Origin of the sequence: Metabacillus sp. 113a, from assembly GCF_050107635.1 — a bacterium.
Taxonomy (GTDB): Bacteria; Bacillota; Bacilli; order Bacillales; family Bacillaceae; genus Metabacillus_B.
The window spans coordinates 57,672-113,818 of the sequence record NZ_JBNILJ010000008.1 but is presented as its reverse complement, the minus strand read 5'-3'; the positions used below and the strand labels follow the sequence as shown (position 1 = coordinate 113,818).

Here is a 56,147-nt window from a genome sequence, read left to right as displayed (position 1 = left end):
TTCTGACATATTTCTTCTTTACGTCCTCAATCGGACCATTCTTTCTTTTCATCTTGGCCTCATCTCCTCTGCCCTCATTATATTTAGAATGAGAGGAGGTGTCCAAACTAGTTAGGGGGCCTGAGAGGATAAACTCTCAAAATAGCCGATATCCTCTTCTGTAGGGCCCCACCGCGCCCTCTAATACCTCACTCCTGACCATTTAGGGACACTGCTCTACATTTTACTGAGTTTCCTAATAAAAAACTCGTCCTTCACACTCAAAGGACGAGTTTGGGCCGGTCATTCCCACTTAAATGTATAACTTGCCACAATAAATGCTCCTACAAGCCAGCATCCAAGGATGAGCGCTTCGCTCCCGAGTGTCATAAACGAGGCTCCGACGTTCATTACTTCTCTCAAGGCATGAGAAAGATGGGAGATCGGCAGCGCGTAGACGATCGGCTGCAGAAAATCCGGCATATCCTGAATAGGGAAAAAGACACCCCCGAGAAAGAGCATTGGGAAGGACAGGAAGCCCGCAATGGGTGCAGCGCTTTCCGGTGTTTTCGCAATTCCTGCAATGATAAAGCCAACAGCCATGAAGGCGAGTGTTCCCAAAATGACGAAGCCGACCAGCACCAGCCAGGAGCCGCGGACTTCGACGCCAAAAACGAGCTGGCCGATTAAAAGGACAAGCAGCGCCTGCAGACCATTCAAAAACAGGCGGGCCGTTATCTGGGCAGCAATGAATGTGGAGGCTTTCAGCGTCGTTCCCTGCATCCTTCTCAAAATGCCGCGTTCTCTCCAGGCTGCAATCTGCCCGGCTACTCCGTTCATATTGTTGCTCATAATCATCATGGCAACGATTCCCGGTACAAGGAAGTCAATGTATTTCAGGTTTAGTGTTTCGACTCCTTTTGGTTCTGTTACGATAACCGGTTTGTAGTCCGCCTGCTCTTTGCTGATCTGGTCGACTGCGCCGTTTACAAGCTGTAGGCCTATTTGGGAAACGTTTGCGTTCGTTTCATCATAGTAAACCGGAAGCTTGAAAGGGGCGCCCTGGCCAAGTTTTTCCCCATACCCATCAGGTATGACAATCGCAATCTGCAGGTTCCCGTTTTTCACTTCATTAAATGCTTTTTCTTCATCTGTTTCTTTTTCCGTTTTCATTGCGTCGTTTTTCTGTAAAGCTTCCATAAATGCTTTTGATTCAGCGGATTGGTCTTTATCTATTACACCGACTGCAACGGACATGCCTCCCCCATTTCCAAGGAAAGATCCGAGCATCACCATGAGGAAAATCGGAAAGGCGAGTGTCCAAAACAAGACCTGCCGGTTCCGGATAAAAATCCGCAGCTGGGTTAACGTTAATTGCCAATAAGCCTTCATGCCTCCCTTAAACTCCTTCCCGTCATATGTATAAAGACATCCTCAAGCGTTGCGGTCCGAATCTGCAGATCAGCAAGCTTCAAGCCGCGTTCATCAGCCCTCTGGATAAGGCTTGTCAGCGTTGCCTGCAGCTGATCGGTGTATAGGATGGTCGCATCCTTCTGAGATCCCACCTGTTTCACACCTTCAATCCGATCGAGGTCCAGTTCGGCCCCCTCTTCTTCAAAACGAAACTCCACTGCGTTCTCGGAATGAAGGCTGCGAACAAGCTCTTCAGGAGTATCGAGCGCAATCAGATCTCCCTGATCCATAATGGCAATCCGGTCACAGAGTACATGTGCTTCATCCATATAATGAGTCGTCAGCACAACCGTCTTTCCCTTTTCCTTCAATTTAAAAATAATATCCCATAACGTTCTTCTCGCCTGCGGATCCAATCCGGTTGTCGGTTCATCCAGGAAAATGATCCACGGATCATGGACGAGCGCCAAAGCAATCGCAAGCCGCTGCTTCTGGCCTCCTGAAAGGCTTTTAATCCGGCTGTTCGTTTTATCTGTCAGGAGCATGTCTTTAATTAATGGCTCAATCGGAATGTGTTTCTTATAAAAGCTCGCATACAAATGAAGAATCTCTTCCACCGTCAAGAGCTCAAAAAGCGTTGTGGACTGAAGCTGCACCCCAATGACTTCCTTCACGTTTTTCAAATCCCGCACCACATCAAATCCGCCTATATCCGCTGCCCCGCGATCCGGCTTCCGGAGCCCGACGAGCATTTCAAGCGTTGTCGTTTTTCCTGCCCCATTCGGACCGAGAACGCCGAAAACTTCTCCCTTATGCACTTCAAATGTAATTCCATTCACAGCCGTGAAATCCCCGTACGTTTTCACGAGGTCCTTTACGCTGATGATTGATTCCTCCATTTTTCACACTCCAAAATGGGACAGTTTTTTGCTGCCCCGAAGATCTTTTCATAGATAAGTATTCTTTCTTATATCGGCTTATCCCTCTATTTTTTATTTTTCAACGACATCCCTTTTTTGTGAAGCGCTTCCTGAATCAGTCCAATTGCTTTTGGCCCCATTCCATGAAGGGTTGACAGCTCTGCTTCACTGACTCCGTTCAGCTGTTCGAGTTTTGTATACCCTGCTCCTTCAAGAGCTCTTACTGCTGGTTTGCCAATCCTCGGGAATTCCTTCTCCTGACTCATTTTACAGTCTCCTTTCCTTTATCTGTTCTAAAAAGCATCTTCAAGAACTTATTAAAAGCCGGGGCGATTTCCGTATAAATCCACGAATGGTCCGTGTAATTTTCTGTCACCTTTAAAACCGGGGGATCTTTTTTTGTATGACGATAATCAAGGACTATCCAGTTATGATAATCACTCCAGAGCGGGACCATCCCTTCCGGAAGAGCTGCCTCATGGAAAGCCTCTCTTAATGAAAGCATGCTTAGATCGTCGTTCATCATGTGAATCGGGTAAATGCCGGGGAGGGAATCTTTTTCTCCTTTATCAGGAAGCACAAAATTCGGATAAGCGAGACTGCCTCCATTCCTGATTTCCATTAGCTGAATGAGCTCCCGAGGAAGCTTAACTTTTAATAGATCTTCCGCCTCTTCCAGTACCTGATCATTGAATGGGTAAACAGGTTCGGAATGAGACCCAGCCTCTATCCAGAAATTTTGTCCGTGGTAATATTCTATAAGCATTCAGCCACGCCCCTTTCCCTTACTATCATTCAAAAAGAGCCGGGCAGTTAGTATTTTTTTAGCCTTTTAAGGTTTGATGTTCTGGCTGGCTTCCGCTTCATTCACCCGGACATATATCCTTTAGATCGATACGATTATACAAAGAAAACCCCCGGTATGCTTCAAGCTAAACCAGGAGTTTTCCATTCCGCTATTCTCTTTCAGCCTGACTTTTTCAGACAGCTTCCTTCATCCTTTACTTCCGAATCTTTATCATTTCATCTGCTACAAACTGCACAGAGGTCCCGACGATCACCTGTATGCTGTTGGCACCGACAATATTAATCCCGGGCACACCGGTCGATTTGATTTTTGCCTGATCAACCGCCTTCATGTCCTTCACTTCAATGCGGAGACGGGTCACACAGTTATCAATGGACGTGACGTTTTCGTCTCCGCCCAGTCCTTCGTAAATGCGTGCTGCCTGGATGGCAAATTTGTTTCCTGCTGCAGCTTCTGCAGATGGAGCTGCCTCGGCAACCGCTCCTTCCAGTTCCTCATCATCCTCACGGCCAGGAGTCTTGAAATTAAATTTGGTAATCAGGAAGCGGAAAACGAAATAATAGACAGCTGCAAATGCAAGTCCCTGAATAAGCAGCATATAAGGAAGGTTCGCCAGCGGCAGCGTGGAACTTAATAAAAAGTCAATCAATCCCGCACTAAAGCCGAAGCCTGCTGTCCATTGAAACAGGGACGCAATCGCCAGGGAAATCCCAGTCAATGCCGCGTGGACGAGATAAAGAGCAGGTGCTGCAAACATGAACGCAAACTCAATCGGCTCCGTAACCCCTGTTAAAAATGCAGCAAAACCGGCCGCAAGCATTAGAGAAGCGACTTGCTTTTTCTTCTTCGTTTTAGCGGTATGATACATAGCAAGCGCCGCAGCCGGAAGCCCGAACATCATCACCGGGAAAAAGCCCGCCTGATACATGCCGGTTACACCCTTCGTCCCTTCCCCGGACCAGAAATTTCCGATATCATTAATCCCGGCAACATCAAACCAAAACACAGAGTTCAGCGCATGATGAAGTCCGAGCGGGATGAGCAAACGGTTAAAGAACCCATAGAGTCCGGCCCCAATGAACCCTAGATCACTTATGGATTTACCGAATGAAACCAGTCCGGAATACACAACCGGCCAAACAAATAAAAGCACCAAAGAAATGACAAGCATCGACAATGCCGACATAATCGGCGCCAGCCGCCGTCCGCTGAAAAAGGCAAGGGCATCAATCAGCTTCACCTGGCTGAATCGATTGTACATAATAGACGCTATAAGTCCGGATAAAATCCCGATAAAAGCATTATCAATTTTTCCAAAGGCAGCATTCACTTCCTCAGGAGGAATGCTCTGAAGCATCGCGACAGAATCGGCTGATAAAACAGTCGTTACAACGAGGAATGCTACAAGTCCGCTTAAAGCCGCCGCCCCGTCCCGGTCCCTCGACATTCCCAAAGCAATTCCGACCGCAAACAAAATTCCCAAATGGTCAAGGATTGCCCCTCCGCCCTTAATCAGAAACGCTGCGATCTGGTTACCTGCTCCCCATCCATCGTGATCAATCCAGTATCCTACACCAAGCAAAATTGCCGCAACCGGCAGGACAGCAACCGGAAGCATCAATGACCGGCCTATTCTCTGCAAATATTTCATCATGCTCCTTCTCCCCCTATTCTTCTCTATTATTTGTTATCGCATGATCCTCCACTTTCTCCCTCTAACCTGTAAGCTTTTGTCCCACCCCCTTATCAGACTATGCTTAAGGTTTATACCATTATGTAAGCGTATACATATTTTATCATATTAATCTTTACGTTTTCGGAATACGGAGAGAAAGTCCTTAAAAAAAGATCCGCCTGTATTTTTCAGGAGGTTTTCATGAGGTGGTCTCCAGTTTTCTGGCCGGGTTGTCCTTACGGAACAAACGGCCCTCGCTGATCGTTTCCTGCGTTTTTATCTTTTATCGCCACGTTTTTCCCCGATATCATTACCCTCCCGTTTGGAAGTCATCGCCGCAATTCACCTGTCGGACTGGCGGAGTGAGAATTGGCAGCGGCCTTTTAGAGAATAGGAAACTCAATGAGGCTGCTTCAAATCCATCTTCTGAGCTGAAAGACAAAGATTGTCATCACTGTACTTAAAGAAACGAAAATACGAATAAGACTATTTAGGGAAATCACCCTCGAAATAAAAAGCGTAAGCAAACTAGTCAAAGCGTACAAAGGAATTCATGCTTTTAATACAACCACAGAAATAATGAGAGAGAACATGGAAATAAACGAAAACGGAAGAAATAACAGAGATGACATCCTGTATGGACATTTATTTAAAAGCACAAGGAACAGGTTGTGAACCAGTAAATGTATTTTTTTCTTTTCGTACGTTCTCCTCATTAAATTGTTCTAATTGCTTACCCATCATAGAATGAGAAAGGGAGCTGCTTCCATTTATTGTCTTAGGCTGGACACCAAAAAAGCCAGGAAAAACAAAATGTCTCTCCTGGCCCGGATTACCCTTCCGTTCTATATCGATCATGCGCCGGACTGAAAATGTCCTCGCTCGTTTCCCGTACAATTGAAAAATTGTCAACGTTATAATGCCCGTGGAGCACCTGATTGTGATGCTGAATAATCTGTTCCCCTGTTAATACAGCCGAATCCCTGGTGGAATGCCCATCTTTAACGAGCGTTACATCAAATCCTGAGACGGTTGCGGTTCTCACTGCAGTGTCAACGCAATGCTCAGTCTGGCACCCCATAATGACGAGGTGCTGAGTCTCTTTTACTTGCAAATACTGCAGTAAGGGGGTGCCGTAAAAGGAATTGGTCGCTTGTTTATCAAAGACGGCAGCTTGGTCGGGCACGCGAATTGCCGGATGAATGTCAAAGCCCGGACTTTCCCCCTCGGCTACATCCTTATCCCGGATGAAAATAAGGTCGATGCCCAGCTGCTCTGCTTTTCCAATGAGAGTGTTTATGTTCTTCAGCAGGATCTCTTTGTTAACCACACTTTTCTCGTTCTCATTTCCTTCAATTAGTTCTGCCTGGGCATCAATGATTACTAGTGCTTGCTTCACTGGGCAGACCCCCTCTTTTAAGAGATTCACAGAAGCTGATTTCTATATAGAACCTAGTTTCTCCTTCAATTGCAGCCGGTTATCTTTTATTTTATCAAAGTACTTTGTAAACTCAGACTCACCTGAATAGGAAATATACAGGTAATCCTTGGACCGGGTCATCCCGATGTAAAGAAGAGAGACTTCTCTTTCTTTGTTTTTCTCCAGAGCAAACGGCATGTTTTCAGCATTCACGACAAAGACCGCCTGGAAATCAAGGCCTTTGCTGCTATCGATCGTACTGATCATAACTCTCTCCTGTTCTTTCTCATATCCTCTTTTGCTGTCGGCATTTTCCGTCAGCCAGAAATTTGGGATGCCTGCGGCTTTTAATTCCTGCTGTATTGTTTCAATGATATTCTGGTTAAATGTTCGTTTCACCCGATAGAGAATAAGCATTTCGGAATATGGCACACCTTTTTCAGCATGCAGTCTTTTCATCAGCTTCGCAGCATGTCTCATTTCCTCTTTTAAATTCCTGCATTTAGCAATAATCGGCTCTGGCCCTTTTCTTCTCGTACTTTGCGGGGATATGATTTCTTCTCCCTCGATGGAGCCTTTCACCACTTTATTTTTCAGCGCCGAATGATTTTGGTAAAAGTTCCAGGCGAACTTTACAATCTGGGCTGTATTCCGGTAATTAATGGAGAGAATTTTAGACCGGCCCTGGAAGCTCAAACCCGTGTCCTGTACATAGGAACGCTTCCGGGAGTAAATGTTTTGAACGCGGTCTTCGACCAACAGGAGCATTTGAGTATCCGGATTTAGCATAGAACTTGCAAGCGCGAGCCATTCCGGTTCAAAGTCCTGCCCTTCATCGATCAGGATGGCATCATAGGCAGGAAGAATGGTCTCCCCCGCTGCAAGCTTTTGCGTAAACATAGGAATTTGTTTTTCACTGATCTTCAGTTCCTGCTTCAGCCATGCATGAAAATTGTACACTTCGATATTTTTCATAACACTGTCATTAGATGCGCTGATCGGGTCAAAATCAAACAAGCTATCCGGCTCATTCATTTTAGCCTGAATCATATGGCGAATTTCCTGTGCAAGGGAGATGTTGTAGCACAGCACAAGTATTTTCCAGTCAGGATGCTGCTTGGATAGATACTTTGCTCTCGCAGATAAAATCAACGTTTTTCCGCTTCCTGCAACTCCCCGGATCAGACGGTTTTTATCCCCAATCTGCCTCGCCAGATTCTCCTGATGCAGATCCATCGTCTTGATTTCATGCAAGGATAGAAGGAGCTGGTCCTGATAGGGAACAGGTGCTTTAAACTCTGCGCTGATTCGCACTTCAGGGAATAAATGATAGCGGATGGCATCAATCTCTTCTTTACTTAGAGGTTCTTTCAGGCGAAAAGGTACGACAAACATTCCCATAATTTTTTCAATGAGATTCTCCTCAGAAAACCCCTCTTTGTCCGGATCGATTTCGTCCCTGGTAAGCACTAGATTCGGGTCACAAACCGAGTATAGGCTTTCCCTTACAAAGAAATCCTGCTTTAGTCTAGTAAAAACCGCCCCATATCCAGACGGAAACTTTAATTTAAAGCGGTAGGGACCTTCCGTTTGGATTAAGTTCTTATCCTTTTGAAGCGCATTTGTAATATGGAACATATAGTCCCTTGCCTGTTTAAGCGGGCTTTTAACAGAGGCCTGTTCTCCTTTAGTGTTTACAATCGTCCAAGCATCTGTGTTTACTTGAAAAATAGTCGACTGTGTATAATCCTTAACTTCAAGAACCACTAACCCAAGGTCCGGCCCGATAATAACAAAGTCCGGGTGCCTCCCATGTATTTCTGGTTCAAAATAAACGATATAGTCATCAGGAAGGTATGTCTTCAAGGTCGTAAATAAAAGCCTTTCACCGGCTGTGGCAGTTGAACGGATCGTTTCGGGTACGGTATAAGCCAATGCATTTCACCCCAGCATAATCAATAGTTACATTTATCATATACCATTTTAACCAGTAATTGTCGTTTATTGTAAAAATTAAGCCAAGTTTTGGATACCTTTAAAAAGAAAGCCGGTAAATGATAAATTTTTCAGCGGGATTTAGTTCATAGAGCTCGGGTACATACACTTCCTCTTTCAATTCATAGGCTGTCTGGTTTTCTAAAAAAAGGATGTATTCCTCAGATGGATAATACAGGACTAGCTCCGTTTCCCTTGGCGAATTCTCCACAGATACCAAGATATTATTCACGATTTTAATAAACACCTGAATTGAGAACGGATTAAAAAAGTAGAAGCGGTTATCTTCTTCAGTGATTTGATACTCTTCTGCCAGGCAGCAATGAAATTGGATGCTGCCTTTGTTTTTTTTCGTTTTCTTCCCATAGCGCTCCAGATTTTCCAGCGCGTTTTTATATAAGCCTTCATTCATTTCGATTCCGGTGACGGCCGCGTTAAAATGATAATGAATATAGAAAATCAGCCGGCCCATCCCGCAGCCGAAGTCGACAACGTGATCGCTGCTTTCAAGCTGATAATACTCAAATAATGCATCCAGTGCCCGATATGGGGTAGGCTCGTAGCGATGATAATGGTAATGGACGGCTTGAAGGATTTCTTTTTGATTTCTACCGGTTTTTACATTCATGATGTGATCATAGTACGCTTCCTTCATCGGGTCACTCCTATTAAACCTTAGTTCCCATATTATCTCCCTGGATTGCCCTCAATGCAATGAACGTCCACTGCCTTGGGAGTGTTTATTTTAAAGGATTCAGACCGATATCTTAAAAAAATTCTTCGTCTCGGTAAACATAAGGAGGTTCCCGGAAGGCATCAATTATTGCCTGTACAAATCGAATGATGATAAATTTCTACTTCATAACTGCAGTTACCTTATGGAGAAGTCTGCACCATTATTCCGCTTCGGATGGAGGAGCACAGCCGATTGCGACCATTCCGCTGGATTCCTTTTCTGGAGATGCAGCGGTTATAGGGGTTTTTTCACTTTGGGGATTGTCCCAGCTGATTGTTGGACTTATGTGGGGTGACCCTGTTTCGCTACAAGTCACTCATCCCGCTCATGTATGCACTTCTCGTCGTGGAATACACTGGCCGGCTCCTTATTGGAAGCTTTAAACCGATTCCTGCTGCTTGGACCGCGCCAGGAGGGGTCGTGACTTTGCCTATGATTCTGATCGGAAATCTCATGCTCGTTTTGTCCATTTGTGAACGCAAGGCACTTAAGGAAAACAGTGAGCTTGAGGAGCAGCAGCTTACAGAGACTTCGGCACTGCGGATTTTGTCGATTTTCCTCGAAAAGTCGATATATAAAAATAATGGCCGAAATAACCGAATAATGGCCGATATCCTGAAAAAATAGCCGATATCTATAAAACTTGACCGATAAATTGAAAAAATGGCCGATAACCTTTCTCAGTCCCTTAAAAACAGTCTGCAAAAAGCAAGACAGAGTCTCATATTGGGTTCTAGAGAGTGAATCGCAATGCCAAATATGTAAACTACGGATTTAGTCGTTTAATAGGCTCTCAAACTGCCTCAAATCCTCCTCAGCCGGTGCTCCCCCGATAATGTCCCCATGCTTTTTCAGCGCCTGGTTCCTTTTTTCTGTGAGACTGACATGAAACACCCGCTTATCCTCCATGGATTGCACCTTTTTGACATACCCCATTTGTACCGCAGGATTCCCTAGCTGGTGCACCGCATCAATGGAATGTTGAATGTGAGTTTTGAGGTCCTCTCTTTTACTTCTTAAGGTATTCCTACAGATTCCAAATGAAGCCATTGGAAAATGTATTTCATCCACCTGCTAAATAATAAAAAAAAAGCTCCACTAATTTCAGGAGCTTTCCACCTTCGGCAAAAGAATAACTATTTCTGTGCCACTGCCTTTTTCGCTGAACACGCTAATTTTCCCTTTAAAGGAGCGGACAATCTGAAAACTTACCATCATTCCAAGTCCTGTTCCATTTTCTTTTAAAGAATAGAACGGAGAACCAAGCCTGTCGATTTGTTCCTGGGTCATGCCGATTCCATAGTCCTTAATAACAATCCTGATCTTTTCATCATCCTCAGCCGAACAGGTAACCACGACGATTCCGCCATCTGGCATGGACTCGATCGCATTCTTTAGGATATTGATAAAAGACTGATTCAATTTTTGCGGATTAGCATAAATCCAGCAGTGATCAGGAATATCCGTTTTCATTTCAACATTATGAGTAAGCGAGTAGCTTTGAAGAATATTGATTGCACGCTGCAGCTGAAGACCTGCGTTCATCCTCACACTTGTATCCATTAATGGTTTTCCGAAGGCTAGAAAATCATTTATGATTTCATTTGCCCGGTCCAATTCTTCAATGGATATTTGAAGATATTCCCTCTTTTTATCAGGCAAGTCCGGTTCATGTAAAAGCTGCAGAAAGCCCCGGGTAACCTGCATAGGGTTCCGGATTTCATGGGCAAAAACACTAGCCAGCTCACTTATTACCCTCAGTTTTTCAGCATTCAGCATTTCCGACCGGAGCTGGTGAATCTCCCTGACTGTCTCATATAAGACAGTGAGAAACCACGCAGACCCAACGGCAAAAACAAGATAAATCAATTGCACTTGAAGATCATTGATGGAAAAACCCCTTAGCAATCCGAATAGGACAGAGCCAATTAGGCTGTAATATAAGGAAAGCCCCACTGCAATTTTAATCCTCTTATCCTTCTTCGCAGCTGCAAACGATTTTTGGAAATACAAGAGGGCCGGCAGCGCGAACAGTAAAACCAGAACAGTATTGTAGAATCCTAAACTGATTCCAAAAGAGAGCCGGTAAAGGATGATGAGGGCTGATAAGAATAGAGATGTCCAAAAGCCGCCATATAAACTCCCGAATAACAGAGGAATGATTCTTAAATCCAGTCGGGCATTTTGGCCAAAATAGACCGGGTAAGTCATGCAGCATAGAATGGATATCCCCCATAAAACAGCCATGATTATCTTTCTGTTCCTATCACTCTTTATTTTTTCTGTAACAATCATAAAATAAGAAAAAATAGGAATGACCATGAGGGTAAGCTGAAATAAGAAATCCTTTATTATACTCATATCGGGACCTTCTCCATTCGTTATATAGGAACAATAGTCTATGAAAGTTTTATACAACTAAGCTGAGGATATATCAATAAGGCTGATTTACAGGAAGCTGCGCATCAGGATAATCCTGAGGGCTGGCCCCTGAAGATCCTGCTGCACTTTAAAGTTATCACAATTTTCCGTCTGGCAATACTATCAGGGAGGGATTTATTTTCAACTCTCTCATTTTCCTTCATATAGAACACATAAATTCGACTTCCTTTTCACAGCAAAATAAAAAAGCATAGAATGCATTCCATGCTTCTTAAAGCCACTACCTCACGTATTCTTCCACACCGCAGCATATTTCTTTTGATACTTGATGTCTTCCTCTTTTGCGATCAGGCCGTGGGCTGATTGTTTGATCTCTTCTCTTTTGACTTCATCATATAAAAGCCTGAGGCCTTGAATGATATCAAACCGGATCAGTGTGTGGTTTTTTTCTTCCCTGCAGCTTGTAAACCGGTCAGTAAAGTGCTCCAGAACTAACCTTTGCTGCTCTTTGCCGGCCAGCCCTACTCTCCAAATGACCTGGAGGCTGTGCCTGGCCGTAACAAATTTCGGATCCTTCGCTGCTTCCCACAGCCTTGAAAAATCACGGAGCATTCTTTTTTCCGGATCACTGATGGCCAGGCGGGCAAGGAACTGGGCAGCACGGGACCTGCTGTGAGGATCAGGGCTGGATAGATCCTGCAGCAGCTGTTCCCAGACTTCATATGCCCAGTCCACTTCTTTTTCTGTCTCGGACAGCAGATTCTGATAGGCAGCGTATTGAACTTCCTTGTCCTTTGACTTTAAATCATGAAAATACTTCTGGATGGATACGTCCATCTGATCATCACCTGCCTGTATACGTTTTCAAAAACACTTTCGCCGGTCACCGCAAACCCATTTCCCTCTTTCTAATCAGTATACCATTCAGGCTGTCCCCGCGGCTTTCGCTTATCTTTCCATCATCTATCGAATCTACCTATACCTTCTTTCCCTTCTATGAATACAGTAAAGAGACATGTAGTCATAAAATACACAACATGGGGAAGTTAGAACATGAAAATCATTTGTTTCGGTGATAGTTTGACAAGGGGCGTCTCTTTTGTGAAGGGAAGGCTAAGAATCATACGCAGGAATTACCCCCACTATCTGGAGGAAACCCTTCTCTCTTCTGGAAAACCACCACGGACCGTCATCAATAAAGGGGTGTTCAACGATGACTCCGACTCTCTATTGAAACGGCTGGAAAAAGATGTGCTTGAAGAAGAGCCCGATTACGCCATCATCGGGATTGGAGGGAACGATTGCAATTTTGATTGGAAGGAGGTGACAAAGAATCCGGAGGCCGAACATCTGCCCATCGTACCGCTCAGCCGGTACCTTAGCAATGTAAACATGATGATAAGCAGACTGCAGGAAGCCGGAATCACTCCAATCATCCTAACCCTTCCTCCGCTGGATCCCGTTCGCTACTATTATTATTTATACAATCAATACGGAAGCTCAATCGGCCACCTGATCAGTTTAAAGGGCGGCATGGAATATTGGCATGGCATGTATAACCTCCGCTTAATCGAGCTTGCCCAAGAAAGGAAGGCTGCGGTTATAGATGTCAGGACAGCATTATATCAAGCGGGGCCTCTTTCTGAACTTATCAGCGAGGACGGCATCCACTTAACATCAGCGGGGTATAAAGTCGTTGGGAGGGAGATTGCGAAGTTTTTTAATGGCAATCCACAGTAAACATTTTTGAGATGACCTCAATAATTCATATAAAAATAGACCTCAGGCATAGAGGTCTATTTGCTGGTGAAAAAATTATGCATTACTTAGTGCAGCTTCCTTTAGTTCTGACTGAATCGTATCGTAGTAAGGTTTGTCGCGGAAACGCTTCATATCTCCAACGACAAAAAACTTTTCCTTCGCTCTCGTTACAGCGACATTAAGCAAGTTCGGCTTTGAGCATGACCAGTCAGCAGCACCTTCAGAATTTTCATCCGTTCCACAGACGAAGTAGACTATATCCGCTTCTTTTCCCTGAAAAGTATGAACCGTTCCAACTGAACGCTTCAGCCACTCTTTTATTTCCTTCTCCTCATAATCCTTTAGCAGGCGTTCTTTTATAACTCTTTTCAAATTATTCTTTACTGCTGTGAAAGGAGTGATAATATACACTTCTGGACTCTTGCCCTTTTCCCAGTGTTCAAAAACCCTTTCAGCAACCAAAACACCTTGCTCTCGGACGTATTGTTTGTCAACAGCGTTCCCTTTGCAATCGAGCCAGTATCCTTGCCCGTTATCTTCTGTCCCTGCTGCCAGCACCATTTTTTCTTGATAGGCAATTTTATTCGCTATCGTAAACATAGGATTCAGGCACCTTCTATGAACCCATAATGGTGTGCCGATCCAGTTCCCGTCTTTAAACGTTCCATATGGATTGGCCTGGTCTGCCAGCACTTGAACCGATGAGGAATACCCTGCGTATTTCTCATCCACCTGATAAATCTTTCGAATATCAGCTAAGATGGTTTTATCCGTTGTGACAACAGGCTCGATTTGAATAGGGTCTCCAACTGCTATCACCTGCCTGGATCTCCAAATTACCCCCGCAGCCTGCTGAGGACTTGCTTGTCCAGCTTCATCTATGAACAAGTAGCCAATTCGATCTGAGCCGATCCCTCTATACATGTTTCCTGCGCTCGCAAAGGTCGTACTTATTACCGGGGTAATAAAATGCAAGGTTTGCCACATCTCATCCATCAAATCCAGATCATCTTTTGTATTAAGGTCTAATTCTTTGCGGTTAAACAGGACCCTCACCATTGAACGGACTTGATTATAATTTAATGCCAGAAAGATTTTATGGACCTTGAGCGCTTTAATAAAAAGCAGGCCTCTCTTGAGCAACAAATCATTTGTCAGCCAAGGTGTTGTGTTTTGACGAAACGCATAGGCACCGGGATCCCAGTAGGAATCGTCAGGCAGTACCACACCTTGGTTCTTGTAATTGGAAAATGCCTGTTGATACACTATCTGTTTCCTGCTAAGTGATTCAACCTTTTTCTCCAGGGTTGACACTGTACTTTCCAAACTACACTTTTGCTTTTCTTTCGCTTCCATCTCTTCCAATACATTCAACAGGCCAGCCCTAATTGATGTTTTTTGGGTTGTCTCTTTTCCAAGCAGGCGCTGAAACAATCCTTCCTTAGGAAGCAGATCAAGCTTCTTATATAATACATTTTGTTCTTTGGACAGCTTTTCAATTTGCAGGTCCATTTCAAGAAGAGCATTTTTTGATGTGGTCAGCTCCTCTTCCAGTTTATCTCGATCATTATTATCCCTGTTGGCCTTATAAAAGAGCTGGCTGAATTCCTGCAGTTCTGCCTTTTCTTGCTCAATGTCAGCTAACAGATCCTTAAACTCTTTAACTGCTTCATTCCAGGAATTTTCCTTCAGTGTTTTGCGATAGGAATCTAATTGAGAGATAAATGTTTTTCCATTTTTCCCTGTCGGATCGAATAGAGCACTCGCATATTTATCAATGTTGCTGCTTCTGCCTAAAGCAGCAGAGAATAAGCCCCACACATCATTACTGTCTATTAAAAGCTCGGAAGTCTCAGGAAACAGGTTCAGCATCTCTGCTTCTTGCCTGTAGGTTTGTTCAAAGTCATTGAGTGTTTTAATCTTATCCTCAGATTTAATGAATCTTATCATATTCTTCTTCTCTGGAAGTTCTTTCGAAATATTTTCTACTGCTCCATTGTTGCTTGATGCGACTACAATGGAGTAATTTTTTAATGTATTGCTTACTTTATAGGTTTGCAGCGGATAATTATTCAGTTGAATTTTGCGGTCTTTAATAAAAGCCTCTGAGGGATCTCTGTATTTAACCATCTCTTTTGTTCGTTTGACGATAATATTTGCGATAACATCCTTTAATAGAGTCGTTTTCCCCGTGCCTGGAGGTCCATTTACGGAATGGATGGGCTGACTGCCGTTCAAAATCTGATTAACCGCTGACTGCTGCATTAAATACAACCGATGCTCGACCGGAGAAGGCCATCTAGCGGGAGGAAGATTTTTTGGCTGGAGAACTTCCTCTAAATATGCCCTATTTTCATCAATATCCTGCCGTTCAGTTGTACCCGTTAAAAAGGCTGTAAGAGCTTCATTCAAGCGATCTTCTTTAAGCAGGTTCTCTAAATCTTCTAAATACATACTCGTAGAATTCAAGTTATTGGGCTTTTGACCTTCCTTGAAAATGGACAGTTCAACATAAATCTTTCTTTCATCTGAAAGGAACATAAAATCTTTCTCAAGCATTTCTATGAATTGATCCAGGCTTTCTTTAGTAACTCCATTTAAAAATAGCCGCTGTGCCTCTTCATTTACATCAGCAATAACACTGCGATAAATTTCACTTAAATGCTTGTAATCGATCGCTTTGCCTTTTTCCATGTTAGAAAGGACATGAACCAATAGCGGGATAAAAGCAGATTCCTTCTCAAATTCGCCATTCTGTCCCACCTTAATTGAACAGCTATAAAACTTATTAGGTTCTTTATTGATTACTTCCTCATTACTGTTAAAATAGGTGCGAAAGGATTCAATCATCTTATATTTTGGAAAAATATTAAAATAGACCTTAAAATCCCATTGGTGATTTTTTTTAATTCCTATTTCTTCTGTATGATTCCAATTAAGCCGCTCAAGATCCAAAGGAACAGTTTTAGATACTTTTTTCTTATCAATAAATAAATGCTCAGATAAATGTTCATCCAATTTAGGCAGTTCACCAGGATTTAATGACTCAATCAGATGCCAGGATTGCAAAATACGTGAGGTGTCCATTCATTCTCCTCCAACAGTTTCTTATTCCATCTTTACCAGATCTTTCTTTCTAAATTTTAACATAGCTGTATAATAGATTCGTTATGAACTTTCATTCCAGTTTCAAGAAAGGGAGGAATCATTATGACAAACATACCGAAAAATTTCCTATGGGGCGGAGCATTAGCTGCTCACCAGTTTGAAGGCGGATGGAATGAAGGCGGCAAAGGACCGAGCGTGGTGGATGTGATGACGGCGGGTGCCCATGGCGTCCCAAGGAAAATCACCGACACAATTGAAGAAAATGAGTTTTATCCGAATCATGAAGCCATTGACTTTTATCATCATTATAAAGAAGACATCGCCCTGTTTAGTGAAATGGGCTTAAAATGCCTGCGCACATCGATTGCCTGGAGCCGGATTTTTCCTAAGGGAGACGAACCGGAACCGAATGAAGAAGGCTTGCAGTTTTATGATGATGTATTCGATGAACTTCTTAAATACGGTATCGAACCGGTAATTACACTCTCCCACTTTGAAATGCCGCTTCATTTGGCAAGAGAATACGGCGGCTTCCGAAACCGGAAAATGGTCGATTTCTTCGCAAAATTCGCAGAGGTCTGCTTTAAACGGTACAAAAATAAAGTGAAGTACTGGATGACCTTTAACGAAATTAACAATAAGATGGACGTTAACAATCCGCTGTTCCTCTGGACCAATTCAGGCGTTCAAGTAGAGCCGGGTGAAAACGCGAAAGAGATCATGTACATTGCCGGCCATCACGAGCTGCTGGCGAGCGCCCTTGCTGTAGCAAAAGGAAAAGAAATCAACCCCGACTTCCAAATTGGTGCGATGGTTTCTCATGTCCCGATCTACCCGTATTCCTCAAATCCGGAAGACATCATGCTCGCTGAAGAAACGATGAGACAGCGTTATTTCTTCCCGGATGTACATGTCCGCGGGTATTATCCAAGCTATGCCTTGAAAGAATTTGAACGCGAGGGCTACCAAATTCCGATTAAAGAAGGCGATGACGACATCCTGAAAAACGGAACCGTTGATTATTTAGGCTTCAGCTATTACATGTCCACCACCGTCAAAAGTGATGTCGTTCAGGACAATGCGGGGGATATCGTAAACGGCGGCTTGCCAAACGGTGTCGAAAACCCGTACATCAAATCAAGCGACTGGGGCTGGGCCATTGATCCAACCGGATTGCGGTACACGTTAAACCGGTTCTATGACCGCTACCAAATTCCGTTGTTTATCGTAGAAAATGGATTCGGCGCAGTCGACACGGTAGAAGCAGACGGCTCCATCCATGATGACACAAGGATTGACTACTTGAAATCCCACATTGAAGCTTTTGAAAAAGCGATAACCTACGACGGCGTAGACCTGATGGGCTACACACCATGGGGCATCATTGACATCGTCTCCTTTACAACCGGCGAAATGAAAAAACGATACGGAATGATTTATGTAGACCGGGATAATGAGGGCAATGGAACGATGAAGCGGCTTAAGAAGGATTCGTTTTACTGGTACAAAAAAGTAATGGAAGACAACGGAATCAAAGCATAAATAGAAAGCAGGAACCGGAGATGGTTCCTGCTTTTTTACCTGCAGCATAGTGAGGAAGGCATAAAGGGAGAACTAAGCTCCCTGTCCCCTCATCGCTTATTCATTCTTATTAGCAGCCGTCTTCAACACATAGTAAAGTCCGAGACCAATAATAACGATTGGCCATATAAGTTGAATAGGAAACAAATTCCGGGCCAGAAAATACAAGGAGAACACAGTTAGGAAAAATACAGGAATGAGAAGGCCTTTTGCTCTTCCGCCAAACAGCCAGAGTTCAAAAAGCCCCACAGCTGCCGCCAGCATATAAAGAGGCCATGTGCTGCCTGCATAGCTCCATCCTGTTACTGATCCAAACAAAAACAACAACCCGAGAACAAGCATGACACCTGCCGGGACAAGAATACCGGCACTCTCCTGTGTCCGCGTGCCGCGGAAAAAGGTTATGTGGTAATGAACCGAGATAGCCAGTAAAATAACCGGCCACGAATACTTCCATATTGAATCAATCCACCCAAAAGATTGGACCAGGAAAAGAAGCCCGATTAGAATCAAAAACCAACCAAAATGAGAGCTATGCCCGTTTTTCATCCTTCACCTTCCCGCCGCCTCTATCCACTTTTATGCTTAAGACCTGTGGCACATGCTATGAAATTTATTTCACCAGTGCCCCTTTTGTTGCCGGACCCGCTATTCCATCTACAGCAAGTCCCCTTGCACTTTGGAATTTTTTCACGGCTGCTTCTGTGGCAGGCCCGAAAATCCCATCTACGCCCTTTGTCGAGAATCCCTTTGCCGTAAGGCGCTGCTGCAATTCAGAGACAGCCGCCCCCCGGCTTCCTCTTTTTAAATTCCCGCTCTTTTTCAAAGCTGAGTCATTAGAGGGCTTCGTCTGAGCAGGTGGTGAGCTTTTCAGCGCTCCCCATACTTGCGGTCCGGCAATTCCATCCACGGTTAACCCCCGGGCTTTTTGAAAGCTCAAGACCGCTCTTTCTGTATTTGAACCGAATATTCCGTCAATGCCATTCGTTCGGTAGCCAATACCGGTTAATTTACGCTGCAGGTCCGTGACGGCCGCTCCCCGGCTTCCCTTTTTCAAAAGCGGATAGGCTGAGCCCGGCGACTCTCCGCCGCTTAATGCCCCATACATTTTCCCGAGCGAACTAAACGATTTTCCAGAAGTGGTAATAACAACAGGTGTGTTAATCGGAACCTGGTTATACAGCCACTCCACCTCATGATCATACATTCTGACGCAGCCGCTGGATACATACCCGCCAATGGATGCAGGGTTGCTGTTGCCATGAATGGCATACGTCGTCCCCCAAGTTCCCCGCGGATTCAGGCCAAGCCACCTGTTCCCGAGTGGATTTCTCGGATCCCCGCCTGGAATCCCCTTGGAATAATAAGGTCTGTTGACAATTTTATTTACCACTTTAAATTTCCCTTCAGGTGTAAGAGACTGGCTCCTCCCTGTACCGACCTTAAACACTTTTCTCAGACTGCCATTTTCAAAATAGCCCAGCTGGTTGACTGCCTTGTTAATAATGATCATTTTGCCGGCTGCAGCATTGGCCGGTTCACCGGCAAGAAAGAAAAGAATGAGCAAACTGCTGAAAAAAACGAGACACTTCTTTGCCAAAAGCCTCCGCCCCCTATTTCCGAATTATGGACCATTTAACTATATGCAGGGAAAGTTTGGGCAATATCACCAAACAGCCAACTTACACAATTCAATTAAAAAGCGACATGAAATAGAGGATTATAGGGCATTGTGAAGAGATTTGAAGATAAGTATTTATTCTTTTCAGCAGGAAATTAGCCTCTGCTTATAAAAAATTAAGAGTAGTAAAAACGAAAGGCGGCTGATGAAGAATGAGTCCTGATTTAACATTGCAGCAAATTGCCGAGGGAATTCCAAAATCTGTCCTAAACGCGACAGACAAGGATTTAGAAGGTTTTCAAAAAATAATGGAAGAAACCATTAAATTACGGGAAAGCCACAAAAATCTGCAAAAGCTGATCCGGAGCTACTCAACTTCTGTGATTCAGAGGTCGTGACTTAGCATAGGGCTATAGGAATTGGCCTTAGTTAGAGACACTTCACTCTAAAAAGCAGTTAAGCAGAAAAAGTAAATTCCAGCCATATCATCAGCATTCAAAAAGGTATTGGATTTTTAATCCAATACCTTAATTGTGTTTATGGTTTTATTTTTGTCTCTTCTGCAATGTTGATTTCTCCAACTTCTCTATAGAAGAAGTCTTATTCCCAAATATCTTTTAATGTCCAGTACGTTAAGCCGCTTACCTGAGCATTTCCATCTTCGGCAAACAATTCAATGCCCAGTCTTTCTTCTTTAGGATAAATACGGCTAGTCATCACTGCCTGCCCTTCATTCGCAAAAACTTCAATTGACGATCGGTCGATAAAGAACCGCAGGGATAGGCGGCCATCGGCTTGAAGAACTGTACTTCTGATCCCATCCTCCCCTTTCCCGGATTTGGAGCAATCCAGCACAAGCTTCTGTTCATGGATTTGATATTTGATGGTTGTTACCTCTTCGTTTACTCCACGGATGTGGATCCCTGCAGTCTTAGCATTCGTTTTAGAAAGGTCAAAATCGGCTCTTACTTCAATGAGGTCCTCTTTCGTTTCAATTAAAAATTGTCCGGAGACGGTTTGATCCACACACACATGATGCTCAGCTTCCCGAAGCAGCTCGAGTTCCTGAACAGGACTCATTTGGATTTTGCCGTTTTTTCCTGCAGTCAGTTCACGGGGAAGTGTCAGCGCACCGGCCCATCCATCCTCCTTGGTTGGCATGTCTGATTCCCACATGTCCATCCATCCAATCGCAATCCGGCGGCCCTTATCATCAAGGAACGTTTGAACCGCGTAGAAATCATGACCATGGTCCAGCTCATTGAAGGACCCATGCTCGAATTCATTTGTTTCGTAATAGTAAGCTCCGGTGAGGTAACCGGTCTGGAATAAATTTTTGCAGGAGTCCCCTTGGGCATCCATTCCTTGAGGAGAGAACAGCAAGACGTGCTTGCCGCCGAGTTCAAAGAAATCCGGGCATTCCCACATGTATCCGAGTGTTCCATCGCTTTCAGCCAAAACACCGATGTATTCCCATTCTCTTAAATCCTTTGATTTATACAAAACAACTTTCCCGGTTTCCTCTTTTCTCGTCCCTAAAACCATATACCAATATTCCTCATGCTTCCACACTTTCGGATCACGGAAATGTCCGGAGCCTTCAGCCGGAATTTCAGAGATAACCGGATTTAACGGTTCTTTTGTAAAATGAATTCCGTCTGTTGAGGTGGCAATGCATTGAGATTGGTCCAAAATGTCTTTTTCACGGTCAATAAACAAGTTTCCGGTATAAATCAAGGTGAGTACGCCGTCATCATCCACTGCACTTCCAGAAAAACATCCGCCTTTTTCATATTCTTCGGTTGGAGCAAGAGCAATTGGCAAGTGGTCCCAGTGAACCAGATCCTTGCTTTTCACGTGGCCCCAGTGCATGGGTCCCCAATTTTCATCATACGGGTGATGCTGATAAAAAACATGGTACTCTCCATTGTATTGAATCAATCCATTCGGATCATTGATCCAATTGGCTGGAGCCATAATGTGGTAGCCCAGTCTAAAACGCCCGTTTACTTTTGATTTTGCTTTCTGGAGCGCTTCCTCCGCTTGCTGAAGTTCATTCATTGTTAACATGGATAAACCCTCCTATATTACCTTTTGTAATTTTCTTGTATGATTGGTTAGTTTCTCTTTAGAGTTTACAAGAGTAAACATGGATAGAACAGTGAAGAAGAGAACGAATACTCCCATGATCAGGTACGATTGGCGGAAGCCGATCTGATCGTATAATGATCCCGCTAACGGCGATAGAATGGAAGCTCCCACCTGTGAGGCAAATTGGAAGCCAACCAAGTAAAGAATGGATGAAAGTCTTGTATCAAAGTTTGCTGCCAGGTACTTGAAGATGGCAATCAGCATAATCGGCAATTCTAATGCGTGAATGAGCTTCATGGATGAAATTCCGATCGGCTCGAACACAAGACCAGATCCGATGATCCTAAAGGCCATCAGGAAGCCCGCAAGGATTAAGCTTCTTTTAGCCCCAAGTCTGTTTACAATCGCTGGAGCCAGAAACATCATTCCCGCTTCCAGGAATACTTGGAATGAATTCAAATAGCCAAATACCTGATTCCCCATCGCCTCTGTTGGGAATAAGGATGAATAATAGATCGGAAACTGCTGGTCATAAACGGAATATACGCAAGTAACTCCGATTACGTAAAGCATCAGGAGCCAGAAGTCTTTTAAGAGAAACAGCTGTCCCACATCCTTCAGCGTAACAGACTCCGCTCTTTCAACCTCCGAATTTGTCATTTCCACCTTAATTGAAACGATGATTGCTACTAGTATAACGGCCGATGCAGAAGCGATCCAAAAGTTGATAGCAGGGTCAATGTTGTACAATTGTCCCGCAAAAAAAGTAGCGGCTGCCCAGCCTAATGAACCCCACATCCTTGATCTTCCATATTCAAAATGATATTTACGGCTGATCTTTTCGATATAGGACTCAATTGCCCCTATCCCTGCAAGAAAGGCTGCGCCCAGATAAATTCCCCCGACAGCCGCCCCCAGTAAGACATTGTATTGCAGCAGAGGGCCATATACATAAATATAGAAAGGGCCCACGAATACAAGCATCATGCTGATTACGAATAGAATGTTTTTCTTCAGCCCGATTTTATCCGAAATATATCCATATAACGGCTGCATGCACAGAGCAAAGATAGCGTTTACAGAAAAGACAATACCGGTTTCAGCCCCGTTGAGATTGATCTCCTGTCCAAGCCAAATGGAAAACAGAGAATAACTCGATGACCAAGTGAAAAAGAAAAAGAAAAAATATGCACTTAGCTTAACGTAAAGACCCTTTGAACCCTTCATATTCATTTCCCCTTTTAGCTATTTAGTAAAATATGAAAGCACTTTCAATACCATCTTATGTCAAGCGCTTTCATATGTCAACCGGTTGACATAGATTAAAATAAAAAAACACCGCTTCATGCGATGCTTCAAACCGTGTTTCCCCTTAATAGCTCTACCGGAAGCTTTGTTTCAAGGGGAATATCAGAAAATTCTCCTTCAATTTCCTTCATAAGAATGTCCATAGCCGTTTTTCCTATTTGAGGAATAGGCTGCTTGATTGTAGATAATCCCGGCATTAAAATCCGCACAGTCTCCGTACCATCATAGCCGATCACCTTCACATCACCAGGGATATCTTTGCTGTAATTCCGGGCTTCATTTATAACGGCAGCAGCAAACAAATCATTTGTCGCAAATACACCGTCCACTTCAGGGCATTTACTAAACATTTTCCTGACCACTGCCTGTTGGCTTTCCTGATTAAACACTTCAGGAATTTCATAAATGATCGGGGCTCTCCCGTGCTTCTCCATTAAATCAATATACGCTCTTCTTCGCAATCTGGCAGGTGTTTCTAATTCTCCGGCCCCATCTATTAAAACAATGCACTTACACCCATTTGCAATCAGCAGATCTGTTGCCTTCTTTCCGCCTTCGTAGTTATCAGAGCTCACAACCGGAATGGTCTCTGAAAGGTACCGGTCAATGGCCACAACGGCCAGGCCCTGTTTATGGTAATCAAGGATTCCCCGATTATGTGTCCCGACGATAATCCCATCCACTTGATTTCTCAGCAGCATTTCCAAATATTTTTCCTCTTTATCCATCTGATTCAGACTATTGCACAGCAGCACTTTGTAGCCCAAGGAGGCACTGATGCTTTCAATATGATAGGTAAGCTCACCAAAAAAAGGATTTGCAGTCGTAGGCAAGATCAGACCTATTATGTTCGATCTTTTATTGAAAAGCGAACGGGCCACATCATTTGGAAAATAATTCAATTCATTCATTGCCTTTTGAACTTTATCTTTCGTTTCGCTGCTTATATAGCCCCGATTATTCATCACCCTGGATACTGTAGTGGGTGAAACACCCGCCAATTTTGCCACATCTTCAATTTTAGGTTTCATCCCTTAATCCTCCTGCGAACCTGTAAGGCTATGTGTATACTAACCAGAAAGCGCTGCCAATTTTACTTTAAAGGCTGGAAATCCATCTGCATAAACAGTCGCTTTCCCCCGTACAAAAGCAATCGGCCTTTCCGGGAACATCAATGGCTAGCAAGATGCGCCATCATATTCTTCCATAATCTTTAGAGCTATTATATCATTTTTACCTTCAGTTTCTAAGGTGATTAGGAGAACTTAACAAGGTTTGGATTGCTTCATTTTTCAAGAAACAGTTATATGCTCCCCCACATACTAAAAAATTTGAAAGAACCAGTTTTGATTACAGGATGCGCCACACACCTCTCCCATGCTTTTTTCAGGAAGGTATTTTATAATGAGGACAGTGATAATAGAAAGGTTGGCGTCATAATGACTCAAAATATAAAATTAACATCCCTATCAACGAAAGGCGGCTGCGGCTGCAAAATCGGACCGGCTGATCTGCAGGAGGTTATCCGCACTCTTCCCCCTGCCGTACCGAACCCTGATTTGCTCGTCGGCCTCGAGACGAGTGACGATGCCGGTGTGTACCGTCTGACGGACGACCTTGCAATTGTTCAGACGCTTGATTTTTTCACCCCGATCGTTGACGATCCGTATTCCTTCGGCCAGGTGGCAGCTGCGAACGCGATCAGCGACATTTATGCGATGGGGGGCAAACCGCTGACAGCACTGAATATCGTCGCTTTTCCAATCGCAGAGCTGGACAAGCAGATTCTCGCTGACATCCTGCGCGGTGCAGGCGATAAGCTGAAGGAGGCCGGTGCGACACTTGTCGGCGGTCATTCCATCGAAGATAAAGAGCCAAAATTCGGTTTAGCGGTAACCGGAACCGTCCATCCTGATAAAGTACGTGCCAATGCTGGCGCAAAACCGGGTGACAAATTGATTTTAACGAAGCCGATCGGCGTCGGCATCCTGACCTCTTCCCTAAAGAGAGATTTGTTGAATGAAGAAGAAATTTCCCGAGTCACCGAAGTGATGGCGACGCTGAATAAAACAGCAGCCGAAACGATGGCACAATATGACGTGCACGCGTGCACCGATGTAACAGGCTTCGGGCTGCTCGGCCACACATCTGAAATGGCAAAAGGGAGCAAAGCGGGCATCCGGATTGCAAAAGAGGCGGTCCCTGTTCTCCCGAGAGTGCGGGAGCTTGCCGAACAAGGCGTTATTCCGGGCGGAACGAAAAACAACTTCGCCCATTTGCAGGGAGACGTTACCTTCCCGAAGACCATGGACCAGATTGACCAATACATTTTATGTGACGCAGTGACGTCCGGCGGGCTGCTCATTTCCGTGGCAGGCAGCGAAGCAGACGCTTTACTTAAGGATCTTCTCGATGCAGGCGTCGAAGCAGCCATAGTCGGAGACGTTACAGCCGATCATCCGGGACACATCACGGTTTCGGAGAAGCGTTAACGGGAGAAGGGCGGAATGACGGTGTTTCAGGACTTACATGTTGACCAGTTATTAGAGATGCAAAACGAGAAGAAAATTACGGCGGTCGATGTCAGATCCCCGTCTGAATACAGAGAAGCGACCATTCCGGGGGCCTTGAACATTCCCCTTTTTAACGATGAAGAACGTGCCGAGATCGGCACCATCTATAAACAGGTCGGCGTTCAGGCAGCTAAAGACCGCGGTCTCGAAATCGTGTCGGCAAAGCTTCCGGAATTCATCAAGACCTTCAGCGCAATCCCCGGACATAAGGCCGTCTTCTGCTGGAGAGGCGGGATGCGGAGCCGGACGTCTGCGACAGTGCTCGACCTGATGGGCCTCAAAACGTTCCGGCTCGACGGAGGTGTCAGAGCCTACCGCCGCTGGGTTGTTGACAAAATTGAAACCATCGACTTCCAGCCGGCCGCCTATGTACTGAATGGCTATACCGGATCAGGCAAAACATGGCTGCTGCACAGGCTGAAAGAGCAGGGCTATCCGGTCCTGGACCTCGAAGGCATGGCAAACCACCGGGGTTCAATCTTCGGCCAGATCGGGCTTGAGCCCCATAACCAGAAGACCTTCGACTCTCTTTTGATGAAGGACACCCTTCCGCTCCAAACCTCCCCTTTCGTTCTCCTGGAAGCGGAAAGCAAGCGGATCGGGAAGGCTGTACTGGCTGAGTTCATCGCCAAAAAGAAAGAACAGGGCACCCAGCTGTTCCTCGACATCCCAAGGGCCGAGCGCGCCCGGTTCCTTGTCGAAGACTACAAACCATGGGAGCACCACGACGAATGCATGAAAGCCTTCAACCGGATCAAAACCCGGATCCACACCCCGGCCGCCGCACAGATTGAAACCTCCCTTCAATCCGGAGACTACATAGAAGCGGTTGAGCTGCTGCTGGAATACTACTATGACCCGCGCTACGAGCATACCGCCCAGCGGTATCCGGAGGAGAGCAGAATCACGATTTCTGTGAAAAATGCGGAGGAAGCACTTGGGGAGCTTGTGAAGGTTTTGCCGGTGCCGGTTAGGAAATGATTGTTGATATTGAAGCACTTTACTGGGGACAGTGAGGTGCTTTTTTTACTTAACACAAAATTGAAGGTCACATTGCTTTCTCATATTTATCATATCTATTGACTAAAATATAACGTTTTAGTTATAATCGAGTCGTAAATAATAACATATTTGTTATCATTTTTTGAAGCGAGGGAATAATATGAACTACGAGGTAATCTTTTATGAAGATGATCGTGGTCGTTCCCCTGTTAAAGATTTCTTAGACCAATTAGATGCCAAAGCCGGGAACAGCAAGCAAGCAAAACAGTTATTAAGCAAGATTGTTTTGTACATTGAAATTCTGCAGAAGTCAGGATCACGTTCTGGGTTGCCATATACTAAAAATATAGGCAACGGAATTTGGGAACTGCGTCCAAAAGATCATAGAGTTTTTTTCTTCGGATGGGAAGGAAATAAAATCGTTTTACTTCACACCTTTAGAAAACAAACACAAAAAACTCCCCAAAGAGAAATTGACCAAGCAGAAAAAGAGATGGCTGATTGGCTGATTGGCTGATCAATGGAAAAAGAAGAATGCAGGGTACATTATAATCTATGAATGTTAAGGGGAGTAGAACGCTCCCCTCATTCATAAAAGGATTGCCGCAGTTGGCTGATCAATGGAAAAAGAAGAATGCAGGGTACATTATAATCTATGAATGTTAAGGGGAGTAGAACGCTCCCCTCATTCATAAAAGGATTGCCGCAGTGATTAAAAACAAAAGCTAATTAAAATCGGGAAAAGAGGTGAAGCATATGGATTGGGCTGACTACAAAAAGCAAATTACATCGTTAGATCAATCTGAGATCGAGCAGATTGAACTTGTCGCCCAGCTAATCATTCGTCGGAAGACGTTAGGCTTAACTCAAAGAGAACTGGCAGAAAGAACCGGACTAAAGCAAGCGGCTATTGCACGTCTAGAAAGAGAAGGGGCTATTCCCCGCCTGGATACCCTCGAAAAAGTTGCAAAAGCATTAGGTCTTAAACTCACGCTTATAGATGAAAACGCAACTTCAAAGGAGGTCGTTTCATCCTGACTTCTTAAACAAAGGGATCTAATCACCTTCCTCTCCGGGAAGGTGATTTTTTTGGCTAGAGCGAGCTCTAATGCCCTTAATAAGCATATTACGCAAGTCCAACATCTCAAGACTATCAATCTTTCATCTGTTATCATGACTTCTGCTTCCCGGTTTCTTTTCTTTTTTCCTCTAATTCCTCTTCGATCTTTTTCGCTTCTTCTTCAAGAGTATTCAAGTATTGTGAAGGAGTTTTAGTTACTTCAACTTTTTGAACTTTCTCTTTTGCCGCACTGGCTTTTATATGGGTCGAGTCAGTCACCACTATTTCTCCTGTTACCAGCCCCTCCCTAATACAGAGCTGAACCACATGGTCGAAGATTTCCTGAAACACCTTCCCATCCTTGAATCGTCTGCGGCGATTCTGACTAAATACAGAGTGGTCGGGAACAGGATCTGTCAGATCCAGCCCTAAGAACCAGCGATAGCCAACATTTAATTTCACATCTAATTCCAACTTGCGTTCGGAATCAATATTGAAAAGATAGCCAATCAACAGCATTTTATACAACAAAACAGGATCAATGGATTTGCGGCCAACTGGGGAGTAGTACTTTTCCATCTTTGTATAAATAAAGGAGAAATCAATCTTTTCTTGGATTTTTCTCAATAAATAATTAGCAGGAACAAGCGCTTCTATATCAATAAATTCTAATTTCCCTTGTGAATCTTCTTTACGTCCCATCATAAAAATACCCCCAAATAAAAAATCGGTGTTGAATAATAATTCGACACCGATCTTAGGAATTCCTATTAGATTGTCAACAGCCCCGGGAGGGTGGTTTTTTTGTGCTTCAGTACAAAATTTTCTCTCTTTTCTCTTCCTCATAGACCCTTTCTGCCACAAACTGCTTCAATAACGTCTGATAGGGTACATTCTTCTTTTCAGCCACCTTCTGAAGCCGGGACAGCAGGTCGCTATCTATTCTAAGGTTGATGGGCTTAGTGGACTGCTTTCGGGGTAAAGGCAAATCTTCCTCATCCTCAATGTGTGTGGCATTCAGCAAGTCTTCGCTCATAGCATGCTTCTCCCAAAATTGCTTTGTTTCTTCTTCACTCATATCTTGAGGAATTTCATTCAAATCATCTATAAAAATTCTGCCTAGCTCATCCATTCTTTTCTTCTTTCTTCGAGCCTCACCCATCTTTATTGCCTCCTTTTCCTATTGTATGATTTTCGTTCTGTTTTCGTTGCATCCCATCCTGTATTAGGTCTAATCTTTTTCTCACGCTTTGTATAAATGATGGCCAGTAACCGCCCAACTTCTGTCATGCCAATAATTTTTCTATTTCCACTATGTGCATGATGTATGCTCCGGTCCAGATCGTAAAAAGCTTCTTCTGCTTCCTGTGGTGAAATGTCATGCTGAAATATATGCTAGATATTTCCTCTGTCCCAATCGCACACAGACCTCACTCCTCCTACTATTTCCGTATCCACATCTGTATATACATTATATTCTGTAGCGTTGCATAATACAATTCTGGACTGAACTGCCTCATGTTCCCGCTACAAAAACTACCATTCAGAACAAATAAAAAGAACGCTGCACCAGCGTTCCATTCTTCTTTTGAATTAAAAGCTTTAATCACACCAGCCCATGCGGCACATACAACTCTTCCAAACTCCTAATCTCTTCATCCGTCAATCTTACTGACAGGGCCTCCACTGCATCCTCAAGATGACCCAACTTTGTCGCTCCAATAATCGGAGCTGTGACTTCCTCCTTCTGCAGCAGCCAGGCCAGTGCAACTTGAGCACGCGGGATTTCTCGTGCAGCTGCCACTTCCGCTACTCTCTCTGCTACTTTCCGGTCTGCTTCCTCGGATTTAGCAAATAGTCCCTTTGCAATCTGATCTCTTTCTGACCTTGCCGTCTGCTCATCCCAGTCTCTTGTCAGGCGGCCGGCTGCTAATGGGAGATAGGGTGTGACTCCGATGCCTTCTTCTTTGCAAAGCGGCAGCATCTCCCTCTCTTCTTCTCTGTAAAGCAGGTTCAGCCTGTTTTCCATCGAAATGAACTTTGTCCAGCCGTTTCGGTCTGCCGCATGCTGGGCTTTCAGGAATTGCCAGGCAAGCATGGAGGATGCGCCTATGTACCGCACCTTCCCTGCTTTCACTAAATCATGCAGGGCTTCCATCGTTTCTTCAATCGGTGTATGAGGATCCCAGCGGTGAATCTGGTAAAGGTCCACATAATCCATCCCGAGCCTGCGCAGGCTGTTGTCAATCTCGGTCATGATCGCTTTGCGGGAGAGCCCCATTCCGTTCGGCCCCTTCCGCATTGGAACGAAAACCTTCGTTGCCACCACCACTTCATCCCGCCGCGCGAGATCCTTCAATGCCCTCCCAACAATCTCCTCACTCGTTCCATCTGAATACATATTCGCCGTACTGAAAAAATTAATCCCCAGATCCAGTGCTTTCTGAATGATCGGCCGGCTATCCTCTTCCTTCAGCGACCACGGTGCATTTCCCCGTTCAGGCACACCAAAGCCCATACATCCAAGACACAGCTGCGAAACATCCAATCCCGACCGGCCAAGCTTTACGTAGTTCAACACATAATCATCCCCCATCCCTATTAGGTTGATACGTCAACCTAAACACATTGTAGCCTCTTGAGGTTGATACGTCAACCGTGATAAACTATACTCATGAAAAAGAATCTGATCAGTCAAGAAGAAATGAATATATGGCACATGTGGAAAGGGTCCTACAAGACCATCTTCGGCCGCGTCATCAAAGACCTCACCGACAAAACCGGGCTCTCTGAAGGAGACTTCGGCATCCTCGACCGGCTCGATCAATTCGGCAATGGAGAGCTTCGCCAGCAGGAACTCGCAGACTCTATGGACTGGGACAAAAGCAGGCTATCCCACCACCTCACCCGCATGGAAAAACGCGGACTCGTCCGCAGAAAACCAGCAGACACAGACCGCGGGGTACAGGTCATCCTTACAGCTGACGGAAAAACAGCGTTGGATGAAGCCAGACCCGTTGTATCAGCAGCGATTAAAGAACATTTTTTGAGTTTACTGACGGAGGAGGATGTGGCGTCGATTGGGAGGATTGGGGAGAAGGTTAAAGAGGACTAGCCACTAGCCCATAAAAAAACAGACTCTCTGTTTTAGGAAGTCTGTTTTTTTACGGTTGTCGCCCTACTTCATGTACGTTAAATTTTCTTTGTCCAACCCTAATTAATTTATCAGCTCTTCCCCATTCACTAGGTATTGATAGATCTTATAATCGATCGGCTGCTCCATCACCATATGAACATGAACAACCGGAAGCTCTTTTCCATTAGCAATCATCTTGCTTTGGTTAATGTTTTCCTTATCGGGGTGTGCCTTGCCTAAGTAATAAAAATCACTACCTTCTCCATCTTCCTTTTTCACAAAGATATGAAGATCAATGTTGGCTTCATCAGCTTGGATAATCTCCTTTACTTCTTTTGATTCAAGTGTTCGATTACTTCTCGTAAACCATTTTAGTAGATCCTGACTTAAAAATTCGTCTCCATAATTTATGCTTTCTTCTACTTCACTTTTCTTATGATACGTAATGAAAATGGGGCATGTTTGGTGCTTTGTTTTGTATCCATATACCGTTGAGCTTTCGTCATTTTCCCAATTGAGGAGCTTACAGACATCCTTTCGCGAATACTTCTGATTAATGGTTAGCAGCTGATCGCATTTAAAGGATTTTGTCTTAACCTTGGCACTTTTTATAAGATCTTCAACCATTCTTCTAAAATAGGAGTTGGTTGAAAGCCGATCCTTCACCAGCTGGCTAAAAGCAAAGTCTGTTCCTTCTGATTCAACAATTGGTAGCTCTCCGTATTTTTTTCGGCTAACTTGTGTAAAAAAGGAAAGATCGAATACTCGACGAACAGAGGTAAGGGTCTCAGCACTCATTTGACAATTAAGATCAAGCAATTTTTCAGTGAATAGCTGAACACTTACTTTATCTTGCTTCATCAAAAGGTCTAGTAAAACAATTTCATGCAGTCGTTGTCCATTCAATACCTCTAACGAGAGCATCGTGAGGACCTTGCTTTCATAATCGGTAATAGCCGGAACATCCGCTTTCATTTTCTGTAAAAACTGATAGTAATTGAAATGCTCCTCCACGATTACGACTGGATCTATGGAGTTATGCTGGATAAAGTCATAAAGATCTGGAATTCTTCCGATGCGATTTTTCAGCTCCGTATAAGCCTCTTTTAACACTTTCAAAGATGTTAATTTACTGTTCGTAATTGCCTTAAATATTTGCTTCTTAGCAATTTCTTCAAAATTGATTGTTGATACGCCTTTAATATAGCTTGTATCCTTCACATGTCGGCGGATGTTGTCTTTGTTTTGTGATTTGTCCCCTGATAAGGCGACAGGAATTAAATAGTTGTTTTTATAGTTACCGATAAAATCAATAATGGTTACATACTCTTTGGAGAGGTGTTTACGAAGACCTCTTCCTAGCTGTTGAATAAAAATGATGCTGGATTGGGTTTGCCTAAGCATCACCACTTGATTGACGCAAGGAATGTCAATGCCCTCGTTGAAAATATCAACTGTTAGAACATAATCTAAAGCTCCATTTTCCAGCTGGTTTACTGCAAGAATTCTTACATCCTGCGAGTCGTCTCCCGTTAAGGAAACAGTACGTAACCCTCTATTGTTTAATTCATTGGAAAGCTTCGTTGCCTCATCTTTCCTACTACAAAAGATCAACCCCTTAACCGTTTCCCCAGAGTGTCCATAGTAGTTGAGCTTCTCGACAATATGATCCACTCTTTCTGTATCAACCAATTTTGAGAAAGAGACCTCTTCATCTAATAGCTGCCCATTATAAACCATGTCGGTGACACCAAAATAATGAAAAGGACAAAGCATTTCTTCCTCTAATGCTTCCTGTAAGCGTATTTCGTAGGCTATGTTGTAATCAAACAGCTGATAAATATTAAAATCATCTGTCCGTTCAGGTGTAGCCGTCATCCCCATCATAAACTTAGGTTGAAAATAGTCGATAACTCGACGGTAAGAGGTTGCCCCAGCTTTATGCACTTCATCAATTAAAATATAATCAAATTCTCTCGGATCAAATTGATTAAGATTTGCCTCTTTTGAAATGGTTTGAATTGTCGCAAACAGATACTTCGCTTGAGTCTGTTTGTTATTACCTGAGTAAATACCAAAATCAGATTCAATCCCTCCAAGGACCTTTAGAAAATCGGCTTTCGCCTTCGAAAGAATTTGTTCCCGGTGTACGATAAAGAGCATTCTCTTTGGAGCACAACGGCGTACATCAAACGCTGATAAATAGGTTTTTCCTGTCCCGGTTGCAGAGATAATAATGCCTTTATCTTTTCCGTTCTCTCTCACAGCAGCAATTTGCGATAAGGCTGCTTCCTGCATTTTATTTGGGACAATCTTTAAAGCTTCCTTCAAAGCATTCGTTTCATACGGAGCGGGCATTTCAACTAATTGATTGATTTCATTCGGCTGTGCTAGAGGGATGTATGACTTTTCGTATACTTCTATCCAATCTGGAGTAAGAAGATGTGCATTCTCCCACACTTCTTCAAACTGATTTTTAAAATGATGGATGATCTCCCCATCTTCATGAGAAGTGAGCTTCACATTCCACTCATAATTGACCTTTAGGGCATGAGCTGTTAAGTTCGAGCTGCCTACGATAAGTGAATAATGCGTAGCGTGTTTGAAAATATATCCCTTAGAGTGGAAACCTTTTATATCGGTTGTACGCACTTCTACATTTTCTAGCTTCAGTAGCTCTTTAAATACCTTCGGTTGGTTAAAGTTTAGAAAGGTAGATGTCAAAATTCGTCCACGAATTCCCTTGTGCTTTAAATCTAGCAAATGAGATTTTAATGTGGCTAAACCACTCTCTGTAATAAACGCTACGGAAAAAATAAAGTCGATGCTTTTCTCCAATTCCTCAAGTACAGCGTTTAAAACATTTTCGTTTTTTCGGGTGTTATTTACCAATAATTCAGGCCGAAAATGACCTGAGACTGTTTGTTTATCAATAAATCCTTTATGTAAGGAAGTCTTTAATTTCTCAACTAAATTTGACATAATATCCCCTTATTTACCAAGTATTCTTTAATTGTAAGATAATTTGGTAGATCCTGCAAATTTAGGAGAATAATAAAAAGCTACCCACAATTTGTGAGTAGCTCTCTACTAATTTGCAACAAATTCTTTTGAGATTTTTTCAATAGCAGGAATATCGGCTGGAGCCCAATCTAGTGTGTACAGCTCACTCGGCACTAGCCACTTCATTGCCGCATGCTCGGTTAAAACCGGTTTGCCTTCCTTCAGCTGGCAGTAATATGTAGTGAGGTGGACAATCCCGAAGTCATATTCATAAACCGTTGTTTCAATTTTTTCTCCGATTTCCACCTTGCAAAGCATCTCTTCTTCAATCTCCCGGCGCAGCGCTTCCTGAGGCGTTTCTCCCTCTTCAATTTTCCCACCAGGGAATTCCCATTTTAGAGGAAGCGCCTTCCCGTCTCCCCGCTGGGCACAGAGGATCTTGCCGTCTTCAATGATTACTGCGCCTACTACATGGATGTTCTTTTTCATAGCAGCCTCCTAAAACCGTCATTTTTTCTGTCCCCATTATAACTTACTAAAGAGAGAGTTGAAACGCACCCGCAAGGTAACCTGTCCGTATTGCTGGTAATTTGTTTTTCTGAATTTAAAAATAATGACAAGTATTTTGATTTCTCTTTTTACAATCCTAATATAATAGCGTAGAATTAATTAAGAAGATTTATCCAAATCTGAATAAAAAATACTTCTACTAGAAAGGAACTATTCAATTGAAGAAACACACAAAAAAGTATTCTTATTCCGCTCTATTTTTACTCCTTCTCTTGCTCACAGCTTGTCAAAGTGATCAGAAGGAAGCAGCAAAACCAAAATCTCCAGAGAATGAAACGGCTCCTCAATCTGAAAATGAAAATACTGCTTCTGAAACAGACACCGTAAAAGAAGAAGAAGAAGAATCAATGCCCACCGAGGAAACTTCAGGAGAAACAAAAAAGGAAGAAGTAAGCAGCACAGTTGAAAAAGAGGATGAAACGAAGCCTGAGGAGGCAGCCAATGCAGCTGAAAGTGAAGAAGATCTTTTGGCTGATTATTCTTCTGAAGAAGTTGAATATGCAAGAGTCTGGCTGCAGCTTGGGCCGAATCAGGAGATTGACGAATTAAATGTTCGCCTGATTCCAGCTGGAACACCGCTTAATCCTGATGATGAAACCAGTGCTGGCTATCCAGAGGATGTGATTCAGTTAGCAGGCTCCCGATTAGTAGACGGATCCGTCACTTACAGCGGGAATGGAGACGGAACGGTCAATGTCTATAATGTTCCATTGCGCTGGGATGGGCAGTACCCTGCCGGTGAACAATTTTATCAGGATCTAATCAGCAACACAAAAACCGTGTCGATTGGTACGGGAAATGATGAGGCAATTGTTAAGCTTATTAAAAAGATAAAGATCTCGCAGGGATGAATAAGCACACAGGTACATAACATCTGACCAATACAAGAGGGACGGAACATCAAGCGGCCGCTCCTAGCTCCAAAAAGCAAGTTTCCTTATAGGAAGCTTGCTTTTTTCTTTTAATGATCTTCTGCGCCCTCCACATCTTGCTGGTAAAAGGGCATTCGCCAGCGATTTCCTTCGTTATTTTAAAAAGGATGTTGTGAATGGTGTTTATTCGCTTTTCAAAACCAAGAATAGTCTTCGTACAATCTACGAGATTTCGATCCTAGAAAGCCTACTCCCAAAAAGTGTTAAAGATCCTAAAGACCTGAGAGGACAGTAACCATCCTCATATCCTTTCTTGGATTGATAGTAAACGATAAGCTGTAGGAGAATTTATTGTTTTTATCTTACAAAAATATTTCAGTATATTTACATATGTGTTACAATCATCTTCGTTGCAGTAAATATATACTATATGCGGGGGAAGTATAAATGCCTAAAGAAAAAGTAAAAAAACCATTCTACAAAAAATGGTGGGTATGGTTAATTGCTGTTATTTTCATTATCGTTATTGCTAATCAACCTACTGAAGAAACTGTTGCAGAACCTGATACTGAACCACTGGAAAAACTAGAGGAAGCTAATGAAAAAGCTGAGGAAGTAGTGGAACTATCTGATCAAGCTGAAGCACTTACTGGTGAGGATATGAACGGTGACGGTGAGGTAGTTGAGAAAGCAGTAGAAGAGCCTGTTGAAGAAGTTAAAAAGGAAGAACCAGTTTCGGAAGAACCTGAAATATCTGTTTCCCAACAAAATGCAATACAAAAGGCAAATGATTACCTTGACTTTTCTGCATTTTCTAAAAGTGGACTTGTTGAACAATTAACGTTTGAAGGATTCCCTGCTGACGAGGCAGCTTTTGCTGTCGATAGCATTGAAGTAGATTGGAAGGAACAGGCTGGTAAAAAAGCAAAAGATTATCTCGACTATTCTTCATTCTCAAGGAGTAGTTTGATTGAACAACTAGAATTTGAAGGATTTACCTCAGAAGAAGCTACGTACGGGGCTGACCAAGTAGGTCTTTAAGGTTAAGAAACCAAGCTACTATAGAGGACGCTGAAAAGCGTTCTCTTTTTGTTTGCTTAGGAAATGAGCTGCACAACTCTATGGACTCTCGAGATTGGGGACGCTAAATATTCAGAGGGCGATCCAGGTGGGGAAAGATGTGAACAGAGTTTACCTCTCAACATTAGAAACGGGATGCAAAGTGTTAGACATCGACATTCAGGAATTAATCCAGGTGGAGTAGTCCTTTTGGAATAGTAATCGTTATATGTACGTAAAAGCTGCGAAAAAATTTAAAAGGCTGTGAGAAAGCGAAGAAATGGCTTTGGAGAATAGAAATGATGGTAACTGATGATATGATGGTTATTTGCTTAACCAAATTAAAAGTAAATAGGGCATACGTTTTAAAGGTGTTGTACGTAATAAGGGATTTGTTATAACACCATATAGGGCTTACAGGGGTTACTCATATTCTCTGTATAAAAAATGCACTATTTGTTACTGGGTTGCCAAAAAAAACTTGAAAGGCATTGAGTCAATCGTTTGAGGACAATTTCAAGCCGTTGATATTGGTCTAATAACTCCATTAAGCCTTTGACCAAAAAATCGTTTGGGTCTTTTTTGTGAATACTGTAAAATGGCTGTTCAATGCTTTTAATATCACAGCAATATTTCTTTAGCTCTCGTTGCATCAGTAAATTGACAATATATGACAGATATAATCAGCTTGTGTTCAGCACTACCACATAATCAATCTGGACAGACGAAAGTGAGCCAACATCTCCTGAAAGCCCACCCTGTCTATTTCGAATGCTTCTTCATTTAGTTTTGCGCCACTAATTCCTTCGTCTCTAAAAATATGTATCAACTTCAATCCATGCTCTTTATAATATGCTTTAATTTCATCTTCTTGATATTTCAACTATATCCATCTCTTGCTTGCCCTTGAGTGGAGACTCGTATATACCCAACAACGTTCAACTTTTCACCCTCCCGTTACATAAATTGTAAGAGCTCTCAATTCTCAAACAAAACATTTTCTCATTGTCTCACTCAAATATCAGATGATTTAATATAATTTAATGTAAAAAACCTTGAAAGGCACTAAGCCAATCAAGGTTCAACATATCACTCAATAAAATCAACGCTTAATCTATCCACCAGAATTTGTACATTTTGATTATGAAGATATCCATAGTCGAAAAGCAATTCACTATCTACCTTAAATAATATGCCTGCGTCTATAGTACCATTATCAATATTCAAGGTACCTCTAATAGAATACGAAAAACTATCTCCTATCTGTTCAATACCTTTTTCATCTGAACCATTCTTAGAAATTACGAAATCATCAAGTATAGCCAATTCCATTTCAACTTGGTACTGTCCTCCTTGAATTATCTCAAAAGGACAGTGATTGATAAAAGCAACTAATCTTTGTCCATTAATTTCAAGTACAGCTTCTTCTTCAATTAAAGGACTTAATTCAATTAATTTTGCAGTATATTCCATGAAAGATTACCTCCTTATTCCATAGGGTTAATTGTTTTATCCCGTTTATTGTTATTTAGCATTTTCCATAAATCCTCAACGCGTTTTACATGATACGTTGTAACATTACCATTGGCATTTGTTCCTACAAACTCAAATTTTGCTTCCCCCTTACGAGTGTTACCCATAAACTTCACGTAACCTGTTCGAGTTTCACCTTTATATTGATATCCTACTTTTGTGCCACTGCTCATAACATCCCGAGCACCTTGCATATATTGATCTGAATCATTATAAGCTCCATGGAATTCATTGTTTTTAACTGCAAGTTTTTCAAAATGAGACTCTAGTAAATCTCTAGAAGCAAAATTCTTCTACCCTCAACCTTCTTCGTCTCCTAATTTAAGACACCCCACAAGTCATCTCCTTTTCGGATCAGCTTTGAGCCGCCTTTGACAACGAAGCCGCCGAATAGGCCGAGAGCGCCGACTCCCCTGGTGATGCTGTCTACTTCTTTTTGTGTGACTGGATTTAAGCCGGTGGCTGCTTCAATGCCTCCTTTAATGTTGGAGCTTAAGGGGAGGAAGTCAACGATGATTTGTTTAACTACGATATTAAAAATACCCTCGAACCGGATGTTCAAGGGAAATAATTAAGACTATTTGAAAATTCCTCTTTAGTTTTTAGCAGTAGAAATGTAATTGAACCTTAAATGAATCATTTGATATTTGTCAGAAATTTTCCCTCTAAGCTCTCCTCGAAATGCAAATTAGGTGATACGTTTTAAAGGTGTTGTACGTACTAAGGAATTTGTTATAACACCATTTAGGACTTACAGGGGTTACTCATATTCTCTGTATAAAAAATGAACTATTCGTTAAGGTTGCCCCCACAAAAAAAACCTTGAAAGGCATTGAGTCAATCAAGGTATTCACTATAAATTAACTAACTATTCATATTATCCAAATATTTATTCGCTAAATCTCGAGCAACTCCTAATTTAATTTGTTTCTGCTTACTTAGACCTTGTAAATATTGAGTAATAGATTTAGATTCTATAATTGGATCAATTTCTGCATTATATCGATCTAATTCAATCTCCAAGATAATGTTCTCATTAATTAACAACTTATAAATATCCTCACCTTGCTCAGGTATCCAATCAATAATATAAGCTACTTTCATTTCAGGATATAAACTTCTTATCACTTCAAGCAATCTTTTATTCTCTTCACTCTTGAAAAGTAATTCATTAGATTTTACAAGTTGCTTTCTTATATCTTGTTCCGTTTTGCTACCAATTAGTTTCACGTTTTTCATTTCCTTTTTAACTATTTAATTACCCAGGTGTCACTGTCACTAAATTCCACTGCTATCAACTAAAATAGTCATTGTAGACGCAGGCTTAAAATCATTAAATTTATCCAAAGTGATTTCTCTGACATATCTAGGTCCATCTGCACTATCTATACTTCTTGAAACTGGTGATTTTACTATTTCTTTATTGGATAACAATGTTCAAAGTTCATCCTGAGAGATTGTGAACCGTGGAGCATTCTTGTTTGAAAAATGTCTATCTTTTACATGTTTCCATCCATCATTACTTATATTTATTCGGGACTGAACGATAGGTGGCATGCCTGGAATTTTACCCGTATCCTTCCCCTACCCTCAACCTTCTTCGTCTCCTTATTCAAGACACCCCACAAGTCATCTCCTTTTCGGACCAGTAGAAATGTAATTGAACCTTAAATAAATCATTTGATATTTGTCAGCAATTTTCCCTCTAAGCTCTCCTCGGAATGCAAATTCTGAAGCCAATCAAGGTAATCAATAATCTTTCAAAGATTAACTTTGTTTTCAACTCTGTAAACATTGCTTAATTTACTCTTAATAGAATCTACGGTTTCGCTAACTAAACGTAGAAATTGCTCTCTTTCTTGTTCTTGAGCAAATCCCTTATATTCAAAATTCACTTCGTTATCCTCAAATAAGTTATCATACGCCTCTTGAATTTCATCTAACGCTCTAACTATCAAAGTCTCGTTTGCAAGTTCATTAGCGACACTGTTATCAATTAACTCGCCTTTTTCATTATATATCCACATTGGGTAACACTGATACTCTAAGTCTATTTTTATCGTTTTCATTTTTCCTCCTATGGCTTAGAAACTGGATTTGCACCTACAATAAAACCATTGAGCATGGTGTGATGTGTAATTATCTTATATTTCTTCACGTATCATCTTGGGAGAAATCCCACACCTTCCAGGGTGTACACTATTTCTCCAGGTTAGAATATGGATTGGAGATATTATCATCAATCTCCTCTATTGCATCCTCTATTTCCAATTTGATCTCATTTGACATGTCTTCATTCTCTAATGAAACTTTAATCTTATTAAAACATTCTTCCAAACCAAGATTTATAACGATTGATAATGTAACATCCACTTCTTCATAGGAATTAGTATTCCACAATTTATAAAGCTCCTGATCAATTTTAGATTTTAAATCTACATTGAGCTCACTTGCTGATCAGTTAATTCGTTCAATATTTTAAGAAAATTTACCTTTCCCATTTTACCCAGGTTAAACTCTTCAAGGACTTCTTCATACATACATTCAAGTTTATCCACTGATATCAAATCTGGAAGTACTTCATAATCTCTTAACTCCATTGTTTCTATCTCCCTTTAACTGGAATATGAACGATATCTAAACTTTGATTTCTATACCACTTACCATCAATACCTAATGATTTGTTTTTATTTGAGCCGTCCATCTTGATCCTGAATCAGGGAGTAATTCAGCCGCCTTTTTATCTGGAGAATGCCATCTGATAATTGCTTTTTGACCATCTTTAACTAATAATGATGTTAATCTCCATAAAGGTTTAGTCTATTTGAATTTATATATATTTATTAGTAATGTAGACTATATTCTTCTAATTTGAGATTTGTTAGTACCCTTTTATCTCAAAGGTGTACACGATCTCTAGGTTATTATAAGGAATTTAGTTTTTCATACCTTAAAGTTAAAATCATATTTTCTTTCTCCCACTTAAATTATAACGAAAAAAACCTTGAAAGGCATTTGGCCAATCAAGGATTAGAAGGTTAACCTATGTTCGGATCATCATATTTCCCAGCATTAGGTCATATTATTTCTTCTATAAAAAATTTCATCCAATTAATCATCCATCACATATTGTTTAGTATTTTTTGTTAAGCGAGTAAGAGTTAAGAGGGTTTTCATTTCCAAACGAACGTGGAATAAACCGTCTCTTCATCTATTCAAACATTACACCAAAACTAACATTCTCAAAATTCAAATATGCGTTGCAAATATCAGAAGTATAATAGGGTTCAAGTTCTTGAATTTTTCTTGAAGTAATAAATAATCCAAACCCTGATATATCGTTACAATTTTTTTCAAAAACTTGGATTTCCGTATCTGTATCATCATTCGCTACAATTATTTCTATATTTTGGTCAACTAATTGCATAACTATTTCATGAATCTTAATTAACTTATCAATTTCTATATAAATATTTTCCTTTAGAAATTCTATGTCAATTATATCAAAATCAGTTTCATAATATTTACGATCATCATATTTATAACTACTTACTTCTATATTTTCTTCATATTGTTTCTTAAATATATTGCAAATCACCTGAATATCTTCTCTCTTCATTTCATGGTCTGAGAGATAGGTATTAACTAATCTCATTATTTTACAACTCCTTTCTCAATTAAATATTATGTATTGTAAGTTACTTAAGTTGTAAGCTGCAATAAATCGAACCCTCCGAACTATGAATAGATCTTTGATCGGCTAGTGTTTAATTTAATAATTTGTTATTTACGTCAAATCATATGAAGATAATTGACCCCTGCTATTTTGCCACGGTCCACCTGCTTTTATACCTATAGTTTGCCCTGCTACAATACCTTTCCAACCATTTTTATTGTATTTGTTGAAAGCGCTACAAGAATAAATAGGGCATACGTTTTAATGGCGTTGTACGTACTATATAATTCTTACGAACATAATTCAGGGCTTACCAGGGTTACTCATATCATAAAAAAACGAACTATTCGTCACTGTATAGTCCCACTAACAAAAAAACCTTGAAAGGCATTTAGCCAATCAAGGTTTCATAAGGTGTTCCTACCAATTTCCTCTCTCAAAATCTGGATTGTCTATTTCTTTAATATATACTGATATCCACAAAACTGTTTGTTCAACGGGGTCTGTTTCAAGGTAAACTCCTTTAGAACTACAATACACTTCTTCAAAATCATCATATACAAAACTTGGTTCTAGCTTTATAACATCATCAATGTGCATTCCTACCCTAATTTTATTAAATAATGTACCCTTATAGTTACTTGTTGCAGTTATTTTAAATAACTTACCATTTAATAGATTAAACCATAAATCTAATGAGTTATCTATTTCATACCTTATTAAATATTTTCCTAATAGTTTCGGTTGCTTACCATATTGTTCTATCATTGAATAAAACTCATTGATGTGGCTATATAGCTTCATTCCGCCCATTCCGTCCCAAGGGACAATAGGTGCCTGTAAATTAATCAGATATATCACTTCCCATTAAAAATAATAGTAGCATTTTCTTTTCCATCAGTTTTATAAGTATTCTTTTTTCCATCTACAATTTTTATAATACCTTGGTCACTTGTACTAATTTTTATATAAGGATTATCCCCATGTCTGCCTCCACCAGTTGATACTTGTAGCTGTGTAATATTTCTACCGCTTCCTGGATTATTGACTTTAATTATTTGTGCACCTGAGCGTGATTTAGTAGAGGCTCTTACAGTAACATAATACCTTGACTCTTTAAAATTCCAGCAATTTCATCTGCAGTCTTTCCACTAAATACACTAGGGTTGGATAGGCTACACGGAGCTCTATCACCGATCAAAAGGGACCTCCGCAAGATCAAGTTTTTCCATACAGATCGTGGCAGTGAATTCGAAAACAAGCTAATTGACGACGCTCTGGAGACGTTCGGAATCAAACGCTCCTTAAGTATGAAGGGCTGCCCTTATGATAATGCGGTGGCTGAAGCAACATTTAAAATCATTAAAACAGAGTTCGTTAAGCGTCGTCATTTTACCAGTTTTTAAGAGTTAACAAGAGAATCAGGATTATGTTCATTGGTTTAATCACATTCGAATTCACAGAACGTTAGGCTACATAAGCCCCATCGAGTGTAAACTTGGACACCTTATAAAACTGTCTAGTTTCGTGTTGACAATCCATTCTTCGTCTCCTTATTCAAGACACCCTACAAGAATAAATAGGGCAAACGTTTTAAAGGTGTAGTACGTACTATATAATTCTTACAAACAACAGCGCTTACAAGGGTAACTCATATTATATAAATAAAAAACGAACTGTTCGTCACTGGGTAGCCCCACCGCCAAAAAAAAACCTTGAAAGGTTTAATTCCTTTCAAGGTTTTATTATTGTTATTTTATATAGTACTACACAAATTACTGATAGCGTTATACGCTGCTTCTCTGACAAGAATATTACTATGATTTTTATATTGCTCTAGCAAGTTTAGATAACTTGCGTTATTTGATTGCCCCAACACTTCAAGCAAATTTGATAATGCAAATTCACTTAAATTATCTAAGACTAGAATAATACTATCAAAGTTAAACTCATTAACTTGTTGGTACATAAACACTAAATTTATAGCTTCTGATATTTGGTCTTTCAGCTTACTATCATTCTCAGTGTGTATTTTTGATACAAGGAAGTTTAAAATTTCATTTAAATTTTCAATATTGTAATCCTTGTATTCGTAACTCTCTAATATGTCACACAGTTCATATAATACTCTCAGCTTATCATGGTTATTGTTCCTAAACAAAGTCGTCAGTTTATTATAAATATTATATGTCATACAACCCTCCTAAGGTCTTTTTATAGAAATATGGGTTTGGTTGGCGATTGTTTCGTTAAAGAATGGACTGTTTTTATTTAACAAATTATTTTTATGCCAATTTCCTTGACTATCCATAAACCATTTACCTCTTTGAACTCTCATAGTCCATCCCATATTTGCATTTGAACCAATTGGAGCAGACAAATCTTCACTGTGCATTCTGACCCTCCATGTTGCTCCATCATTCCATTTGTATTCAACACCTTCTTTAATATTATCAGTTGGTGTTAAATTTCTTTTCGTAGCGTTAGAAGGGATATTGGATATTATATCATCAGCTGCAGAGATACCTGTACCTTTACCCCTACCCTCAACCTTCTTCGTCTCCTTATTCAAGACACCCCACAAGTCATCTCCTTTTCGAACCAGCTTAGAGCCGCCTTTGATAAGGAAGCCTCCGAATAGGCCGAGGGCGCCGACTCCCCTGGTGATGCTGTCTACTTCTTTTTGCGTGATGGGGTTGAAGCCGGTGGCTGCTTCGACGCCTCCTTTTATGTTGGAGCTTACGGGGAGGAGGTCCGCAGCTTCTGAGGCGATTTCCCGTTTTTGTTCGATGTTTTCGATTTTTTCTCCGGTGAGCATGTGGCGCCCTGTCATGAGTTCAGATGTTACTTTATACGCCGAAATTCCCGGGAGGAAGTTTAAGATGACGGAACCTTCCTCAACTTTTTTATTGAATTCCTTTACGCTTTTTTTCTTCACGACCCATTTCTTACCAGACCAATCTTTTAAGGGTGAACTGGGTAAAACCTTTGGGATTTTTTCAGCGAGCTGGACCTGCAGCTTCCCCTTATCATCTGTATACTCCCGGACAATCTGGCCGTTGTTATAGACGTAATAGGTGCCGTGAAATTTAGGGTCCGCACTTTCAATCTGCTTGGTTTTGGCCACCCGGTGTCCCATCGGGTTCACCAGCTCCCCGTCCTCCACATGCACATGGTTTCTTTTCCATTCGATGATCGCCTGCGGGTTCTTTTCAATCGATTGGGGGATGGCGCCAGGGTTTTCGCTGAAAAGGCCGGAGGCATCCTGATCGGTTCCGAGCATGGACTCCCGGGCGATGAAGATGTTTTGATGGCCGCTATCCAGCTTTTCCACATAGCTTTTCAGATGCTTTTCTACGTCCATTTTAGCATTTTCAATGGCGCCGTTGCTGACATAAGCGGAAGCGCCTTCGAGAATGCGTTTGGCTTCTTCACCGTACCCTTTGGCCGTGCCGAGTTTCTGAGCCATGTTCAGCAGGTCATCTGCGTTGATCAGGATCTCCGTCATACCTGACTGTACTCCTGAAGCAGCCGGCTGATTTCCCTGTCAATTTCATCCACGGTCTCTTTGCCCGCCTGGTCCATATTCGTCTCCAGCTGCTTAAGCTCGGCGGCCACTTCTTTATAGGCTTCTGCAGCCTTGCCTTTCCAATCGGATGCATACTGGTCATTGACATAATGAAGACCTTTCTTTGCTTTTTCGAGCTCATCCAGCCCTTCCTCAACATCCGCTCTGTAGTCCCTTAAAGATTCAATCCGCCTGCGGATCTCTTCCCGTTCAGCCCGCCGCGCCTCCATTTCCAGTATATCCGGCAAAACGTTTCACTCCTTTAAAATCAGGCGTGTCCTCTGTCTGCGGGGAATCTAACGGTGTGAAGAATGAGAAACAAAACGCCATAATCGGTCAAACTACTTCTTTGTTCCACAAATAAACGAAAGTTAAACAGTTTTTACCAAAAATGTGATTTAACGCAAACAAGCAGTCCGAATGTTACCGGACTGCTTTTCATCTATGACTTATTTGAGCATCCCTTAATTTATCCTATTGGTTAAATTATGCCCACGTTCGGTCTTTACCTGAGAAAACAAAAACCATTTAATAAACCAGCACAGAACAGCATCATGACAAGAATGGCTTCCAATGCCCTTCTGAGATAACTTCTGGCACGCCGCCAATCACCTTTATGGCGGTCTCATCATCAATCGCATAAGCCGGCCCCTCTATCCCGGCTGCCCATTTCTCAGCAGCAGCCATCGTGTTGTGCGGGAGCATCCCGTGATCCAGGTGGGGGAAGATGGCAAAATCGACGAGATGGAGTGTTTTATCACTACCGTTTGGGGGAGTCCAGCCGACGAAGAAGTCCCCGATACGAGGTGCCATTACCATGCTTCCGGCGCTCATTCCCACATAGACTGAACGCAGCGAGGGCAGGAGGTCTGCCAGTCCGGACTGCTGCATCCAATAACTCAGGTAGAGGGCGTCGCCTCCACTCACGAGCAGGACGTCTGTCTCCCTGACCAGCGGCATCCACCGTTCTTCGTCAATGCTTGGCAGCGCTGTGAGCTCCAGTATGCCGACGGATTTTCAGCCCAGGCTGACCATAGGATTCTCTTCTTTTCAAGTGATGAACTTCCAGGCCTGGACGCCGGGACCAACCCAGGGGTGTCCATACATTCCAGTGGGGATACACAGAGCACTGCAGTCGGCGATTGGCTTGTCCAGCATGTCTTCCAGTGCGGCATGGATGCTTTTGTTTTTGACACCGCCAGATGTAAGCAGAAGTTTTATACTCTAACTCCTTCCTGTTTCAATATTCTGGTTTAGCTATTCTGCATGATCCGCTTTTATCCTTCTGCTTCCATACAATGCCCATAAAAAAAAGCGGCACACCGGTCATTCGTTACCGGTGTGCCGCCAAAAATCAGGCGTCTGCTTCCTCTTTTAAAACAATCTTCGCAACCGCTTCACAATGCATCGTCTGCGGGAACATATCGACCGGCTGGACTTCAACCGTCTCATAGCCTCCCTGTTCGAGCACCTGCAGGTCTCTCGCAAGTGTTCCTGGATTGCAGCTTACGTAGACCACCCGCTTTGGCTTCATATCCAGAATGGTTTTCAGCAGGGCTTCGTCGCAGCCTTTACGCGGCGGATCGACGACAATTGTGTCCGCTTTGATGCCCTTCTTGTACCAGTTCGGGATGACGACTTCCGCTTCTCCGACACCAAATTCTGCGTTGCTCAGTCCGTTCAGTTCCGCGTTGCGTTTGGCGTCTTCAATGGCTTCGGGGACGATTTCGACACCGTATACCTTTTTCGCTTTCTGGGCGAGGAACAGGGAGATCGTTCCGATACCGCAGTAAGCGTCGATGACGGTTTCTTCGCCTGTAAGCTCAGCATATTCCAGTGCTTTGTCGTAAAGCACCTTCGTTTGCTCCGGGTTGACCTGGTAGAACGACCTTGCCGAGATGGCGAAGCGGATGTCACCGATGCTGTCGTAAATGTATTCTTCGCCCCAGAGGACGTTTGTTTCATCGCCGAAGATGACGTTCGTGAGTTTATTGTTGATGTTTTGGACGATCGATTTCACCTGTCCGAACCGGCTTGTAATTTCTTCGATGATTTCGTTTTTATGCGGGAAGTGGTTTGTTTTTGTCACAAAGACGACCATCATTTCCCCGCTCACCTGGCCGTAGCGGACCATGATGTGGCGGAGCCAGCCTTTGTGGGTATCTTCCCTATAAGCCCGGATGCCGCGGCGGCTGCAGATTTCTTTGACCGCCTGGACGACGTCATCGTTTTCCGCCTGCTGGATGAGGCATTTCTGCATATCGATGATTTCATGGGAACGCTGCTGGTAGAAGCCGGCAACGAGTCCGCCTTCCCGCTCGCCGACCGGAACCTGGGCTTTGTTGCGGTAATTCCACGGGTCGTTCATGCCGAGAGTCGGATGGACCGTTACCCGGTCAAGATCCAGCTTGCCGATCCGGCTGAGGACGTTTTCGACCTGCTTGCGCTTGAAATCGAGCTGGCCTTTATAGCTCAGATGCTGCAGCTGGCAGCCGCCGCACTCCTTGTAGATCGGGCATGGAGCCTCGACCCGTTCCGGGCTCTCCTCCGTCAATTCCATCAAACGTCCGAAGGCAAAGCCTTTTTTCACCTTAATGATTTTGATTTTGGCGCGCTCTCCAGGGAGAACGTTCTGCACAAATATAGGAAACCCCTGAACCTTCGCCACTCCGGCTCCTTCGTGGGTCAGATCTTCAAAGGTCACATCGTAAAATTCATTCTTCTGTACGGGTACTTCTGTTTTAGGCATTATTCTCGTCCTTTTCAAAGTATGCTTTCTCAATTTTATCATATTCAGAAGGGAAACATCAGCGTAATGCAGCATCGCCAGTTCTGCTGCCGAAGCACAGCATAGCCGAGCCGTTATGAGACACCCGTCACCATAATATGGATGACCGGTTAAATGAGGTTTTGCATCTTACTCTTAATAAACGCCTTACGGTATGTGCATTATGCACTCTGCTTTGGAGGTCGAGGCATGCACGCCATTCCAATCAACTTAATCCAAATGCCTTACCTGCAGGCGGTCTCTAGATAAATGCATAGGCAGGTTCATTCAAATTTTTTAGCATGTTACCGAATTGAAACTCTGCTGTAATATGAGGTTTGGTATAATATACCTAACCAGTAGCAGAGGAGTGGGTTCAGTGATTAGTATTGAGGCATTGGGTGCAGACAGTCTGACAGAGGGAGATCAGTTTATTCATTACCTGAACAGCGACACGCGGTTCGTGTTTACATACAATGGAAAATCGGTCCAGTTTTTAACCGAGGTTTCGAAAAACATTCTATATGATGTAGCAATGAAGCTGATCCGCAAATTTGAGTCATTTGAGGTAACGCCATTTGGGGTGGAGTCTGACCATTCCGTCGTCTTCCGCTTCAGTGAGGATCGGGCACGGGTAGACATTAAAAAGATGCCCTCCGCCTCTCTTGCGACCATCGAAGAAACATCCTTCCCCGCAGATGTATTCCTGGTAGAGTTCGCAAAAGCATACGAGCATTTTCTTTCTCCTCTTAACAAAGCAGAAAAAGAAGATGAGGAAACACCGAGGGACCTTGTACAGATGAGAGAGATTCTGGAGTTATTGAAGGAGCAGTGAGTGGCCGTTTTAGAATCCCAGAATAATATCGGCATTGTAACCAGATAATCGTATTTCACTAATTTTTAAGCTTAACCAGATCCTGCTCTGAATCGGAATTAGCAATGTATCCGTCTGGTATTCTCAGATAGATGATTGCGGGTTCCCTCGTAAATCCATGTAGACCAGCTTCCCATTCATTTTTAAGGTCAGCTGGTGATTCTTCAGCTTTTAATTTGCCGGATTAAAGAGGGTGAAAGGGTCGCTGTTGGCAGTTTGGAAATAAAGAAGCCTGTCACTGCCCTGAATATCACCTGCTGTTCCGCTAAGGCGCTGTTTCGACAATGGATCCTTGTCTGGAAAATAACATGGAATGCAGCTTTCCTTTCGAACTAGAAGTCAAGAATGCGTTCGCCCTGGAGGCCCGTTTAGACCTCATTCACCAAGCCGGAGCTCTTATAAGGCTGTTTTTGATGTTTTTAAAGCTGTTTTGAGGGCCGATGGGCAGGATATTGTCCATACTTTTGTTTTATTGTCCTAGCCTCTCAACTTATTGTCCGTACTTTTATTTTATTGTCCTATCTCCTCATTTTATTGTCCGTACTTTTAATATATTTACTTTTCGACAAAATTCGCTAAACCCTATTTTAATTAAGCATTCAATAAAAAGCGTGTGCCTCAGCACACGCTTAAATTCTCTATTGGTCCTCTTCCTGCATCTCCCGCTTGTCGAGCGGTCCTTCGTTCACGTTCTCTTCCTCTTCTTTCGCGTCCTCCTGCGACATTTCGTCTGCTTTTTCCTTCGACATGACGATGTCGAGATGGCGGTACAGGTTTTCAAACTCAGCCGGCAGGAGACCGCCGTACTCTCCATCAAGGTTCAGCTGCATTTTATCCTTTGTTGTTACTTTCACACGGCTCGCTTTTGTATAAATGACGTGCTCATCGTTCATATGCTCTCCCCGCAGTGCAAGGGAGGCCACCCGTACAAATTCAGCCAGGTTGGCTTTTTTCAGGATGAGGAGATCAAAAAGACCGTCATTCAGCTTGGAGTCCGGTGCGAGCTTTTCGAATCCGCCTACAGAATTAGTGAGGGAGCAGAGGAACAGCATTACTTCCCCCTGGAATAATTTTCCGTCATACTCAATCTCCACTTCGGTTGGCCGGATGGATGGCAGCATTTCCATGCCCTTAAGGTAATAAGCAAGCTGTCCAAGCATTGTCTTCAGCTTGCTCGGCACCTCATACGTGAGCTCAGTCAGCTTGCCGCCGCCGGCGATATTAATAAAAAACCCATCGTTTACCCGGCCGATATCAATTGGAACTGCAACCCCGCTCACAAGCATATCTGCAGCTGCAAGCACATCATTCAGCGGGAGAGCAATGGCCCGTGCGAAGTCGTTTGTTGTGCCAACCGGGATAATGCCGAGCTGTGGACGTTTATCAAAACGGGCTATTCCGTTCACAACCTCGTTCACCGTTCCGTCGCCGCCCGCTGCGACAATCAGGTCAAAACCGCGTTCCGCTGCAAGCTTTGCAGCATCCGTCGCATCCCCTTCGCACGTCGTCGCATGGCAGGAAGTCTCATAGCCTGCATTTTCAAACTTCGCCAGAACCTCCGGCAGATGCCGTTTAAACGCTTCCCTTCCGGAGGTCGGATTGTAAATAATTCTCGCTCTCTTCATTCTCCATCATCCTATGCTTGTATTCTAATTTCCGTTAAATTCGCTTTATTCAGTCTACCACTTTTGATGCAGACCTTCAATTAGCCCGTCCCTATAAAATCCCCCAAAAACTGGTTTACGAAACCATTTTGGGAAAAGAAAGACAGCAGGCCGGGTCGGGCTGCTGTCCTGGTTTTGAGGAGTAGGATGAATGGGTGACCTTCGCAGAAATGACTGTCTCTAAGGGGCCGGCTTTCTTTCAGCCTTTTCACTTATTTTATCGGCACGGGTCAAAAGATGTTAACTTTTTTCTTAGAGTTTTTGAAAGTCGATGACACGCTTCATTTCTTCGATTTTCCCCATATGCAGGGCTTCATGAGTCAGCACAAAGGCGGCTAGTTCTCCCGCTGTTTCCATTTCAAAGAACGGTTTTTCCATCTTCTCCATGAGCTCCTCATCGGGAATAGTAAGAATCCGCGGAAGCTGTTCTCTGAGCTTGCTGATTAGTTCATCAGAGGATGGCACTTCCTGAGGCCAGTTTTCCGGACTTGTTCCCCCGCCAAACCAGTCCTTGTACTCTGAAGGGATGGCCGGAGGATGGAACAAAAGAAGCTCAGCTGTTGTCAGTGTATGGCCGATGTGCCACCGAATCGTATTTCTGAATCCTTTCGGCTGAACATCCGCAGCATCCTTCGTCTCGCTGGCAATTTTGAGAAACCAGCCTCTCGTCATGGTAAACTGTTTCGCCATCAGCTCATTCATTTTGATCTCCCCTTTCGTTGCCTTAAGGGTATCACAATAAGCATCAGGAATAAGGTCTTTATTTCATTTCGGCCGGTTCCTGCCGTGCGCTTTCCTTTTTCACCAATCCTTTTGCTGTGGAAACCGCCATAACCGCAAAGGAACCGAGACCAATCATACCGAGGATCCAGCGCTGCTCTTCAAAACCATTGCCTTCGAAGAAAAACAGGGTTTTGAACCCTTCCACACTATGTGTAAACGGAATCCAGGACAGGAGCCACGTCCGCGTTGCTTCCGGAAGAAATTCCGGCGGCATATTCAAAACCGGACTCGAAAAGAAGAACAGCAGGATTAAAACCGGCATCGCCCCAAAGCCAATCCAGTTGAGCAGAGCGCCCTGCATCAGGAAAAACATGAAGGCGGTGAAAATCATGAAGCCGTATGTTTCTCCGAAATCCGGAACCTCCAATCCAAGCAGACCTGTAGCAATCCAGAGGATGATAAAAGAATTCAAGCTTACAAAAATGAAACCAGCTGCAAGCTGGGCTGCCAGGGAAGATAGCGTGATCCTTCCGCCCGAAGCCTTTTTCAGACCTAGATAAATAACGATCGAACTGATAATCGTTGTAAGCCAAAGGATTTGCGTCATCATCCCCGGTGAATTCCCCCCGGCATTATTGTCTCCTACCGCATTCACGTTCTCTGAATTCAACGAAATCCGTTCAGCCGCCTGCTGAACTTGGTCAGGGGCGAGCATCACCTTTTGAGCTTTCATCTGAGCAAGCATCTGCCCGCTTATTTCTTTGTTCACTCCTGTGAATACTTTATCCATGATCGCCGCCACGCTGTTTGCAGCATTCAGATTCTTTCCCTGATTAACGAGCAGTTTTGCTTCTGCCTGGACGGGTTCCGGTGACTGAAGAGAAGCTGCATGTTCAGAGAATTCTGCCGGAATGATCAGCGCTGCATAGTACGCCCGGTCATCGAGTTTCTCTTTTGCTTCTCTTTCGCTGTCCAATACAGTCCATTTAATCGGGAGATCTTTGTTTCCCGTTACTTTTTCCTGCATGAGCTTTCCGATCTCAAGTTTCTGGCCATTTGGGAGCTGTACACCCTGGTCCTTCATCACGAGCGCAACAGGGAGATCCTTCGGGGCCGGATTAACATTCGATCCCATAAAAGCAAAAGTAAAAATAAGTGCTGCTGCTGCAAGTCCGGCAAGCCCACCCCAGAACATTTTCTGAGTAAAGTACGTTTTGACAGTCTTCATTGTTGAACCTCCAATCTAATAGACAATCTGTTGTTTATTTAACAATCTGTACAACAACTATGGTATTCTAGAAAAAAGGTTCATACAATGCGCAATACAGGATGCAATGACCTATAAACAACATTTCATCTGCAATTGTTGATTTATTTTTGGAGGGATATGATGGAATTTAAAACTGATCTGCGCATTATCCGGACGAGAAGGTCCATCCGGGATGCATTCATCCAGCTTGTAAGAGAGAAAGGCTTTGAAGCTATGACCATTCATGATATCACTGCCAAAGCGATGATCAACCGCGGCACGTTTTACCTGCATTATCAGGACAAATATGACCTGCTCGAACGGCTGACGGATGAAGTGTTTCAGGATGTAATCGGCAACATTAACCCGTCCACCCATCTCGTAGGCGGAAAAATGCATCCCAAAAATGTAGAAACCTCCATTCAATCTGTCTTTGAAGCGATCTCTGCCCATGCAGATTTTTTCCAGGCCATGCTCGGCAGCAACGGGAGTCTGGAATTTTCCCGGAACATGCTCTCCATGATCCGGACAAAATTTGACTCGGAATTTACGAAAGCCGGCCTGCCGGAGGAACAGATGCATCTCCCGAAGGACCTTGTCATCACCTTCATTTCCTCCGCCTGCCACGGCATGATGACGTGGTGGCTCCAGAACGGAATGAGCCATTCCCCTGCCTACATGGCTCAGAGCATTGTTAAAATTATGATGAATGGACCGGCGCGGAGCTTTGGGGTTGAAGTGATGGAGGAGTAAAAGCATCAGCTGGCGGCTGATGCTTTTTTACGGACATGCTTGCGGTTGACGAGGGCGATAAGGAGGCTTCCGACGATGGTTGGCAGAAACCAGATAAAGAGAATAGGGACCCCATGCAAAAAAGAAATTTTTGGGGCATTTACGACGAGCACCGCTGTTATGACGGCAATATAAGAGCCAAGCATTCCGCTAATGTGATACAGCAGCCAGTTCTTCCACTTTCTTTTGACGGCAAGATATCCGATAATGGCGAACGAATACGAGAAAAAACCAATGTAAAACAGATATGCGCTCTCTTCCCAATGCAGAACTGCCATCGTGATGGAGGTAAGAAAAATGATTACAAAAGCTCCGTGGTAAATCTCACCGGACCATGTATGCCTGCCTTTTCTTTTTTGTGAAAGCATCGCGATCAGACCGGTAAACAGGCAAATGACTCCGGCTGCAATATGGATCCCCAACAGGATCGGGAACATGGGAGGCAACACCTTCTTTTTTTCTATATCGTACCATGTCAGAAGGCTATAACATGTTAATTTAAGGTAAAAAATGGTTCCGTTATATCGCGGGTCTGGCCCCACTTCCACTGCTGTATTAAAGATCCGGCACCACATCCTGTAACCCTTCCAGCACTAGAGACCACGGCTGTAAGCCTCTGACCCCGAATGCGTTAAAGCACTGCGGGACTGGCACCCCGAACCTGAACACAAAAAAAACGGGCCAAAGCCCGCTTTTTACGATTGAACCGCTTCTTCTTCTGTACATTCTTCCACAAAAACATCAAAGAGCCGCTGCATATTTTCATATTTAACAGCCATTTCTTCCGGATGCCACTGAACCGCAAGAACAGACCAGTCAGCCTCGGTGCCTTCAACTGCTTCAATCACCCCGTCCGGTGCACGGGCGACCACCTTCAGATTGTCAGCGACATGCGCAAGTGCCTGGTGGTGCATGCTGTTGATGCTGACTCTCGTATCGCCAAGAATGCGGTGAAGCCTGCTTCCTTCTTCGACCTCGCAGTCATGGGAGGCATTGATTCTTGAGCCGTCCTGATGGTGCTTAATTCCATCATTAAGCTGGCTGTGAATATCCTGGGTAAGGGTCCCTCCAAGAGCTGTATTCAAAGAGGCAATACCACGGCAGATTGCAAAAATCGGAAGCCTTTCTTTTTCAGCTGCCTTTACAAGGGCAATCTCTGTTTCATCCCGTTCGAGAATTGTTTTGCCGAGTTCCGGATGAGGATTGGCCCCGTATGACTGAGGATCCACGTCTTCTCCCCCGCTTAACAGCAGGCCATCAATCATGTTCACCCATGCTTCGGCTGCTTCGTCCGTTCCAATAGGCAGAATAATGGGGATCCCGCCTGCTCTCAGGACTGCTTCCGGATACTTGGAGTGAACAAACGAATGATCAATCCCGTTTACATCTTTCTGTGAGCCTGTAATGCCTATAATTGGTTTTCGCGCCATAATTACTGTCTCCTTTTTGGTCTATTATCTATCAGTACCCTAATAGGCTTATGCCAACACTTCCGATTTACAAACCAGAATCAGGTTGTCATCATTTGCCCGCCGTTCACATGCATGGCTTCACCCGTCACATACCTTGAGTCATCACTTGCGAGGTAGACATAGGCACCAGCCAGCTCAAACGGCTGGGCTGCCCGTTTGGAAGCAGACTGCAATCCGAAACGGCTTACCTTTTCCGCACCGTAGCTTGAAACGATGAGCGGGGTCCAGACTGGGCCTGGAGAGATGCTGTTGACCCGGATGCCTTTAGGAATCAGATTAAGGGCGAGGGATCGGGTGAAGGAGACGATGGCCCCTTTTGCTGCCGAATAGTCAATCAGCTCTTTGTTCCCTTCATAAGCAGTTACCGAGGCGGTGTTGATGATGGAGGCACCCGGCTTAAGGTGGGGGACAGCCGCTTTTGTCATATAAAAATAGGAGTAGATATTCGTTTTGAACGTGCGGTCAAATTGCTTGGCTGTTATAGCTGAAAAGTCTTCCTGAGGGTATTGGACAGCCAGATTATTAACGACGATGTCAATTTTCCCAAATGTTTTGAGTGCCTGGGCTGCCACTTTTTCATTTGTGTTTTCTTCGGAGAGGTCTCCCGGAATTAGCAGGCATTTTCCGCCGATTTCTTCAATCCGCTCCTTTGTCTCCTCTGCGTCCCGATGTTCGTTTAAATAAGGGATGACAAGGCTTGCCCCTTCCTTTGCAAAGGCATAGGCCGCCGCTCTCCCAATTCCGCTGTCTCCTCCGCTGATAATGGCGATTTTATCCTTCAGCTTCCCGCTTCCCTTATCATCCGGGTTTTCAGAGATCGGCCTCGGGTTCATGGCATATTCAAACCCTGGCTGCTGAGCCTGGGCCTGAGGCGGAAACGTAAGCGGTTTTACTTCACATTCCAGCTTGCTGCTGTAGTAGGGATAATAAGGATACATGCCCATTCCCCTTTCGCTTAAGTCAGATGACGCCAACGACAGTTTATTCAGCTGAAGCCCGCTTCATACCGTTAAAGCTTCTTACGGATGTGGTCACTGATCAAACGATTTCTCCATTTATGGGGGAGAAGCTGATTAATGCCATGGCGAGGCTACGACCAGTTCCTTTACCTGTTTCCATTCGTTACGTTAGCAGGAATAGATTCCGGAATAGGCAGCCATGCTTCAGGTAAAAGCTAAGGCTATGGTACAGAAGGAGGAATGGCAGTGTTTGAAGACACGATGCATGCATTAAGGCATGCCGAAGAGGCTGTACTGGAGGCGCAGGGCCATCCGGGATCGGCCGAGTTCCAGCAGGCCGTCCAGCGCCTGCACATTGCAAAGGACCACATCGCCTATACGAAGACGCTTGAACTGAACGATGAACAGCAACACCGCCTAAGCCTTGCTTCCGAGCGGCTTGTCCATCTTCAGCAAACAATGGAATCGCTTGAGGATTAACGCTTGCCATAACCGATCCGGGTTATGGCCTTTCTTTTTCAGGGATATTTGGACAGCCTTTGAATACATATAGAGAAAACACAGAAGGAGAGGAAGCATGAATACGTTCATCAGCCATATCCTGCTCGGCATTTCTCTCGCAGCGCCAATCGGGCCGATCAATGCCGCTCAGATTGAGAGAGGCTTCAATAAAGGGTTCTGGCATTCCTGGCTGATCGGGCTCGGATCCATTACCGCGGATGTGCTTTATATGCTGGCTGTTTTTATGGGGCTCGTGCAGTTTATCGAAATCCCGGTCGTCAAAGCCTTCCTATGGC

Annotated in this window: 55 protein-coding genes and 3 pseudogenes (1 of these 58 only partly in view); 16 read left to right on the top strand and 42 right to left on the bottom strand. The window is 43.3% G+C overall.

The genetic code is table 11. From position 1 onward, the window contains the following. Window positions 1–282: 282 nt before the first annotated feature. The 8 genes from ACQCVE_RS13225 to ACQCVE_RS13190 all read right to left on the bottom strand — a co-directional run bounded on the left by ACQCVE_RS13225 (window position 283) and on the right by ACQCVE_RS13190 (window position 8,865). Window positions 283–1,371, bottom strand: a complete 1,089-nt coding sequence (locus ACQCVE_RS13225) for an ABC transporter permease (protein ID WP_426844801.1) — start codon at window positions 1,369–1,371, stop codon at window positions 283–285. Further along, entirely contained in the window at window positions 1,368–2,291 is a 924-nt protein-coding gene (locus ACQCVE_RS13220) for an ABC transporter ATP-binding protein (RefSeq protein ID WP_426863090.1), read from the bottom strand. Before ACQCVE_RS13220 ends, ACQCVE_RS13225 begins: the two co-directional genes overlap by 4 nt. A gap of 86 nt (window positions 2,292–2,377) precedes the next feature. Next, a complete protein-coding gene (locus tag ACQCVE_RS13215) occupies window positions 2,378–2,578 on the bottom strand; it encodes a DNA-binding protein (protein WP_426863089.1) in 201 nt (66 codons plus the stop codon). After that, the gene (locus ACQCVE_RS13210) at window positions 2,575–3,078 is read right to left on the bottom strand and encodes an SMI1/KNR4 family protein (RefSeq protein WP_426863088.1); all 504 of its coding nucleotides are present in this window, start codon (window positions 3,076–3,078) and stop codon (window positions 2,575–2,577) included. Before ACQCVE_RS13210 ends, ACQCVE_RS13215 begins: the two co-directional genes overlap by 4 nt. A 235-nt stretch (window positions 3,079–3,313) precedes the next feature. Then, window positions 3,314–4,774, bottom strand: coding sequence for an N-acetylglucosamine-specific PTS transporter subunit IIBC (nagE, locus tag ACQCVE_RS13205; protein ID WP_426844805.1), 1,461 nt, complete (start codon window positions 4,772–4,774; stop codon window positions 3,314–3,316). Window positions 4,775–5,627: 853 nt separating this feature from the next. Continuing rightward, window positions 5,628–6,194: a cysteine hydrolase family protein gene (locus ACQCVE_RS13200; RefSeq protein WP_426844806.1), complete on the bottom strand. Its 567-nt coding sequence runs from the start codon at window positions 6,192–6,194 to the stop codon at window positions 5,628–5,630. A gap of 42 nt (window positions 6,195–6,236) precedes the next feature. Further along, window positions 6,237–8,150: a 3'-5' exonuclease gene (locus ACQCVE_RS13195; RefSeq protein ID WP_426863087.1), complete on the bottom strand. Its 1,914-nt coding sequence runs from the start codon at window positions 8,148–8,150 to the stop codon at window positions 6,237–6,239. Between the two features lie 100 nt (window positions 8,151–8,250). Beyond that, a complete protein-coding gene (locus tag ACQCVE_RS13190; RefSeq protein WP_426844808.1) occupies window positions 8,251–8,865 on the bottom strand; it encodes a methyltransferase domain-containing protein in 615 nt (204 codons plus the stop codon). A 372-nt stretch (window positions 8,866–9,237) separates the two neighbouring features. Here ACQCVE_RS13190 and ACQCVE_RS13185 point away from each other — a divergent pair, with 372 nt between their 5' ends. Then, window positions 9,238–9,573 carry a hypothetical protein gene (locus ACQCVE_RS13185; RefSeq protein WP_426863086.1) on the top strand — a complete coding sequence of 112 codons (336 nt, stop codon included), beginning with the start codon at window positions 9,238–9,240 and terminating at the stop codon, window positions 9,571–9,573. Window positions 9,574–10,050: 477 nt separating this feature from the next. Here the strand turns inward: ACQCVE_RS13185 and ACQCVE_RS13180 are convergent, their stop codons facing one another. Further along, window positions 10,051–11,307 (bottom strand): ATP-binding protein, encoded by a 1,257-nt coding sequence (locus ACQCVE_RS13180; protein WP_426844810.1) that lies wholly within the window; start codon window positions 11,305–11,307, stop codon window positions 10,051–10,053. Window positions 11,308–11,613: 306 nt separating this feature from the next. Then, entirely contained in the window at window positions 11,614–12,165 is a 552-nt protein-coding gene (locus tag ACQCVE_RS13175; RefSeq protein ID WP_426844811.1) for a hypothetical protein, read from the bottom strand. A 216-nt stretch (window positions 12,166–12,381) separates the two neighbouring features. Here ACQCVE_RS13175 and ACQCVE_RS13170 point away from each other — a divergent pair, with 216 nt between their 5' ends. Then, window positions 12,382–13,068, top strand: a complete 687-nt coding sequence (locus ACQCVE_RS13170; RefSeq protein WP_426844812.1) for an SGNH/GDSL hydrolase family protein — start codon at window positions 12,382–12,384, stop codon at window positions 13,066–13,068. Between the two features lie 75 nt (window positions 13,069–13,143). Here the strand turns inward: ACQCVE_RS13170 and ACQCVE_RS13165 are convergent, their stop codons facing one another. Beyond that, window positions 13,144–16,176 (bottom strand): AAA domain-containing protein, encoded by a 3,033-nt coding sequence (locus tag ACQCVE_RS13165; protein WP_426863085.1) that lies wholly within the window; start codon window positions 16,174–16,176, stop codon window positions 13,144–13,146. Window positions 16,177–16,299: 123 nt separating this feature from the next. Here ACQCVE_RS13165 and bglA point away from each other — a divergent pair, with 123 nt between their 5' ends. After that, a complete protein-coding gene (bglA, locus tag ACQCVE_RS13160) occupies window positions 16,300–17,739 on the top strand; it encodes a 6-phospho-beta-glucosidase BglA (protein WP_426863084.1) in 1,440 nt (479 codons plus the stop codon). Window positions 17,740–17,835: 96 nt separating this feature from the next. Here bglA and ACQCVE_RS13155 read toward each other — a convergent pair whose 3' ends face one another. Continuing rightward, window positions 17,836–18,327 carry a LiaI-LiaF-like domain-containing protein gene (locus tag ACQCVE_RS13155; RefSeq protein ID WP_426863083.1) on the bottom strand — a complete coding sequence of 164 codons (492 nt, stop codon included), beginning with the start codon at window positions 18,325–18,327 and terminating at the stop codon, window positions 17,836–17,838. Window positions 18,328–18,391: 64 nt separating this feature from the next. Beyond that, window positions 18,392–19,378 carry a L,D-transpeptidase family protein gene (locus tag ACQCVE_RS13150; protein ID WP_426863082.1) on the bottom strand — a complete coding sequence of 329 codons (987 nt, stop codon included), beginning with the start codon at window positions 19,376–19,378 and terminating at the stop codon, window positions 18,392–18,394. Between the two features lie 233 nt (window positions 19,379–19,611). Between ACQCVE_RS13150 and ACQCVE_RS13145 the strand changes: the two genes are divergently transcribed. Continuing rightward, entirely contained in the window at window positions 19,612–19,797 is a 186-nt protein-coding gene (locus ACQCVE_RS13145; protein ID WP_426844816.1) for a hypothetical protein, read from the top strand. A gap of 202 nt (window positions 19,798–19,999) precedes the next feature. On the opposite strand, the gene ACQCVE_RS13140 is transcribed toward ACQCVE_RS13145, so the two are convergent. The 3 genes from ACQCVE_RS13140 to ACQCVE_RS13130 all read right to left on the bottom strand — a co-directional run bounded on the left by ACQCVE_RS13140 (window position 20,000) and on the right by ACQCVE_RS13130 (window position 23,829). Continuing rightward, window positions 20,000–21,460 carry a glycoside hydrolase family 32 protein gene (locus tag ACQCVE_RS13140; protein WP_426863096.1) on the bottom strand — a complete coding sequence of 487 codons (1,461 nt, stop codon included), beginning with the start codon at window positions 21,458–21,460 and terminating at the stop codon, window positions 20,000–20,002. Between the two features lie 21 nt (window positions 21,461–21,481). Then, window positions 21,482–22,717 (bottom strand): MFS transporter, encoded by a 1,236-nt coding sequence (locus ACQCVE_RS13135; RefSeq protein WP_426863081.1) that lies wholly within the window; start codon window positions 22,715–22,717, stop codon window positions 21,482–21,484. Between the two features lie 128 nt (window positions 22,718–22,845). After that, the gene (locus ACQCVE_RS13130) at window positions 22,846–23,829 is read right to left on the bottom strand and encodes a LacI family DNA-binding transcriptional regulator (protein WP_426863080.1); all 984 of its coding nucleotides are present in this window, start codon (window positions 23,827–23,829) and stop codon (window positions 22,846–22,848) included. A 408-nt stretch (window positions 23,830–24,237) separates the two neighbouring features. Between ACQCVE_RS13130 and selD the strand changes: the two genes are divergently transcribed. The 4 genes from selD (at window position 24,238) to ACQCVE_RS13110 (ending at window position 27,411) form a co-directional block, all read left to right on the top strand. Then, window positions 24,238–25,290, top strand: a complete 1,053-nt coding sequence (gene selD, locus ACQCVE_RS13125; protein ID WP_426863079.1) for a selenide, water dikinase SelD — start codon at window positions 24,238–24,240, stop codon at window positions 25,288–25,290. A gap of 21 nt (window positions 25,291–25,311) precedes the next feature. Next, a complete protein-coding gene (gene mnmH, locus ACQCVE_RS13120) occupies window positions 25,312–26,352 on the top strand; it encodes a tRNA 2-selenouridine(34) synthase MnmH (RefSeq protein WP_426863095.1) in 1,041 nt (346 codons plus the stop codon). A 181-nt stretch (window positions 26,353–26,533) separates the two neighbouring features. Then, window positions 26,534–26,890: a type II toxin-antitoxin system RelE/ParE family toxin gene (locus tag ACQCVE_RS13115; RefSeq protein WP_426863078.1), complete on the top strand. Its 357-nt coding sequence runs from the start codon at window positions 26,534–26,536 to the stop codon at window positions 26,888–26,890. A 239-nt stretch (window positions 26,891–27,129) separates the two neighbouring features. Continuing rightward, entirely contained in the window at window positions 27,130–27,411 is a 282-nt protein-coding gene (locus ACQCVE_RS13110; RefSeq protein ID WP_426844823.1) for a helix-turn-helix domain-containing protein, read from the top strand. 133 nt (window positions 27,412–27,544) lie between these two features. Here the strand turns inward: ACQCVE_RS13110 and ACQCVE_RS13105 are convergent, their stop codons facing one another. The 3 genes from ACQCVE_RS13105 to ACQCVE_RS13095 all read right to left on the bottom strand — a co-directional run bounded on the left by ACQCVE_RS13105 (window position 27,545) and on the right by ACQCVE_RS13095 (window position 30,011). Further along, on the bottom strand, window positions 27,545–28,279 hold the full coding sequence (locus ACQCVE_RS13105; RefSeq protein ID WP_426863077.1) for a transposase: 735 nt from the start codon (window positions 28,277–28,279) through the stop codon (window positions 27,545–27,547). Continuing rightward, window positions 28,245–28,595, bottom strand: a complete 351-nt coding sequence (locus ACQCVE_RS13100) for a CopG family antitoxin (protein WP_426844825.1) — start codon at window positions 28,593–28,595, stop codon at window positions 28,245–28,247. Before ACQCVE_RS13100 ends, ACQCVE_RS13105 begins: the two co-directional genes overlap by 35 nt. A 444-nt stretch (window positions 28,596–29,039) precedes the next feature. Next, the gene (locus ACQCVE_RS13095) at window positions 29,040–30,011 is read right to left on the bottom strand and encodes an aldo/keto reductase (RefSeq protein ID WP_426863094.1); all 972 of its coding nucleotides are present in this window, start codon (window positions 30,009–30,011) and stop codon (window positions 29,040–29,042) included. 96 nt (window positions 30,012–30,107) lie between these two features. Here ACQCVE_RS13095 and ACQCVE_RS13090 point away from each other — a divergent pair, with 96 nt between their 5' ends. Next, entirely contained in the window at window positions 30,108–30,548 is a 441-nt protein-coding gene (locus ACQCVE_RS13090; RefSeq protein WP_426863076.1) for a MarR family winged helix-turn-helix transcriptional regulator, read from the top strand. 102 nt (window positions 30,549–30,650) lie between these two features. Here ACQCVE_RS13090 and ACQCVE_RS13085 read toward each other — a convergent pair whose 3' ends face one another. Together ACQCVE_RS13085 and ACQCVE_RS13080 are read right to left on the bottom strand one after the other, a co-directional pair. Then, complete coding sequence (locus ACQCVE_RS13085) at window positions 30,651–33,551, bottom strand: DUF3427 domain-containing protein (RefSeq protein ID WP_426863075.1); 2,901 nt, start codon at window positions 33,549–33,551, stop codon at window positions 30,651–30,653. Between the two features lie 108 nt (window positions 33,552–33,659). Beyond that, window positions 33,660–34,061, bottom strand: coding sequence for a (deoxy)nucleoside triphosphate pyrophosphohydrolase (locus ACQCVE_RS13080; RefSeq protein ID WP_426863074.1), 402 nt, complete (start codon window positions 34,059–34,061; stop codon window positions 33,660–33,662). 239 nt (window positions 34,062–34,300) lie between these two features. Between ACQCVE_RS13080 and ACQCVE_RS13075 the strand changes: the two genes are divergently transcribed. Both ACQCVE_RS13075 and ACQCVE_RS13070 read left to right on the top strand, forming a co-directional pair. After that, window positions 34,301–34,993 carry a hypothetical protein gene (locus ACQCVE_RS13075; protein WP_426863073.1) on the top strand — a complete coding sequence of 231 codons (693 nt, stop codon included), beginning with the start codon at window positions 34,301–34,303 and terminating at the stop codon, window positions 34,991–34,993. 468 nt (window positions 34,994–35,461) lie between these two features. Continuing rightward, the gene (locus ACQCVE_RS13070) at window positions 35,462–36,055 is read left to right on the top strand and encodes an Ltp family lipoprotein (protein ID WP_426863072.1); all 594 of its coding nucleotides are present in this window, start codon (window positions 35,462–35,464) and stop codon (window positions 36,053–36,055) included. Between the two features lie 521 nt (window positions 36,056–36,576). Here the strand turns inward: ACQCVE_RS13070 and ACQCVE_RS13065 are convergent. From ACQCVE_RS13065 to ACQCVE_RS13020, 10 genes and pseudogenes are all read right to left on the bottom strand, one after another. Next, window positions 36,577–37,015: pseudogene (locus tag ACQCVE_RS13065) on the bottom strand (recombinase family protein); the annotation flags it as partial. Window positions 37,016–37,162: 147 nt separating this feature from the next. Continuing rightward, window positions 37,163–37,546: a hypothetical protein gene (locus tag ACQCVE_RS13060; RefSeq protein ID WP_426863071.1), complete on the bottom strand. Its 384-nt coding sequence runs from the start codon at window positions 37,544–37,546 to the stop codon at window positions 37,163–37,165. Between the two features lie 14 nt (window positions 37,547–37,560). Further along, window positions 37,561–37,779 carry a hypothetical protein gene (locus ACQCVE_RS13055; protein ID WP_426844835.1) on the bottom strand — a complete coding sequence of 73 codons (219 nt, stop codon included), beginning with the start codon at window positions 37,777–37,779 and terminating at the stop codon, window positions 37,561–37,563. 143 nt (window positions 37,780–37,922) lie between these two features. After that, on the bottom strand, window positions 37,923–38,168 hold the full coding sequence (locus ACQCVE_RS13050; protein WP_426863070.1) for a pre-toxin TG domain-containing protein: 246 nt from the start codon (window positions 38,166–38,168) through the stop codon (window positions 37,923–37,925). Between the two features lie 302 nt (window positions 38,169–38,470). Then, window positions 38,471–38,836 (bottom strand): hypothetical protein, encoded by a 366-nt coding sequence (locus tag ACQCVE_RS13045; RefSeq protein WP_426863069.1) that lies wholly within the window; start codon window positions 38,834–38,836, stop codon window positions 38,471–38,473. Window positions 38,837–39,366: 530 nt separating this feature from the next. After that, window positions 39,367–39,675: a hypothetical protein gene (locus tag ACQCVE_RS13040; protein WP_426863068.1), complete on the bottom strand. Its 309-nt coding sequence runs from the start codon at window positions 39,673–39,675 to the stop codon at window positions 39,367–39,369. 130 nt (window positions 39,676–39,805) lie between these two features. Beyond that, window positions 39,806–40,006 (bottom strand): hypothetical protein, encoded by a 201-nt coding sequence (locus tag ACQCVE_RS13035; RefSeq protein WP_426844839.1) that lies wholly within the window; start codon window positions 40,004–40,006, stop codon window positions 39,806–39,808. 35 nt (window positions 40,007–40,041) lie between these two features. After that, window positions 40,042–40,206: a hypothetical protein gene (locus ACQCVE_RS13030; protein ID WP_426844840.1), complete on the bottom strand. Its 165-nt coding sequence runs from the start codon at window positions 40,204–40,206 to the stop codon at window positions 40,042–40,044. 611 nt (window positions 40,207–40,817) lie between these two features. Next, entirely contained in the window at window positions 40,818–41,261 is a 444-nt protein-coding gene (locus tag ACQCVE_RS13025) for a hypothetical protein (RefSeq protein WP_426863067.1), read from the bottom strand. Between the two features lie 441 nt (window positions 41,262–41,702). Then, window positions 41,703–42,050 carry a hypothetical protein gene (locus ACQCVE_RS13020; RefSeq protein WP_426844842.1) on the bottom strand — a complete coding sequence of 116 codons (348 nt, stop codon included), beginning with the start codon at window positions 42,048–42,050 and terminating at the stop codon, window positions 41,703–41,705. 416 nt (window positions 42,051–42,466) lie between these two features. Here ACQCVE_RS13020 and ACQCVE_RS13015 point away from each other — a divergent pair. Further along, window positions 42,467–42,773: pseudogene (locus ACQCVE_RS13015) on the top strand (IS3 family transposase); the annotation flags it as partial. Window positions 42,774–43,038: 265 nt separating this feature from the next. Here ACQCVE_RS13015 and ACQCVE_RS13010 read toward each other — a convergent pair. The 5 genes and pseudogenes from ACQCVE_RS13010 to rlmD form a co-directional block, all read right to left on the bottom strand. Further along, window positions 43,039–43,476: a hypothetical protein gene (locus tag ACQCVE_RS13010; protein ID WP_426863066.1), complete on the bottom strand. Its 438-nt coding sequence runs from the start codon at window positions 43,474–43,476 to the stop codon at window positions 43,039–43,041. A 9-nt stretch (window positions 43,477–43,485) separates the two neighbouring features. Beyond that, window positions 43,486–44,790 (bottom strand): polymorphic toxin type 30 domain-containing protein, encoded by a 1,305-nt coding sequence (locus tag ACQCVE_RS13005; RefSeq protein WP_426863065.1) that lies wholly within the window; start codon window positions 44,788–44,790, stop codon window positions 43,486–43,488. Beyond that, complete coding sequence (locus ACQCVE_RS13000; RefSeq protein ID WP_426844845.1) at window positions 44,787–45,098, bottom strand: WXG100 family type VII secretion target; 312 nt, start codon at window positions 45,096–45,098, stop codon at window positions 44,787–44,789. The genes ACQCVE_RS13005 and ACQCVE_RS13000 overlap by 4 nt, the downstream gene beginning before the upstream one ends. A 304-nt stretch (window positions 45,099–45,402) precedes the next feature. Continuing rightward, window positions 45,403–46,071 (bottom strand): annotated as a pseudogene (locus tag ACQCVE_RS12995) (Type 1 glutamine amidotransferase-like domain-containing protein). 133 nt (window positions 46,072–46,204) lie between these two features. Further along, window positions 46,205–47,599 (bottom strand): 23S rRNA (uracil(1939)-C(5))-methyltransferase RlmD, encoded by a 1,395-nt coding sequence (rlmD, locus tag ACQCVE_RS12990; RefSeq protein WP_426863064.1) that lies wholly within the window; start codon window positions 47,597–47,599, stop codon window positions 46,205–46,207. A gap of 397 nt (window positions 47,600–47,996) precedes the next feature. Between rlmD and ACQCVE_RS12985 the strand changes: the two genes are divergently transcribed. Then, window positions 47,997–48,452: a hypothetical protein gene (locus ACQCVE_RS12985; RefSeq protein WP_426844848.1), complete on the top strand. Its 456-nt coding sequence runs from the start codon at window positions 47,997–47,999 to the stop codon at window positions 48,450–48,452. Window positions 48,453–49,129: 677 nt separating this feature from the next. On the opposite strand, the gene ACQCVE_RS12980 is transcribed toward ACQCVE_RS12985, so the two are convergent. The 3 genes from ACQCVE_RS12980 to ACQCVE_RS12970 all read right to left on the bottom strand — a co-directional run bounded on the left by ACQCVE_RS12980 (window position 49,130) and on the right by ACQCVE_RS12970 (window position 52,106). Next, window positions 49,130–50,116 (bottom strand): diacylglycerol kinase, encoded by a 987-nt coding sequence (locus ACQCVE_RS12980; protein WP_426844849.1) that lies wholly within the window; start codon window positions 50,114–50,116, stop codon window positions 49,130–49,132. 291 nt (window positions 50,117–50,407) lie between these two features. Beyond that, window positions 50,408–50,857, bottom strand: coding sequence for a DinB family protein (locus ACQCVE_RS12975; RefSeq protein WP_426863063.1), 450 nt, complete (start codon window positions 50,855–50,857; stop codon window positions 50,408–50,410). Between the two features lie 58 nt (window positions 50,858–50,915). Beyond that, window positions 50,916–52,106 (bottom strand): YhgE/Pip domain-containing protein, encoded by a 1,191-nt coding sequence (locus ACQCVE_RS12970; RefSeq protein ID WP_426863062.1) that lies wholly within the window; start codon window positions 52,104–52,106, stop codon window positions 50,916–50,918. 162 nt (window positions 52,107–52,268) lie between these two features. On the opposite strand from ACQCVE_RS12970, the gene ACQCVE_RS12965 reads away from it, so the two are divergent. Next, window positions 52,269–52,880 carry a TetR/AcrR family transcriptional regulator gene (locus tag ACQCVE_RS12965; protein ID WP_426863061.1) on the top strand — a complete coding sequence of 204 codons (612 nt, stop codon included), beginning with the start codon at window positions 52,269–52,271 and terminating at the stop codon, window positions 52,878–52,880. Window positions 52,881–52,885: 5 nt separating this feature from the next. Here the strand turns inward: ACQCVE_RS12965 and ACQCVE_RS12960 are convergent, their stop codons facing one another. From ACQCVE_RS12960 to ACQCVE_RS12950, 3 genes are all read right to left on the bottom strand, one after another. Then, window positions 52,886–53,356, bottom strand: coding sequence for a DUF2306 domain-containing protein (locus tag ACQCVE_RS12960; RefSeq protein ID WP_426863060.1), 471 nt, complete (start codon window positions 53,354–53,356; stop codon window positions 52,886–52,888). A 258-nt stretch (window positions 53,357–53,614) separates the two neighbouring features. Continuing rightward, the gene (locus ACQCVE_RS12955; RefSeq protein ID WP_426863059.1) at window positions 53,615–54,349 is read right to left on the bottom strand and encodes a gamma-glutamyl-gamma-aminobutyrate hydrolase family protein; all 735 of its coding nucleotides are present in this window, start codon (window positions 54,347–54,349) and stop codon (window positions 53,615–53,617) included. Between the two features lie 80 nt (window positions 54,350–54,429). Beyond that, window positions 54,430–55,329, bottom strand: coding sequence for an SDR family oxidoreductase (locus ACQCVE_RS12950; RefSeq protein ID WP_426863058.1), 900 nt, complete (start codon window positions 55,327–55,329; stop codon window positions 54,430–54,432). A 267-nt stretch (window positions 55,330–55,596) separates the two neighbouring features. Between ACQCVE_RS12950 and ACQCVE_RS12945 the strand changes: the two genes are divergently transcribed. Further along, on the top strand, window positions 55,597–55,830 hold the full coding sequence (locus tag ACQCVE_RS12945) for a hypothetical protein (RefSeq protein WP_426844855.1): 234 nt from the start codon (window positions 55,597–55,599) through the stop codon (window positions 55,828–55,830). A gap of 97 nt (window positions 55,831–55,927) precedes the next feature. After that, window positions 55,928–56,147, top strand: partial view of a LysE family transporter gene (locus tag ACQCVE_RS12940; protein WP_426844856.1) — the 5' portion only. Its footprint extends 404 nt past the window's final position; 220 of the gene's 624 nt are visible here — the first part of the coding sequence; it begins with the start codon at window positions 55,928–55,930; the stop codon falls past the right edge of the window.

What these genes read in the sequence shown, in the direction of transcription:
- ACQCVE_RS13040 (WP_426863068.1), bottom strand. Translation starts at nt 39,675, where the DNA reads ATGAAAACGATAAAAATAGACTTAGAGTATCAGTGTTACCCAATGTGG.
- ACQCVE_RS13225 (WP_426844801.1), bottom strand. Translation starts at nt 1,371, where the DNA reads ATGAAGGCTTATTGGCAATTAACGTTAACCCAGCTGCGGATTTTTATC.
- ACQCVE_RS13155 (WP_426863083.1), bottom strand. Translation starts at nt 18,327, where the DNA reads ATGAAAAACGGGCATAGCTCTCATTTTGGTTGGTTTTTGATTCTAATC.
- selD (WP_426863079.1), top strand. Translation starts at nt 24,238, where the DNA reads ATGACTCAAAATATAAAATTAACATCCCTATCAACGAAAGGCGGCTGC.
- ACQCVE_RS13060 (WP_426863071.1), bottom strand. Translation starts at nt 37,546, where the DNA reads ATGGAATATACTGCAAAATTAATTGAATTAAGTCCTTTAATTGAAGAA.
- ACQCVE_RS13080 (WP_426863074.1), bottom strand. Translation starts at nt 34,061, where the DNA reads ATGAAAAAGAACATCCATGTAGTAGGCGCAGTAATCATTGAAGACGGC.
- ACQCVE_RS13105 (WP_426863077.1), bottom strand. Translation starts at nt 28,279, where the DNA reads ATGAGGAAGAGAAAAGAGAGAAAATTTTGTACTGAAGCACAAAAAAAC.
- ACQCVE_RS13020 (WP_426844842.1), bottom strand. Translation starts at nt 42,050, where the DNA reads ATGATAGAACAATATGGTAAGCAACCGAAACTATTAGGAAAATATTTA.
- ACQCVE_RS13210 (WP_426863088.1), bottom strand. Translation starts at nt 3,078, where the DNA reads ATGCTTATAGAATATTACCACGGACAAAATTTCTGGATAGAGGCTGGG.
- ACQCVE_RS13010 (WP_426863066.1), bottom strand. Translation starts at nt 43,476, where the DNA reads ATGACATATAATATTTATAATAAACTGACGACTTTGTTTAGGAACAAT.
- ACQCVE_RS12965 (WP_426863061.1), top strand. Translation starts at nt 52,269, where the DNA reads ATGGAATTTAAAACTGATCTGCGCATTATCCGGACGAGAAGGTCCATC.
- ACQCVE_RS13085 (WP_426863075.1), bottom strand. Translation starts at nt 33,551, where the DNA reads ATGTCAAATTTAGTTGAGAAATTAAAGACTTCCTTACATAAAGGATTT.
- ACQCVE_RS13110 (WP_426844823.1), top strand. Translation starts at nt 27,130, where the DNA reads ATGGATTGGGCTGACTACAAAAAGCAAATTACATCGTTAGATCAATCT.
- ACQCVE_RS13145 (WP_426844816.1), top strand. Translation starts at nt 19,612, where the DNA reads ATGAGTCCTGATTTAACATTGCAGCAAATTGCCGAGGGAATTCCAAAA.
- ACQCVE_RS12975 (WP_426863063.1), bottom strand. Translation starts at nt 50,857, where the DNA reads ATGAATGAGCTGATGGCGAAACAGTTTACCATGACGAGAGGCTGGTTT.
- ACQCVE_RS13115 (WP_426863078.1), top strand. Translation starts at nt 26,534, where the DNA reads ATGAACTACGAGGTAATCTTTTATGAAGATGATCGTGGTCGTTCCCCT.
- bglA (WP_426863084.1), top strand. Translation starts at nt 16,300, where the DNA reads ATGACAAACATACCGAAAAATTTCCTATGGGGCGGAGCATTAGCTGCT.
- ACQCVE_RS13215 (WP_426863089.1), bottom strand. Translation starts at nt 2,578, where the DNA reads ATGAGTCAGGAGAAGGAATTCCCGAGGATTGGCAAACCAGCAGTAAGA.
- ACQCVE_RS12950 (WP_426863058.1), bottom strand. Translation starts at nt 55,329, where the DNA reads ATGTATCCTTATTATCCCTACTACAGCAGCAAGCTGGAATGTGAAGTA.
- ACQCVE_RS13090 (WP_426863076.1), top strand. Translation starts at nt 30,108, where the DNA reads ATGAAAAAGAATCTGATCAGTCAAGAAGAAATGAATATATGGCACATG.
- ACQCVE_RS13165 (WP_426863085.1), bottom strand. Translation starts at nt 16,176, where the DNA reads ATGGACACCTCACGTATTTTGCAATCCTGGCATCTGATTGAGTCATTA.
- ACQCVE_RS13220 (WP_426863090.1), bottom strand. Translation starts at nt 2,291, where the DNA reads ATGGAGGAATCAATCATCAGCGTAAAGGACCTCGTGAAAACGTACGGG.
- ACQCVE_RS13180 (WP_426844810.1), bottom strand. Translation starts at nt 11,307, where the DNA reads ATGAGTATAATAAAGGATTTCTTATTTCAGCTTACCCTCATGGTCATT.
- ACQCVE_RS13135 (WP_426863081.1), bottom strand. Translation starts at nt 22,717, where the DNA reads ATGAAGGGTTCAAAGGGTCTTTACGTTAAGCTAAGTGCATATTTTTTC.
- ACQCVE_RS13055 (WP_426844835.1), bottom strand. Translation starts at nt 37,779, where the DNA reads ATGAGCAGTGGCACAAAAGTAGGATATCAATATAAAGGTGAAACTCGA.
- ACQCVE_RS13130 (WP_426863080.1), bottom strand. Translation starts at nt 23,829, where the DNA reads ATGAAACCTAAAATTGAAGATGTGGCAAAATTGGCGGGTGTTTCACCC.
- ACQCVE_RS13170 (WP_426844812.1), top strand. Translation starts at nt 12,382, where the DNA reads ATGAAAATCATTTGTTTCGGTGATAGTTTGACAAGGGGCGTCTCTTTT.
- ACQCVE_RS13025 (WP_426863067.1), bottom strand. Translation starts at nt 41,261, where the DNA reads ATGAGATTAGTTAATACCTATCTCTCAGACCATGAAATGAAGAGAGAA.
- nagE (WP_426844805.1), bottom strand. Translation starts at nt 4,774, where the DNA reads ATGATGAAATATTTGCAGAGAATAGGCCGGTCATTGATGCTTCCGGTT.
- ACQCVE_RS12980 (WP_426844849.1), bottom strand. Translation starts at nt 50,116, where the DNA reads ATGAAGAGAGCGAGAATTATTTACAATCCGACCTCCGGAAGGGAAGCG.
- ACQCVE_RS12955 (WP_426863059.1), bottom strand. Translation starts at nt 54,349, where the DNA reads ATGGCGCGAAAACCAATTATAGGCATTACAGGCTCACAGAAAGATGTA.
- ACQCVE_RS13140 (WP_426863096.1), bottom strand. Translation starts at nt 21,460, where the DNA reads ATGAATGAACTTCAGCAAGCGGAGGAAGCGCTCCAGAAAGCAAAATCA.
- ACQCVE_RS13005 (WP_426863065.1), bottom strand. Translation starts at nt 44,790, where the DNA reads ATGACGGAGATCCTGATCAACGCAGATGACCTGCTGAACATGGCTCAG.
- rlmD (WP_426863064.1), bottom strand. Translation starts at nt 47,599, where the DNA reads ATGCCTAAAACAGAAGTACCCGTACAGAAGAATGAATTTTACGATGTG.
- ACQCVE_RS13175 (WP_426844811.1), bottom strand. Translation starts at nt 12,165, where the DNA reads ATGGACGTATCCATCCAGAAGTATTTTCATGATTTAAAGTCAAAGGAC.
- ACQCVE_RS13070 (WP_426863072.1), top strand. Translation starts at nt 35,462, where the DNA reads ATGCCTAAAGAAAAAGTAAAAAAACCATTCTACAAAAAATGGTGGGTA.
- ACQCVE_RS12960 (WP_426863060.1), bottom strand. Translation starts at nt 53,356, where the DNA reads ATGTTCCCGATCCTGTTGGGGATCCATATTGCAGCCGGAGTCATTTGC.
- ACQCVE_RS13190 (WP_426844808.1), bottom strand. Translation starts at nt 8,865, where the DNA reads ATGAAGGAAGCGTACTATGATCACATCATGAATGTAAAAACCGGTAGA.
- ACQCVE_RS13100 (WP_426844825.1), bottom strand. Translation starts at nt 28,595, where the DNA reads ATGGGTGAGGCTCGAAGAAAGAAGAAAAGAATGGATGAGCTAGGCAGA.
- ACQCVE_RS12970 (WP_426863062.1), bottom strand. Translation starts at nt 52,106, where the DNA reads ATGAAGACTGTCAAAACGTACTTTACTCAGAAAATGTTCTGGGGTGGG.
- ACQCVE_RS13030 (WP_426844840.1), bottom strand. Translation starts at nt 40,206, where the DNA reads ATGGAGTTAAGAGATTATGAAGTACTTCCAGATTTGATATCAGTGGAT.